Consider the following 55,860-nt stretch of genomic DNA (forward strand, 5'->3'; position numbering starts at 1 on the left):
TTGTTACTACCATCAACGAATAATTGAATTCTAAGCCGGAGAGAGCAATCTCTCCGGTTTATTTTTTTGTCAGAAAGAGGGTTGTTACGTTTAACGCAGAACAATGCAAAACAAATAAAGCGGTGGAAATACTGCAAGCTTTGATTTGCATAGGTTATTACAAAATAATGACAAAATAAACTGCAGGGTTTACAGCGTAACATTGTTATGCTATAGTGATGAAAGAGTGTAAAGAAAGAATGGGGGGATACATCGATGACTGCACTGCTTCTGGAAGATAAGAAGGGTTTTATACGGTACCTGATCGGATGTTTTATTTTGCTGTCTGAGTTTTTACTGACAAATTATGCCATTGCCAAGATTGCTGGAGTGGTCCAGTCCGGGGATCTCTCGGATCTTGTGAGGTATGGGATATTTGGACTTCTTGCATTTGTTTACGCCGCTGTGGTTTTTATCTTCTCAAGGCTTCTCAGGATTGGATTCATGAGAGATACCACCCTGAGGATCAGAAGAAGAGCCTTTGAGAACATCATGACGAAAACCACCCGCTCCTTCAACAGGAAGCTGAAGAATGAGTACATCTCAAATCTTGTCAACGACATCAATACCTTTGAAGGGAAATATTTTCATGCGCTGCTGAACCTCATCTTCGGTGCAGAAATCTATCTGGCAAGCCTTCTGATTCTTTTCTTTCTGGAATGGGATCTGGCGCTGATCATGGTGGTCGTGTCCTTTGTGATTTTCCTCATCAACCGGTCTTTCCAGAAGAAAACCATCCGGATGCAGGAAGATGTGCAAAGAAGTGGAGAGCGTTTTACGGTGAATATCGCCAATACCTTTTCGGGCTTAGAAATTCTGAAGCTGAACCGGATTGAGGAAAGATTTCTTTCTGGCTCGAAAAGAGAGACGGAGCAGCTGGAGACAAGAAAAGCCAGTGTCAATATCTTTACTTTCTGGCAGGGGCGATTTTCAAATTTCCTTGGATTTATCACAACCATCCTCATCCTTTATTACATCATCAGCAGACTGGAGCCTGGATATGACCTGACCAGAGTCATGTTTGTCATCTCCATGGCCAGTTCCACCATATGGCCCATCACAGAAATCATGCCGCTGTTCAATGTGCTGAAATCCAATGGCACCATCATTGAAAATATTCTTCGGAAAGAGGAGGATGGAGAGAGAAGCGAGGAACAGAAACCATACGATTTCAATGAGAAGATTGAAGTGAAGGATTTGACCTTCTCCTATGGAGACCGAAGAATCATCACCAAAGGCAATGTGGTTCTAGAGAAAGGGAAGAAGTATCTTCTGAAAGGAGCCAGCGGTGCGGGGAAGTCCACGTTTATCCAGCTGCTTTCCAAAGTCTATGAAGACTATGAAGGGGAGATCCTCATCGATGGAAGAGACCTGCGGGAAATCTCTGAAGACAGCTTCAATCAGAATGTGAGTTTTATCTACCAGGATGTATTTTTATTTGAAGATACCATCAGAAATAATATCTGTCTTTACAGGGAGTATGAGGAGACCGAGATTAACCGTGCAGTGGAGGGGGCGGGATTGCTGCCACTTCTAAAAAAGAAAGAGAAAGGAATGGATGAGGCCGTGGAAGAAAACGGAAAAAACCTCTCCGGAGGGGAACGCCAGAGAATCTCTATTGCAAGAGCAATCATCAGAAATCCGCAGATTCTCTTTGCAGATGAAGTGACTTCTTCCCTGGATGAACACCTTGGAAGGCTTGTGGAAGAAACGATTCTGTCGCTGGATACCACAGTCATTGCTATTTCTCATCGCTTTTATGACGGAATTACAGATAAATATGATGCGGTCATTGAGATCAAGAATGGTGGTCTTCATCTGAAAAAGATGGAAGACTATCTGAAGGAGGTGCGTGTCCTTGAAGAGAATTTATAACAAAACCCTGATTCTTCTTGCGGCAACCCTGCTTGTCGGTGCCATAGCCAAAGGGGTAAGCGGCTACATGACCATTCTGACAAGAGATTTGGTGGACACGTCATTTCTGCCTGGCATGCCTGGTTTCCGTGAGATTGCATTGCGGATGGTCCTGTTTGCCTTTGTGCTGTTTCTTCTGGAAACACTGCTTTCCTTCGTGAAAGGGTACTACCGTAAAAAGACCAATGTGAACCTCAAAATGTATTATCTGGAGAAAATCTTCCAGAAGAACATCAATGAGTTCAACAAGGACAGCAATGCGAAATATGTGTCCCACATGATGAGTGATCTCAACACGGTGGATCTGGATTATATTGATGGGATTTTCGAACTGGCTCTTTCTGTGATTTCCTTTGTGATTACCATCATCATCATCGGAGGGGTCAGTATGGAGCTACTGATCATCGTGCTCGTTGTAGGTGCTTTGGTTGGATTTCTATCCAATGTGCTCTCCAAACCAATCCAGAAACTTTATGAGGAGCGCAGCGGACTGTACGATAAATATACCCATTATCTTCAGGAAGTGCTTTCTGCATTTCGGATTATTCGGGTGAACAGTCTCTATAAAAGAGTGGAGAAACAGTTCACAGGAAGAAGCGAGAATCTGCAGTCCAAAAGCTATGAGATTGAAAAGAAGTCCACCTATATCTATGCAGTACAGAACTTTATGATTAACTTTGTGGTGCTCTTTGTCATGGCGATTTCCGTATACTATACAGTGATTGGCAAGATTACTTTCGGTGGCGTCATTTTAATTCTTAACAATTTTTCCTCACTCATTGGTCCGTTCCAGAGAGCCAGCGAGCTTCTTCCTAAGATCTTCAGCACGAAAGCACTGTTCAAGGTCCTGGATGAATCTCTTCTAAACCAGGATCTTCAGGAAGAGAAAGAAGAGCTTCACAGCTTCCAGGAGGGAATTTCATTTGAAAGGGTCACATTTTCTTATGGTGAGAATAAAGTGCTGGAAGATCTCTCTCTGTCCTTAAAGAAGAATGGGAAATATCTCATTGTGGGACCAAGTGGTGGGGGAAAGTCCACTTTTCTGAAGCTTCTACGTAAGTACTTCCATCCTCAGTCGGGCAGCATTTATGTGGATGGGAAACCATTGAACTACATTACAAAGGAGAGTTATTTCAAACATCTTTCCAATGTGGAACAGAACGTCTTCATGTTCGATGATACGGTGAGAAATAACCTGACGCTCTTGAAAGATATTCCTGAAGAGAAAATTCAGGAGGCTATTACTAGAGCGGGTCTTCGTTCATTCGTTGAGAACCTTCCGAAGGGGCTGGAGACAATCATAGAAGACAACGGCCGGAATATTTCTGGTGGAGAGAGATCCCGTATTGCCATTGCAAGAGCTCTGCTCAATGAGTCGGAGATTCTGATTCTTGATGAGGCGTTTCAAAGTCTTGACTATGAAACAGCAAGGGCCATTGAAAAAACCATTCTGGACCTGCCTGAACTCACTGTCGTAAATGTAAGCCACATACTCATTCCAGAGAATAAAAATGCCTATGATGAGATGCTGTATGTAGACCGTAAGAGGATCGAGCGCATTCCCATCAGTGGAGTGTCCTAAGTTCATGGTGTTATGAAAGCGTTTTTTCATCGGGATGCATAATAGAAACGTGAATATATTAAGAAACAGCTGGAGATTTCCGGCTGTTTTTACGTTATTTATAATAATTGCCTGCGTAAAAAATACTTTTATAAAATTATTGCTCTGAACCGTGAAAATAAGTATAATAAGAAGGATGTTCAGTGAAAGATTCATGAATCTTTGCCGGAGAGTGAATTTTTCATTGAAACGACCGCTATAATATTGTATAATGTTATAGTTACAGCAAACAGCGAAGATTCAAGAGGTTGCTGGACTTAACAGGTAATTCTTGATGAGCAAGTCAGGTCACGAACCCGGCGAGGGTATCCTGGCTGTATTCTGGTGCGGACTCTATGTATGAAACACCCGGTGCAGTTTACGATATCCGCTGTTGTGCGAAAGAAGTATAGCGTACAAAGAAAAAGGAGGTAACAAAATGGCAAAACAGAAGATCAGAATCAGACTAAAGGCTTTTGATCACAGCGTGCTGGATGCATCCGCTGAAAGAATTGTTGAGACTGCAAAGTCCTCAGGAGCAAAGGTTGTAGGACCAGTTCCACTACCTACTGAGAAGGAAATCATCACAATTCTTAGAGCAGTGCACAAGTACAAGGATTCAAGAGAACAGTTTGAGGTTAGAACTCACAAGAGACTGATCGACATCGTGAATCCATCACCTAAGACTGTGGATGCACTGATGCGACTGGATCTACCAGCTGGCGTTGATATCGAAATTAAGCTGTAAGAATAGTTTATAGTTCACTCTATGAACTGTTATGACCGCATGGGAAACTGTGCGATCCGCTAATAAGTTTGGAGGTAAGAAAATGAAAAAAGCAATTATGGGTACCAAAATTGGTATGACCCAGATTTTTGACGAAAACGGGAAAATCGTTCCTGTAACTGTTGTTGAAGCTGCACCTAACGTTGTAGTTCAAGTAAAGACAACTGAAAAAGAAGGCTATGATGCAATTCAGGTTGGTTATGGCGAAATCAGAGAAAATCTTGTAAACAAGCCAAGACAGGGTCAGTTCAAGAAGGCTGGCGTTGGCGTGAAGAGACTTCTTAAGGAGTTCAAACTTGAAGGAGGAAACCTGGAAGTAGGTACCGAAATCAAGGTGGATATATTTGAAGCTGGAGAAAAGGTTGACGTTTCCGGTCTTTCAAAGGGTAAAGGATTTGCTGGTGTTATCAAGAGATGGAACTTCCACAGAGGACCAGAAACACACGGTTCCAAGTTCCATAGAGCAGTAGGTTCCATGGGTGCTTCATCCTCACCATCCAGAACATTCAAGAACAAGAAGATGCCTGGAAGAATGGGTCATGTGAACACCACCGTACTGAATCTTGAAATCGTCAAAGTAATGCCAGAAAAGAATGTAATTCTAATTAAGGGTGGAATCCCAGGACCAAACAAGAGTGTGGTTGTAATTAGAAATTCAGTCAAGGCATAAATCTTAATTGAAAGGAGGATACAAAATGCCTACAGTAGGATTATTCAATATTGAAGGAAAGAAAGTTGGAGACGTAACTCTGAACGAGAGCGTATTCAACGTTGAAGTTAATAAGGCAGTACTGCACCAGGTAGTTGTTGCACAGCTTGCAAACAAGAGACAGGGTACACAGTCTGCAAAGACCAGAGCTGAAGTCAGAGGTGGTGGAATCAAGCCATGGAGACAGAAGGGTACTGGTAGAGCAAGACAGGGGTCCATCAGATCTCCACAATGGGCTGGCGGAGGTATCGTATTTGCGCCAAAGCCAAGAGAATACAGAGTTTCACTTCCTAAGAGCATGAGAAGAGTGGCTATGAAGTCTGCTCTGACCGCTAAGGTTCTTGAAAATGAAATGATCGTTCTTGAAAGCCTGGAGCTGGATGCACCAAAGACCAAGACCATCGTAACCATGCTGAAAGCTTTCGATGTAAAGAAGGCCCTCATCGTTACCGCTGAGTCCAATGCCAATGTCTACAAGTCAGGAAGAAATGTTGAAGGAATCCAGGTAATCCCTGTGAACAACATCAACGTATACGACCTGCTGAAATATGACAACCTGATTATCACAAAGGATGCAGTATCTAAGCTTGAGGAGGTGTACGCATAATGAAAAAGTTAACAGCATATGACATCATCAGAAAGCCTGTGATCACTGAAAAGTCCATGGATGCCATGGCAGACAGAAAGTACACATTCTTGGTGCATCCAAGTGCAAACAAGGTTGAAATCAAGAAGGCTGTAGAAGAAGTCTTCGGCGTACAGGTTGAAGATGTAAAAACCATGAATACTCTTGGAAAATACAAGAGAATGGGTGTGCACGTAGGTAAGAGAGCTGACACAAAGAAAGCAATCGTGACCTTGAAGGCAGACAGCAAGACCATCGAGTTCTTCGATAACATGAACTAAGACTGGTCAAACTATTGGTTTCTTAAACCAGATAAGAGAATTAAGGAGGAACGTAATTATGGCTATTAAGAGTTATAAGCCAACTACCCCTTCAAGAAGACATATGACCGTGAATGCTTTCGTGGAAATCACCACAGACAAGCCAGAGAAGTCACTTCTTGTTGCGAAGAACAGAACCGCGGGAAGAAATGCCCAAGGTAAGATTACTGTAAGACATCGTGGTGGCGGTGCGAAGAGAAAGTACAGAATCATTGATTTTAAGAGAAATAAGGATAACATCCCTGCTAGAGTGGCAACAATCGAATACGATCCAAACAGATCCGCATTCATTGCCCTGGTAGTATATGCAGATGGAGAAAAGAGATACATTCTTGCTCCAGTAGGCATCAAGGTTGGAGACGTTCTGGTTTCCGGTCCAAATGCGGACATCAAGCCAGGAAATGCTCTTCCAATGCAGAACATCCCAGTAGGTACCTTCATCCACAACATCGAGCTTGCAGCTGGTAAGGGTGGACAGATGGTAAGATCCGCTGGTACTTCCGCTCAGCTTATGGCGAAGGAAGGAAACTACGCTACACTAAGACTCCCATCAGGGGAAATGAGATATGTCAGAATCGAATGTAGAGCAACCATCGGTACTGTTTCCAACCAGACACACGAAATCATCAAGATTGGTAAGGCTGGTAGAAAGAGACACATGGGTATCAGACCTACAGTGAGAGGTTCTGTCATGAACCCAGTAGATCATCCACACGGTGGTGGTGAAGGTAGAACACCAATCGGTAGACCAGCACCAGTTACACCATGGGGTAAGCCTGCACTTGGTTACAAGACAAGAAAGACCAAGAAGTACTCAGACAGACTTATCATCAAGGGAAGAACAAAGTAGGAAGAAGCCTCTTCCTTTTAGGAAGAGTTTCTTCTACAACCTTATAATTTCCGAAGGGAGGAAAATTAAACGTGAGTAGATCAGTAAAGAAAGGGCCTTTCGTGCACGAAGGTCTTATGAAGAAGATAATCGAAATGAACAAGGCTAAGGACAAGAAAGTTGTCAAGACTTGGTCAAGAAGCTCAACAATTTTTCCAGAAATGATTGGGCACACCATCGCAGTTCATGACGGAAGAAAGCATGTTCCAGTCTATATCTCTGAAGATATGGTTGGCCACAAGCTTGGTGAGTTCGCTCTTACAAGAACTTACAGAGGTCATGTAAGCGAAAAGAAGTCAAAGATGAGATAGTTTTATCGTAATCGAAAGGAGGATCATTAATGGAAGCTAGAGCTATTAATAAGTACGTTAGAATGTCACCATTGAAGGTGAGAATCGTTCTGGACCTTATTAGAAACAAGAATGTAGAAGAAGCAATGGCAATTCTTGAGTACACACACAAGGATGCAGCTGTTGTTATCAATAAAGTGTTGAAGTCCGCTGTTGCGAATGCAGAAAACAACCTGGAACTCAACAGAGATTCCCTTTATGTATCTGAAGCTTACTGTGGACCAGGACCGGTTCTTAAGAGATACCAGCCTCATGCACAGGGAAGAGCATTCAGCATCATGAAGAGAACCACACACATCACTGTAGTGGTAAAAGAAAGAGCTTAGAAAAGGAGGTATTTGAATAGTGGGACAGAAAGTAAATCCACACGGCCTTAGAGTCGGTGTTATCAAGGACTGGAACGCAAAATGGTATGCAGACAAGAAGACATTTGCTGCCAATATTGTAGAAGACCAGAAAATTAGAGAATTCATCAAGAAGAAGCTTTTTAATGCTGGAATTTCCGAGATCGAAATCGAAAGAGCAGCTAAGAGAGTTAAAGTAAATATCCATACTGCAAAGCCTGGTGTAGTCATCGGTAGAGGTGGAGCAGGAATTGAAGCCCTGAAGAAAGAAATGATGCCTCTTGTAAACGGCAAGACTCTTTTACTGAACATCGTTGAAGTAAAGAATGTTGACGGAGATGCACAGCTGATGGCTGAAAGCATCGCACAGCAGCTTGAGAAGAGAATCTCCTTCAGAAGAGCTATGAAGCAGACCATCCAGAGAGCCATGAGAACAACTGGCGTTAAGGGTGTAAAGACAATGTGTGGCGGAAGACTTGGCGGAGCTGAAATCGCTAGAAGCGAATCCTACCGTGAAGGAACCATTCCACTGCAGACACTAAGAGCAGATATCCAGTATGGTTTCGCAGAAGCGAACACCACTTATGGAAAGATCGGAGTAAAGGTTTGGGTCTATAAGGGTGAAGTACTTCCTGTTAAGAAGAATAAGGAAGCGACTAACGCTTAATCCAATAGACGAAGAAAGGAGGAATTCGACATGTTAATGCCTAAGAGAGTAAAGCGTCGTAAGGTGCAGAAGGGCAGAATGAGAGGAAAAGCTACTAGAGGTAATTTCCTTGCCTATGGAGATTTTGGAATTCAGGCAACTGAGTGCGGATGGCTTACATCCAATCAGATCGAATCTGCCAGAATTGCAATCAATAGATATATCAGAAGAGGAGGAAAGCTTTGGATCAAGGTTTTCCCAGATAAGCCAATCACTGAAAAGCCAGCTGAAGTTAGAATGGGATCCGGTAAGGGTAACGTTGAGTACTGGGTGGCAGTAGTGAAGCCTGGAAGAGTTCTGTTTGAGCTTTCAGGAGTTGACGAAGAAAAGGCAAGAGAAGCGATGAGACTAGCTCAGCACAAGCTTCCTATATCCACAAAATTCGTCACAAGAAGAGATTTTGAAGAAATGGGTGGTGAAGAATAATGAAGGCGAAAGAGTTAAAGAATTTAAGAGCCGCAAGCTCCCAAGATCTTTCAGCAAAGCTTCATGATCTTAAGGAAGAACTTTTCAATCTGAGATTCCAGTTAGCCACTGGTCAGCTTGAAAATCCCATGAGAATTAAGGAAGTTAGAAAGTCCATTGCTCAGATTAAAACCATCATTAGAGAAGAAGAGATTAAGGCTGTCAGCAATTAATCTGTGAAAGGAGGTCATTAACTTATGGAGAGAAATAACAGAAAGACCAGAGTAGGCGTAGTTGTATCCGACAAGATGGATAAGACCATCGTTGTTGCGGTAAAGACTAAGGTAAGACATCCGCTCTATGGTAAGACAATGAACAGAACAATGAAGTATAAAGCGCACGATGAAAACAACGAAGCGCAGATCAATGACACAGTAATGATCATGGAAACAAGACCTTTATCTAAGGATAAGAGATGGAGACTTGTGGAGATCGTTGAAAAGGCTAAGTAGCATATATAGCTGAAAGGAGGTAAATCATGATTCAACAGCAGACATTGCTAAAGGTTGCAGATAATTCTGGAGCTAAGGTAATCATGTGTATAAAGGTACTCGGCGGAACAAGAAGAAGATATGCCAGAGTAGGAGATATAATCGTTGCTAGCGTTAAGAGTGCAACACCAGGCGGAGTTGTTAAAAAAGGTGAAGTGGTTAAGGCGGTAGTTGTAAGAACTGTCAAGGAAACCAAGAGACCTGATGGAACATACATCCGATTTGATGAGAACGCAGCAGTTATCATTAAGGACGACAAGAACCCAAAAGGTACCCGTATTTTCGGGCCAGTTGCAAGAGAACTTAGAGACAAGGAAACCTTCTCTAAAATACTTTCTCTAGCACCTGAAGTTCTTTAGAAGGAGAGGTGGCTAAGAGATGAAGGTACATGTTAAAAAGAACGATAAAGTTATGGTAATTTCCGGTAAGGACAAAGGAAAGGTTTCCGAAGTCATCGCGGTATTACCAAAGACTGGCAAAGTGCTTGTTCGTGACGTAAACATGGTCAAGAAGCACAAGAAGCCAAGCAGAGCGAATATGAACGGCGGAATTATTGAAACAGAAGCCCCAATATTCAGTGCTAAGGTAATGCTCTACTGCGAAAAGTGCAAGGCTGTTACAAGAGTTTCCAAGAAGATCACAGAAGATGGAAGCAAAGTTAGAGTCTGCAAGAAGTGCGGCACCGTACTTTAGTAAATTTTGAAAGGAGGACCACTGAAGATGCCAAGATTACAAGAAGTTTATAATGAACAGGTCATCCCAAAGATGATGGAAAAGTTCGGATATAAGAATATTATGGAAGTACCAAAGCTCGAAAAGATTGTTATCAACATGGGTGTTGGTAAGGCAAAGGAAAATGCAAAGATTCTGGAATCTGCTGTTGCAGATCTTACAATCATTGCAGGACAGAAGCCAATTATCACTAAGGCAAAGAAGTCCGTTGCGAACTTCAAGCTGAGAGAAGATATGCCAATCGGATGCAAGGTTACTTTAAGAAAGGCCCAGATGTTCCAGTTTGCTGACAAGCTGATCAATATCGCTCTTCCACGTGTAAGAGACTTTAGAGGCGTATCTGACAAGTCCTTTGATGGAAGAGGTAACTACTCTTTAGGTATCAAGGAACAGCTGATATTCCCAGAAATTGAGTATGATAAGATTGACGCAATCAGAGGAATGGACATTGTATTCGTCACTACAGCGAAGACAGATGAAGAAGCCAGGGAACTGTTAAGATTCCTCGGAATGCCATTTGCTCAATAATAAGGAGGGAATAACGTGGCTCGTAAGGCAATTATAGAAAAATGGAAGAAAACACCAAAGTATCCAACACAGGCTTACACAAGATGCAACCTTTGCGGTAGACCTCATGCTGTATTAAGCAAGTATGGTATCTGCAGAATTTGTTTCAGAGAACTTGCATACAAGGGAGAAATTCCTGGTGTCAAGAAGGCAAGCTGGTAATACTTTAAATAGTGAAAGGAGGCAAATAAATGGTTATGACTGATCCTATTGCAGACCTTCTAACTAGAGTTAGAAATGCGAATTCTGCTAGACATGAAGTTGTAGAAGTACCCTCTTCTAATGTTAAGAAGGCGGTTGCAAATATATTACTGAACGAAGGATACGTAAAGGGAATCGAAGAGTACAACGACGGTGTTGTGCCTATGATGAGAATTGCCCTGAAGTATGGTAGCAACAAAGAAAGAGTTATCACTGGTTTAAAGAGAATTTCCAAGCCAGGCCTAAGAGTATACTGTAAAGCGGACGAAGTTCCAAAGGTTCTAAACGGACTGGGTGTTGCTGTTATCTCAACATCACAAGGGGTATTACCTGATAGAGAAGCAAGAAAGCTTGGACTAGGTGGAGAAGTAATCTGCTACATCTGGTAGTCAATAAGATTACGATCTTAATTAACAGGAGGTTAGATGAATGTCAAGAATTGGTAGAATGCCAATAGCAATTCCTGCCGGAGTAACCTTTAATGTTTCACCTGAAAATGTTGTAACAGTAAAAGGACCTAAGGGCACACTGGAAAAAGCTATGCATAAGAACATTGCTATTAACGTTGAAGACGGTCAGGTTGTTGTAACTAGACCCAACGATGAAAAAGAAAACAGAGCACTTCACGGACTTGTAAGAGCTCTTGTGAACAATATGGTAGTTGGAGTATCCGAAGGATACAAGAAGACACTGGAACTTGTTGGTGTTGGTTACAGAGCTCAGCTCCAGGGTAAGAAACTGGTGATGAACCTCGGTTTCTCCCATCCAGTAGAATTCGATGCCATCGATGGAATTGAATTCGAAATCGTAAGCCCAACTAAGCTCATCATCAAGGGAATTGATAAGGAACTTGTAGGTGACGTAGCTGCTGATATCAGAGCTTGGAGAAAGCCAGAGCCATATAAGGGCAAGGGTATTAAGTTCGAAGGCGAAGTAATCAGACGTAAGGTTGGTAAGACTGGTAAGTAGAAATAAGAAAGGAGTGAACCTGAATGTTCAAGAAAGAAGATAAAAGGGCGACTAGAGTTAGACGTCACGCTAGGGTTCGTAAGAAGGTCAGCGGTACAGCAGAAAGACCAAGACTTTCTGTGTACAGAAGCGAAAAGAATATTTATGCTCAGATCATCGATGATGTGAACGGAGTAACTCTTGTTTCTGCTTCATCAGTAGAAAAAGATTTCGATGGAGCAGGTAGCAATAAGGACGCAGCTGCTAAAGTTGGAGTTTTAGTTGCGAAGAAAGCACTGGATAAGGGAATCAAGGCTGTTGTATTTGACAGAGGTGGATTTATTTACCACGGAAGAATTGAAGCCCTTGCCCAAGCAGCTAGAGAAGCTGGACTAGAATTCTAAGAAGGAGGAAGAAAGAAGTGAGAATTGATCCTAGCACACTAGACCTAAAGGAAAAAGTTGTACACATAGGTAGAGTAACTAAAGTTGTTAAGGGTGGTAGAAACTTCAGATTCGCAGCTCTAGTAGTTGTAGGAGATGAAAATGGCCACGTTGGAGTCGGTATGGGTAAGTCCATCGAAATTCCTGAAGCAATCAGAAAAGGCGTTGAAGACGCAAAGAAGAATCTTGTTTCAGTAAAGATTGACGGAACCACCGTTCCACACCAGATCAATGGAATTTTCGGTACTGGTAAGGTAGTTATTATGCCTGCCGCTGAAGGTACAGGAATCATTGCAGGTGGTCCTGCCAGAGTAGTTCTTGAGCTTGCGGGCTTCAAGGATGTAAGAGCGAAGTCTCTTGGCTCAAACAACCCAAGCAACATGGTAAAAGCTACCATTAACGGACTTGCAAGCCTTAGATCCGCTGAAGAAATTGCAGCACTAAGAGGCAAGACTGTTGAAGAAATTATAGGATAGGAGGGGTTATACTTGTCTAAGATTAAGGTAACACTGAAAAAGAGCCTAATTGGAAGAAAGAAGGACCATATCGGTACCGCCAAGGCACTTGGACTTTCAAAGATTGGCAAGTCAATCGAACATAATGATACTCCTCAAGTTAGAGGTATGATCAAAAAGATCGAATATCTTCTACAGGTAGAAGAAGCGTAAAAGTAAGAGGAGGTGTAAATAGATATGAAACTTCATGAGTTAAAGCCCGTTGAAGGCTCAAGAAAAGCTCAAAAAAGAGTAGGTAGAGGTACTGGTTCAGGTCTTGGTAAGACTTCCGGTAAAGGACAGAAGGGTCAGAAATCCCGTTCAGGCGGTGGCGTTAAGCCAGGTTTTGAAGGTGGACAGATGCCACTGTACAGAAGACTTCCTAAGAGAGGTTTTACCAATATCTTCGCGAAGCAGATCGTAGAGGTGAATGTTGAAAGACTGAACATCTTCGAAAATGGCACAGAAGTAACTGAAGCACTATTAAAGGAAAGAGGCGTTGTATCCAAGACATTGGATGGCGTGAAGATCCTTGGAAATGGTGAACTGACCAAGTCCTTAACCGTTAAAGTAAGTAGATTCTCAAAATCAGCACAGGAGAAGATAGAAGCTGCTGGAGGAAAAGTTGAGGTGATTTAATGTTACAGACGCTGAAGAATGCATGGAAACTGCCAGACCTAAGAAAAAGAATACTGTTCACAGTATTTATAGTTTTCATTTTCAGACTCGGAAACTTTATCGTAGTACCGAACATTAATGCGGATGCGTTAAAGGATCTTGCTAATTCCCAGACACTTGTTGGTTTTTACGATCTGATTTCTGGTGGCGCGTTCTCAAACTTTAGCATATTTGCTATGGGTGTGACGCCTTACATCAATGCATCTATTATTATGCAGCTCATGAACGTAATCATCCCCAAGCTGGAACAGCTTTCTAAAGAAGGACAGGAAGGAAGAGCTAAGATACAGAACTATACCAAGTATCTGGCCATCGCCATCGGAGCAGTTCAGGCATACGGTACTTATGTACTGATTTACAATGCCGGTGCTGTGGAGAAGGACAGCTTCCTAAATACTGTACTGATCATCATGACACTGCTTGCAGCGTCCATGTTCCTGATTTGGCTTGGAGACCGGATCACCGAGAAGGGTGTGGGGAACGGCGTGTCTGTTCTCATTTTCATCAACATCGTATCCAGAATCCCTATGATGGCCACTCAGGTGGGTGTGCTTTACTCCGGTGGTGCTGTGGATATCGTCAGCCTGGTACTCTTTGCTCTTGCAATGGTGGCTCTCTTTGTGGGCACGGTGGCTTTCTCCCTAGGAGAAAGACGAATTCCTGTCCAGTATGCAGGTAGAGTTTCCGGAACAAAGCAGATCAAAGGCCAGTCTTCTCATATTCCAGTCAGCGTAAGTTCAGCATGCGTTATCGCAATCATCTTCGCCATGTCTGTGATGCAGTTCCCTGCAACACTGGCAGAGTTCTTTAGAAATTCTAAAGTGCTGGAATGGCTAACTACAAGCAATTGGAGCATTTTCAAAGTGAATTCCGTCGGATATATGGTAGCATATGTCGTACTGGTCATTTTCTTTGCGGTGTTCTACACACAAATTACCATGAAACCAGAAGATATGGCTGATAATATGGCTAAATCCGGTGGTTATGTGGCAGGTATCAGACCAGGGGTTGCTACTGCAAAGTACCTGGAAAGAATTCTTACAAAAGTAGCGCTCATCGGTGGTGTATTTGCAGCACTCATCGCAGTGTTCCCCATCTTCCTGGAAGGCTATACCCCATTCAAGGGTCTGGCATTCGGAGGAACCGTCATCTTTATTATGTCGGGTGTGGCACTGGATACCATGAGACAGCTCGAATCACAGCTTGTGATGAGACACTACAAAGGATTCCTGAGCAAATAGAAAATTAGTTGGAGTTGATACCGTTGAGAATCATATTACTGGGACCTCCTGGAGCCGGAAAAGGCACCCAGGCACAGTCAATCAGCAACAAGTATAATATCCCACAGATTTCCACAGGCGATATTTTCAGAAAGAATATCGCAGGGGGAACTGAGCTGGGGATCTTAGCCAAAAGTTATATGGATAAGGGACTTTTAGTACCGGACAATGTGACCATTGATCTTGTGAAGAACAGACTGAAAGAGGATGACACCCGTAATGGATTCTTGCTGGACGGTTTTCCAAGAACCATACATCAGGCGGAAGTGCTGGAAGCACTTCTCGAAGAGCAGAGCGTGGCCATTGATGTGGCCCTGCAGATCGAAGTCCCCAGAGAGTTTATCATTCAGAGAATGACAGGCAGAAGGGTTTGCCCCAACTGCGGTGCTTCCTACCATCTGGAATTCAACCCGCCGATGCTTCGAAGTATTTGCGATGACTGCGGATCACACCTCATTCAACGTGAAGATGACAAGCGTGAGACGGTTGTGGAAAGACTGGAAATCTATGATTTTCAAACCGCCCCTTTGATTGCGTATTATACAGAGAAGGGTAAGCTGAAAACAGTAGACGGGACAAAGGCCATCAATGAGGTCTTTGAGGACATCATCAGAATTTTAGGAGAAGCAAATGATCATCATTAAGAATCAGTGGGAAATAGAGCGGATGAAAGAAGCAGGCAAAATTGTGGGCGAGACCTTGAAGCTGGTAGAGGAATCTATTAGACCAGGAATTTCCACATTGGCACTGGACAAAATCTGTGAAGAATTTATAATGAAGAGTGGAGCAATTCCATCCTTCAAGAATTACAACGGATTTCCAGGATCCATCTGTGCATCCGTCAATGAAGTGGTGGTACATGGCATTCCCAGTAAGGATATCATTCTTCGGGAAGGCGATATCATCACCATAGACTGTGGAGCATATATCAATGGATTTCATGGCGATGCGGCTAGAACCTTCCGGGTTGGGCGCGTCAGTGAGGAAGCGGACAGACTCATCCGTGTAACGGAAGAGAGCTTCTTCAAAGGACTTGAAATGGTACGGGTAGACAACCGCATCGGGGACATATCCAGTGCAGTTCAGGAACACCTGGAATCCAATGGACTCAGCGTAGTTCGGGATTTTACCGGTCATGGCATCGGGAAAGATCTGCATGAAAGTCCTAGTATCCCCAATTATGGGACAGCTCATAGGGGACCTAAACTTCGTGCTGGCATGGCATTGGCCATAGAGCCCATGGCAAACCTCGGACTCTATCACGTAAAAGTACTGGAAGACAACTGGACCGCTGTCACAAGAGACGGCAGCCTATCTGCCCAGTATGAGAATACTGTGATTGTTACCGAAGAGGGACCGCTGATCACGACACTTGTTTAAGAAATGGAGCGTCTGTGTTTCTGCTAGAAAAGAGTGTTTTCATTCGAGAACGGGAGTGGAGTAATTGGACAAAGATTGGATCGGACAAATTGTTGTATCTAAAAAAGGAAGAGACAAAGGAAAATTCTATGTGGTGGTTTCCATCCTGGACCGTTTCCACGTGCTTCTCATGGATGGCAAGAAGTTTGATTATAAAAGACAAAAAAGAAAAAACAAAAAACATCTTTGTATTATTACAAAAGCGGAAGACGAGATTCTTCAAGGAATCCTTCGTCAGGATGAAGCTTGCTTGCAAAATATAATCAGGCGTTTAGCGCTTGAGGCAAAGGAGGTATAAGTACCTTATGTCAAAAGAAGATGTTATAGAGATGCAGGGTGTGGTGAAAGAATCCCTACCCAATGCACAGTTTGTGGTGGAACTCGAAAGTGGTCATATCATAAATGCACATCTCTCAGGAAAGTTAAGAATGAACTTTATCAGAATTCTACCAGGAGATCGCGTGACCATTGAAATGAGTCCATATGACCTTTCAAAGGGCCGTATAACCTGGAGAGCAAAGTAATTAAGGAGGGTTAGCGAGATGAAAGTTAGACCATCAGTTAAGCCTATTTGCGAAAAGTGCAAAGTAATCAAGAGAAACGGTAGGGTTATGGTAATTTGCGAAAACCCTAAGCACAAGCAAAAGCAAGGCTAATAAAAGTAAATTTTCAAATATACCAGGAGGTGTAGAGTTTAATGGCAAGAATTTCAGGTGTAGACTTACCAAAGCAGAAAAGAGTTGAAGTTGGTCTTACATACATTTATGGCATCGGTCTGTCCACTGCAAGAAACATCCTCAAGGAAACAGGTGTCAATGGTGACATCCGTGTGAAGGATCTTTCAGAAGAGGACGTCAATGCAATCAGAGACTATATCACAAAGAACATCAAGGTAGAAGGAGATCTTCGTAGAGAAGTAGCTCTTAATATCAAGAGACTTGTGGAAATCGGATGCTACAGAGGCATCAGACACAGAAAGGGTCTTCCTGTAAGAGGACAAAAGACCAAGACCAATGCAAGAACAAGAAAGGGTCCTAAGAAGACCATCGCAAATAAGAAGAAGTAAGGAGGGAAGTCATAATGGCAGCAGCTAAGAATACTAAAAGAGTCGTAAGAAGAAGAAGAGAAAGAAAGAACATTGAACATGGACAGGCTCATATTCAGTCTACTTTCAACAACTCCATCATTACCATCACAGATGCGGCAGGAAATGCACTTTCCTGGTCTAGTTCAGGTTCACTTGGATTCAAGGGTTCCAGAAAGAGCACACCATACGCTTCACAGATGGCAGCAGAAACTGCAGCTAAGGCAGCTATGGAGCATGGACTGAAGAGTGTTGAAGTTTACGTAAAGGGACCTGGTTCAGGTAGAGAAGCGGCCATCCGTTCACTACAGGCTGCAGGACTTGAAATTACTCTGATCAAGGATGTTACTCCAATTCCACACAACGGATGCAGACCACCTAAGAGAAGAAGAGTTTAGTTTCAATTTGTCCTAAGTTACCTGGGCGTTAGATCTGGGACCTTAAGAATCAGTTGCCCTCAGGATTATGTTGCCAATATTCTTTAGGAGGGTTAAATTCATGTTTGAAATAGAAAAGCCAAAGATTCAGTGTGTAGAAACAAGCGAAGATGGAACCTATGGTAAGTTCGTAGTAGAACCATTAGAAAGAGGCTATGGGATTACTTTAGGTAATGCATTGAGAAGAATGCTTTTATCCTCACTGCCAGGAGTTGCGCCAACATCTGTAAAGATTGATGGTGTGCTCCATGAATTCTCTGTAGTACCTGGTGTTCGGGAAGATGTCACAGAACTCATCCTGAACCTCAAGGGACTGTTCATCAAGATGAACGGAGAAGGGCCAAGAAAGATCTATATCGATGCCAAGGGACCTGGAGTAGTAACTGCAGGAGACATCAAGACCGACGGAGACGTGGAAATCGTCAACAAGGATCTTTATATCGCCACCTTGGAAGAGGATGCAAAGCTATATGTTGAAATCAATGTGGACAGAGGAAGAGGATATGTTTCTCAGATGAGAAACAAGGCGGAAGGTCTACCACTTTCTACCATCCCAATGGATTCAATATATACCCCTGTGAAGCGTGTCAATTTCACAGTGGATAATACAAGAGTTGGTCAGATCACAGATTATGACAAGCTGACTCTTGAAATATGGACCAATGGCACCATTTTGACAGAAGAGGCCATCAGCCTTGCTGCAAAAGTGCTGATTGAGCACTTTAAGCTGTTCATGACACTGACCAATCACGCCAATGACGTGGAAGTGATGATCGAGAAGGAAGATGACAAGAAGGAAAAGGTTCTGGAGATGACCATCGAAGAGCTGGACCTGTCCGTCAGATCCTATAACTGCTTAAAGAGAGCAGGCATCAATACTGTTCATGAGCTTACAGAAAAGACCATGGATGATATGATGAAGGTTCGTAATCTAGGAAAGAAATCTCTTGAAGAAGTTGAGAGAAAGTTAAAGGACTTGGATTTATCTTTAAAGTCCACTGACGAGTAAAGGAGGTAAGTTAAATGGCTACACTAAGAAAGCTTGGTCGTCCAACCGACCAGAGAACTGCAATGCTGAGAAGTCTTGTTACAAACTTCTTAAAGACTGGCAGAATAGAAACCACATTCTACAGAGCGAAGGAAACTAAGAACATCGCTGAGAAAATGATTACCCTTGCAAAGAGAGGAGATCTCCACGCAAGAAGACAGGTTCTCGCTTATGTTCATGAAGAAGAGGTTGTTAAGAACCTGTTCGACAACATCGCACCAAAGTATGCTGAAAGAAATGGTGGATACACAAGAATCCTTAAGACCGGCCCAAGAAGAGGCGACGGTGCTGAAAAGGCAATTCTGGAGCTTGTATAATCAGAATTAATAAAAGCGGAAGTCTGACTTCCCTTTAAAATGGGTACATGCAGGAGGAAGAAAATGGAAACAAAAAGAAATTCAGACAACAAACCAATCATAGAGGCTGTGGATCTCATGCATTATTATGATGACGGTCCTTCTGGAGAAAAGGAGTATTCTCTTCAAGGAGTCAACCTTTCTGTGAAGGAAGGAGAGTTCCTGGTAGTGCTGGGTCATAACGGATCTGGAAAATCCACCTTTGCAAAGCATATGAATGCGCTGCTTCTGCCTCAGGGGGGAAAGATCTACATCGACGGCATCGATGGAAGCATTCAGGAGAATACCTGGGAAGTGAGAAAAAGGGCTGGAATGGTTTTTCAGAATCCGGACAACCAGATGGTGGCTACCGTGGTGGAAGAGGACGTGGCTTTTGGACCTGAAAATCTTGGAGTAGCTCCAGAGGAAATCAGAAAACGTGTGGACAAAGCGCTGAAAGATGTTCAGATGTTTGACTTCAGAAAGCATGCACCACACCTGCTTTCTGGAGGACAGAAGCAGCGAGTGGCGATTGCAGGCATCATCGCCATGCGTCCGAAAATCATCATCCTGGATGAGCCTACAGCCATGCTGGATCCATCAGGCCGCCAGGAGGTCATGAAGACCATCAAAGCCCTCAATAAAGACTTTGGCATTACCATCGTTCATATTACCCATTTCATGGAAGAAGCTGTCCAGGGTGACCGTATTGTGGTCATGGAAGAAGGAAAGGTCATCATGGATGATACCCCAAGAAATGTCTTCAGTAATGTGGACCTTCTCAAAAGTATCGGGCTGGATGTTCCTCAGGTGACGGAGCTTGCCCATGAACTCATTAAAGACGGGATGAACCTTACGGAGGGCATCCTCAACATCGAAGAGATGGTGGAGGCGTTATGTCGATTAAAATAGAAAATCTAACACATGTATATATGCCCAAGACTCCTTTTGAGACCATTGCTCTGGATGACATCAATCTGGAGCTGGAAGAGGGAAAGTTTTATGCCCTCATCGGTCATACGGGTTCTGGAAAGTCTACACTGATCCAGCACTTAAATGGTCTATTGAAGCCTACCAGCGGAAAGATCTTTGTAGATGGGACAGACATCACAGACAAAAGCACTGTGATGAGTGAAATCCGAAAAAAGGTCGGGCTGGTGTTCCAGTATCCCGAGTACCAGCTTTTTGAAGAGACCATCGAAAAGGACATTGCTTTTGGTCCTCGAAATTTAGGTCTTGATGAAGAGGAAGTGCTGAGAAGAGTCAAGAGAGCCATGGAGATGGTGGGGCTAGAGTATGAGAAATACAAAGACCTGTCTCCTTTTGAAATCTCAGGCGGACAGAAAAGAAGGGTAGCCATCGCGGGTGTCGTGGCCATGGAGCCCAAGGTCCTGATTCTGGATGAGCCCATTGCAGGCCTTGACCCAAGAGGCAGAGACGCCATCTTAAAGCAGCTGAAAAAGCTTCATGAGGAATATAAGCACACCGTCATCTTAGTCACACACTCCATGGAGGATGTGGCGGAGATTGCTGACGAAGTCATCGTCATGAGTGGAGCCAAGGTTCTGATTAAAGCAACTCCAAGAGAGGTGTTCACAAACATCAGCATGCTGGAGGAAGTGGGACTGGGGGCACCTCAAATCACCTACCTCATGCGGGCGCTGAAAGAAAGAGGTCTTTCTGTACGTGAAGACATCTTCACAGTCAAGGAAGCCAAAGAGGAAATACAGCGGGTGCTGAAGGAAGGAGGACAGTGTCATGATTAAGAACATCACCATCGGGCAGTATATTCCCGGAGAGTCCTTCATTCATAAACTGGACCCTAGAACCAAAATTCTGATTTCCATCCTTTTTATTGTGAATCTCTTCCTCGTGAAGAACTTCACTGCGTATCTGTTTATTTTCCTGTTTATCATGATGATGGTGCGGATTGCAAGACTTTCTCCCAAGTATCTGTATAAAGGAATCAAACCTGTATTTGTACTGATTCTGTTCACGGCCTTTCTTAATATGTTCGTGACCCGAGGGACAGAAGAAACTCTTCTTCTGGAGTTCTGGGTGTTCAAGATCTATCGGGAGGGTGTCTACCAGGCAGTCTTTATGACCTTCAGACTGGTGTTCCTCATCATGGGAACCTCCATCCTGACCCTGACCACTTCACCTATAGAGCTCACCGATGGCATCGAGAGTCTTCTGAAGCCATTTAAGAAGATCGGAGTTCCAGCCCACGAGCTGGCCATGATGATGAGTATCGCGCTGCGTTTTATTCCAACCCTCATGGACGAGACAGACAAGATCATGAAGGCTCAGATGGCTAGAGGTGCGGACTTTGAATCCACCAACATCATCAAGAAAGCAAAGAGCCTGATTCCACTGTTGGTGCCACTTTTCATCTCTTCCTTCAGAAGAGCGGAAGAACTGGCCATGGCCATGGAAGCTAGAAGCTACCGTGGTGGAGAGGGCAGAACCAGAATGAAACAGCTGAAGTATGAAACCAGGGATTTGACAGCTTTTGCTGTATTTTTCCTGTTGGTGTTCATCACCTTCGGTCTGCGTTACACCAATATTCTGTAGTACAATCAAAGAGACCTCTTTTGGAAAATCGAAAGAGCGTCTCTTTTTTCAAATCATAAAAAGGTAGGAAGCAGCATGAAGAAAATACTGATGTATCTAGAATACGATGGAACGAACTTCCATGGATGGCAGCGGCAGAAAAACGTCCGGACGGTTCAGGAAACCTTGGAGAAGGCACTGGCAGCGCTTCTGAAGGAAGAACCTTTATTATCCGGCTCGTCCAGAACCGATGCAGGGGTTCATGCACGAAAGTATCCAGTGACATTCTCGACGCAGTCTTCCATTCCAGGAGAAAAGATGGCCTTTGCGCTCAATCCGCTTCTGCCCGAGGACCTGAAGGTCAGAGCATCCATGGAGGTGTCCTGTAGTTTTGATGCAAGAAAAAATGCCAGAGGGAAAACCTACACCTATCGGGTGCTCCGGAGAAAGACTCCTTCGGCGCTTTTTCGGAACTATGCTGCCTTCGTGCCACAGGAGCTGGATCTCTTGAAAATGAGAGAAGCTTCGGAAGTGCTCCTTGGCACCCATGATTTTACTGGCTTTAAATCTGTTGGCAGCACCGATCCGAATCCTGTGAAGGAAATGAGAAAGATTGAAATCTGGGAAGAAGGAGAGTTTCTTGTGATGTCCTTCACGGCTTCGGGATTTCTCTACAATATGGCAAGAATCCTCGCAGGCACTCTGCTGGATGCGGGTCTTTCCCGGGTGACGCCTGGAGACATTGAAGAGATTCTGAAAAGCGGCAGCAGAGGAAAATCCATGGTGATGCCTCCTTGGGGACTTTATCTGGAAGAAGTGTATTATGAAAGTAAAGAGATGGAGATGAAGTGAGGATGAACCAGTTTCATCCTTTTTTTAGTAGGAAGAAAATTATAGGACGGTTCATCAGAATATTTGAACGAAATATGAATTTTCATTGGCGGACATAGGGAATTGACGGAATTTGCTTGATAAAATTTGACGATAAATGTAGAATACATCTACAATGCTGTTTTCATTACAGTTTGAAGATGGATGGAAGTAAGGAAGAGGAATACCTCGGATTTTGGGATGGGGGAGAGAAATGCTGGATTATCTGGTTCAGTTTCAGATCAATGTTTTTGCACTGGGCATCTTGCTCAGTTTATATCTTTTTATGAGAACGTCAAAGCTCAGGACATTCACCAACAGGTTATTGAGATGGATCATCTATGCCACGGCGGCATCTATTGTGCTGGAGCCGCTGACTTGGATCTTTGACGGTATGATGTTCCAGGGGGCTTATTTTCTCGAGTACAGCACAAATTTTCTGCTGTTTCTTGTGGGACCCGTCATAGCTGGCCTGCTCCTTTCCTATGTGGACTACCGAATCTTCAATGATGCCACAAGGATTCAGAATAGAGTGTATTACCAGCAGGCTTCCATCATGACCTTTCTGGTTCTTGTGTATAATATCTTCAACCCCATTTATTTTCGGATCAATCGGGAGTCCAACAGCTTCAACAGTGGGCCACTAAAAGAGATTCATTATGGGGTCCTTGCGCTCAGTTATCTATTGATGCTGTATTTTTTAGCCCGGCACTGGAGAAAAATCACTAGAAAAGAAGTGCTGATTTATGCCATCTGTTTTCTGACGCCCATCTTAGGTATGGTGGTTCAGATGTTTGATTCTAAACTGCATTTTTCCTGGACATCCATTGTCATTGGACTGTTCATGGTGTATATCTTTCTCGAGACCATGCCTTCTGATGAGGACTATCTGACAAAACTCTTCAACAGAAGAAGCTATGAGACTGAACTGTCCTATCTTGTGCGAAGCAGGAAGCCTTTTGGTATTCTCATCTTCGATCTTAATGATTTTAAGGAGATCAACGATCGGCATGGCCATCACAAAGGGGATGAAGTGCTGCTTCATTTTGCCAATGCACTGAGCCATGTATTTTCAAAAGAAGGTCTTGCTTCCAGGCTTGGTGGAGATGAATTTGCCGTCATATTAAGAGGAAACCGGGACCATGTGGACACCCATATCAATAAAGTAAAGACGTACCTTCAGAAGACTGAGGACGAAGTGCTGAAGTCCTTGACCTTCAGTTATGGATTTGAAAAGTACTATATGGATATGAGTATGGATGATCTTTATAAACAGGCGGATCAGAAAATGTATCTACAAAAGAAACTGTCCAAGAAAGAGAAAAATCTGCCGGAAGGAATGGCGGAAGGTTTATAAACTTAGAAATGGAAAGAGGTTGCCGAGGGTAAAAAGGCACCTCTTTTTTGTACACTAGTGTCTCAAAGTGCTATTTCCATTGACCATGGTGACTGTAAAGTTGTAAAATAAATTAACGGAATATGTCATAAATATTCGGTTCTTTAACAATATATGGGAACAAAAGAGGAGGGGTGAGATGAGCTATTTGGTTCGGTTTCAGAGCAATATACTAGGCATTCTGGTCCTGATTATACTGCATCTTTTTGTGAAGCTATCTACCATAAAGACTTTCAGTAAAAAGCTCATCAAACTGATGATTTATGCTGTGACAGCATCTCTTGTCGTGGAGCCTTTTTCCTGGATCTTGGATGAGCGTCAGTTTGCAGGGGCATTTCTTTTGAATCATCTGTTCAATTTTCTGCTTTTTCTTCTGGCACCGGTGCTGGCAGGTCTATTCATGTCGTACCTGGATTACAGAATTTATCGAAATCCTTCCAGAATCTATGAGAAGCGCTTTTATCAGCAGATGACACTGATCTCTTTTATGATCCTTTTGGTCAATCTGTGGATACCTATATACTACAGCATTGATCCGGTGACCAATCATTATGATGGTTCAGGACCCATCAAGTGGTTTCATTATGTGATGGTTCTTGGATTCTATGGGTATATGCTGTATTTTCTGTATCAGGTGAAAGATAAGCTTTCAAAGAATGAAATACTGATGTTCATCCTGCTGTTCATTCTTCCGGTGATCGGTATGGTCATTTCCATTTTCGAACCGACCTTCCATCTAGGATGGAGTTCACTGGTCATTGGACTTCTTGGCATCTATGTGTTTTTGGAGACCACACCTTCAGAAGAGGATGTCCTTACGAAGGTGTACAACCGGAAAAGTTTCGAGTCTTATGTGGAATATCTGGAAGATTCGAAGATTCCATATGGACTTTTGATACTGGATCTGAACGGTTTTAAACAGATCAATGATGTGTATGGACATCAGAAGGGAGACGATGTTCTCACGAAGTTTTCAGCTCTTCTCCGGGAAGTGTTTCTTAAGGATGGATTTGTGGCAAGACTGGGAGGAGATGAATTTGCGGTGATTCTCATGGAAGATGAACCTGAGGTGCCTCTTCATATGAAGGAGCTTAAGAATAAGCTGAAGGAACTGGAGGATCCTGTCATGGGAAATGTTTCATTCAGTTATGGGTATGAGTCGAAAACAGCAGCTAAACCCATGAGAGAAATGTACAGGAAAGCAGATCAGAAGATGTATCAGTATAAAGATCTTTATCGAAAAGAGATGAACGATTCCAGGGAGGTAGAGAAGGAAAGTGAAAATTCGTGGATATAGAAATGAAGACTTGAAGAAGATTGAAGAAATCTGGCTGAAAGGTAATAAAGAAGCACATGCTTTTGTATCCGAAGAGTTCTTTTTTGGTCATCTTCCGATGCTTCGGGAGCTGATGCCTAAAGTAACCGTACTGGTTTCTGAAGAAGAGGATACGGTCACAGGTTTTCTGGGGATGGAAGATGGCTTCATTCTGGGACTGTTTGTGGATCCTATAAAGCAAGGACAGGGAATCGGCAGAAAACTTCTTCAAGAAGCAAAGCGTAAAACAGATGTGCTCACTTTGAAAGCATTTGTTAAGAATGAGAGAGCTGTTGCTTTTTATAAAAGAGAAGGATTCACTGCGGCAGGCACTGAGGTGGATGAAACTACAGGTGAAGAGGAAGTGACTTTTGTCTGGAAAAAATAAAACATTGAAGATGTGAAACAGCGGCTGTGGCCTCTTTGGAGAGAGCCCATGCAGCGGCTGTTATTCTATTCGGAAATACAGCAAAATCTTCTTTATTTTTTGCCAAGAAAAGGGGGAAAACCTCTTTCTTTCCAATGAAGTATCATGTATAATGTTTAGGTACCAGAAAAACAGGATTATTGACATCTAGTGGAAGATGTTCTATAATATTCATGTTTGTAAAAATACTTGTGCTGATCCACTAGCCCCGGATCACGCAATGGAGTAAAACCTAAGAAAGAATAGTAATAGGAACCCCAATTGTGGAGTTTCGGGAGGAAAGAAATGAAGTCATATTTAGCAAAGCCAGGATCATATCAGCCAAAATGGTATGTCATCGATGCTGCTGGAAAGCCTCTCGGTAGAGTAGCGAGCCAGGTGGCACTGATTCTAAGAGGAAAAAACAAGCCAGAATTTACACCAAATGTAGACATGGGAGACTTTGTCATCATCATCAATGCAGAGAAGGTTGTTCTTACAGGTAAGAAGCTGGATCAGAAGATGATGAGAAGCCATTCCAAGTACCCAGGCGGTCTGAAGGAAACTCCTTACAGAGAAGTACTTGCAAAGAAGCCTGAACTAGCCTTCTCCGAAGCAGTCAGAAGAATGCTTCCTAAGGGAGTACTGGGAAGAAACCAGTCTAAGAAACTTAAAGTGTACAGAGGAGAAAATCATCCTCACGCAGCTCAGAACCCAGAAGTTCTTGAGCTAAAGTACTAGTCGGGAGGAGGAAATAAAAATGGCAAAAGTTCAATACATGGGAACTGGTAGAAGAAAGAAATCTATCGCAAGAGTTAGGCTTGTACCTGGATCAGGTGCAGTTACAATCAACAAGAGAGACATCAAGGACTATTTCGGTCTTGAGACTCTGATTCTTGTTGTTAATCAGCCACTTGTTCTTACAAACACAAAGAGCGCATATGACGTTCTTGTAAATGTACACGGTGGTGGACTTTCCGGACAGGCTGGAGCAATCAGACATGGTATCTCCAGAGCACTTCTGAAGGCTGATGAGACCCTTAGAGGCGAGCTGAAGAAGGCTGGATTCCTGACAAGAGATCCAAGAATGAAGGAAAGAAAGAAGTATGGTCTGAAGAAGGCTCGTAGAAGCCCTCAGTTCTCCAAGAGATAATACAGACGAATATTTGTTTATTCAAAACCTTCCAGTTTATACTGGAAGGTTTTTTACTTTTGTGGCATGATGTGTGTGCCTGGAAATAGGATGAACTATGCTGAATAATTTAGTTTATTGAGCGGACAAAGCGAGGAATCTTTGAAGTATATTTGACTCTGAAAAATGTAAATGTTTCAATGTTTCCATTTTCAAAAGACTTGAACATAAAATTACCAGTCTGTTTTTCAGGTTAATTCTATGTTAAAACTTGTAACATGGAGTTAACAGTGCTCTTATTTAGCGGTATTATAGACTAGGAAATATATGAAATCTCGAGTGGGAGGTACATTCTTTTGAATATTGGTATGATCATAGGACTCATGGGTGGTCTTGGACTTTTCCTGTATGGTATGAAGATGATGGGAGATGGTCTGGAGAATGCGGCAGGTTCTAAACTGAAGTTTATTCTCAATAAAGTAACCGCGAATCCTATCAGTTCAGTCATTATTGGTACTATTGTAACGATTCTTATGCAGTCCAGTTCCGCCACTACAGTCATGGTCATCGGTTTTGTGAACTCAGGTCTGCTGAACCTGGCACAGGCAACTGGAATCATCATGGGCGCAAACATCGGAACAACAACGACAGCGTTTCTGGTTTCCATGAACATCGATGCCATTGTTCCAATCTTGATTTTCACCGGATCTTTCCTTTTTTTGTTTACCAAGGCAAAAAGAAGAAGAGATCTTGCTAGTATTCTATTAGGGTTCGGTCTTCTGATGCTCGGTATGGAGCTTATGAGTGACGCTATGTACCCTCTACGAGACTCACAGGTGTTTAAAGACCTCATTCTGACTGTAGGAACCCAGTGGTATCTGGGAATCTTCCTTGGGCTTGGGATCACTATGCTGGTGCAGTCCAGTTCTGCAACAACAGGACTTCTGGTTGCTCTTACAGCAACGGGAGGAATCAATGTACAGGCAGCTTTTCCCCTGATTCTTGGTGCCAACATCGGTACCTGTATCACGGCCCTGCTATCTTCTATAACTGCGAATAAAATGGCAAAAAAAGCAGCTGTAATCCATCTGCTCTTCAATATCATGGGAGCCATTCTATTCTTGCCGCTTGGTAAGTACCTGATTAATGTAGTTACTTTCTTGGCACCAGAAAGCATTAAGCTTCAGATTTCTTTTATCCATCTAATCTTCAATGTGTCCAACACTCTGGCGCTTCTTCCATTTGCGGGACTTCTGATCCTCATTGCTAACAAAGTGGTGGGAGAGGAAGAAGATAAGGCTCAGGAGATTCTGGACAGAAGACTTCTTCAGACACCAAGTATTGCAGAAGGTCAGGTAATCCTGGAAACAGTAAAACTTGCTGAAATGGCCAAGGAAAATCTCAAGCTTTCTGTAGATGCATTTTTAAATGATGATTTGAAAGACCATGATCGGGTATATGAGAATGAAGCAAGAATCAATGAAGTAACTGAAATCATCACAAACTTTCTCGTGGAACTTTCTGGAAGCGACATTGATGTCAATGAATTTGCTCGAGTAGGAGATACGTATCATGTGCTCAATGATATCGAGCGTATCGGAGACCATGCTGAAAACATCATGGAGCTGGCTGAGGAAAGAAACAGGAAAAATGTGGAGATTACCCCAGAGGGTATAGAAGAACTGAAAAATATTTATAACTATACGAATCTTGCCATGGATATTGCCATTGAAAGTTATAAGAACAATGACAAACAGAAGGCTGTAAGTATAGAGCAGACAGAAAAAAGAATTGATGAACTGCAGAAAGAGTATCGGGATGCTCACATCAGAAGACTTAATGCAGGAAGATGCAGCGCTCTTGCTGGCATTCTTTTCCTGGATCTCATCTCCAATCTGGAAAGAGTGGGAGACCACGCAAAGAACATTGCAGATACCATTGCAGAAATCAAAGAAAGAGATTAATGATACGAACTTTTCAGGAAGCATTTCGGGCGCCATGTCCGGGATGCTTTCTTTTGTTATAGCCACAAGAAGAGGTGGGTTAAGTCTTTGTTAAATGAGAAGAAACGCTCTTTTCAAATGATTTGCATTGGAGTAGAATGACTTAGGATTCATAAAAAGTATATAATTTTGGAGGAAACATTGTGGATACAGCAATGATCATCGCGCTCTTAGGTGGGCTTGGTTTATTCTTATATGGTATGAAAATGATGGGAGACGGACTGGAGAATGCAGCTGGAAGCAGACTGAAATTCATTCTTGAAAAGGTCACATCCAGCCCATTAAAAGCGGTTCTTGTAGGTGCCTTTGTTACCATGCTCATTCAGTCCAGTTCTGCCACCACAGTCATGGTGGTCGGATTTGTGAACTCTGGACTTCTCAACCTGGTTCAAGCGGCGGGAATCATCATGGGTGCCAATATTGGTACCACGGTGACGGCGTTTCTGGTATCTCTTCATGTGGATGCCATTATACCGGTGTTTCTCTTTTCTGGTTCCATTCTGATGCTTTTCAGCAAGGCGAAGAAGAGAAAAGATGTGGCATCCATTGCCCTTGGTTTTGGTATTATGATGCTGGGTATGAGCCTTATGAGTGATGCCATGTATCCTCTAAGAGACTCTAAAATGTTCAGGGAGCTCATCGTTAGTCTTGGCAACCAGTGGTATCTTGGTCTGCTGGTAGGTCTTGGTATCACCCTGATCATACAGTCCAGTTCGGCAACAACGGGTATTCTGGTGGCGCTGACAAATACGGGAAGCATCACCATTCAGATTGCGTTTCCAATCATACTGGGTGCAAATATCGGAACTTGTATTACAGCTATTCTGTCTGCCATCACGGCAAATAAGACAGCAAAGAAAGCAGCTGTGATCCATCTCCTGTTCAACATGATTGGTGCATTGATTTTCCTCCCTCTGGGTGGACTTCTCATCTCTATCGTCATGAGAATCGCTCCTGAAAGCGTAAAGTATCAGATTTCCTTCATTCATCTGTTCTTTAATCTTTCCAATACTCTTATTCTTCTCCCCTTCAGACATCTGCTCATCACCATGGCCAACAAGATAGTAGGAGATGAGGTAAGGGTGGATACAGAAATTCTGGACAGAAGACTTCTTCAGACGCCAACCATCGCAGAAGGTCAGGTGGTGCTTGAAACTGTAAAACTGGCTGAACTTGCGAAGAAAAATGTGCATCTTGCCACAGAAGCGTTTCTGACGGGAGATCTGACCCACGAGGATGAGATTGCAAAAAATGAAGAAAGAATCAATGAAGTGACAGAGATCATCACAAACTTTCTAGTGGAGCTTTCTGCAACAGAAATCAACATTGAGGAGTTCAGAAGAATTGGTAACACCTATCATGTGATCAATGATATTGAAAGAGTGGGAGACCATGCGGAAAATATCCTTGAACTGGCCGTAGAGAAAAAGAAAAAAGAAGCAGACCTTACACCAGAGGGTGCTGAAGAGCTTCGTACGATTTTTGCGGAAACAGAGAATGCCATGAATATCGCCATTGGATGTTATAAAGAGAATGATAAGAATTATGCCATGAAAATTGAAGAGGTGGAAAGAAAGATTGATGCCCTTCAGAAAGAGTTCCGCCAGAGCCACATCAGGAGACTGCAGCAGGGAAGATTCAAAGCTCTGTCCAGCATTCTGTTCCTGGATGTCATTTCGAATCTGGAACGTGTGGGAGATCATGCGAAGAATATGGCTGATGTTGTGTCCGGAATTCAAGAAAGAGATTAAGAGACTTTTCGCGGAACGCTAAAGTACACCCCTAATGTTCATTGTTCCGATGAAAAATAAGTATAGAAAAGAGCTGAGATCGTGAGTGAGATCCCAGCTCTTTATTTTTTCTCGGTAATCGATGATTCATCCTATGAGCATATTATACATGTCCAACACTGGAAACGCTTTTTAATATACTGCAGGAGGCGCTTTTTACGGCCTGATGAATGGCCTTTTCCACCACATGGGCAGCAGCTGTGCCAAGCACTGTGACATCACAGGAAACCTCTCCATTTCCAAGTACAAAGAGTGTATCTCCATCCACCATGGTGTGGATAGGACGGATGGCTCTTGCCATACCATCTTGTGCCATGGAAGCTGCTTTATTTGCCTGGCTCTTGGTGAGATTTGCATTTGTTAGGATGCATCCGATGGTGGTGTTCCCTTTGAAACTTGCAGCATACCCCTTATAAAGAAGTTCCTCTGTATGAAGAAGCACATCACCCTGGCAGGGGCCTGCTAAAATCTTTTCTCCTTCATAGATGCTGCCAAAGGCATTGACGGCAATGATGCATCCAATTTTTAAGTCTCCCAGGGAAACAGCAAAGGATCCAATGCCGGACTTCATAGAAGCCTCTGGTCCCAGTATTTTACCCACAGTAGCACCTGTTCCAGCGCCGAAACTGCCATCCCTGTAGTTTCTCTCCATGGCGCTCTCTGCTGCCTTTAAACCCATGGCAGAGTCCGGTCTTTTTTTTGCGTTTTTATAACCCAGGTCATAAAGAACTGCCCCGGGTACGATGGGCACCTTTGCAAAACCTGTATCGAATCCGATGCCTTTCTCTTCTAGAAAAGTCATGACCCCTGAAGCGGCATCCAGTCCAAAGGCACTGCCGCCTGCAAGAAGAAGTCCGTGTACTTTGTCCACCATCTCTTCTGAAGCGATGAGATCCGTCTCTCTGGTACCAGGAGCCCCTCCTCTCACATCCACCCCAGGAGTTGCGCCTTCAGGGGAGAGAATCACAGTGCATCCGGTTCCTCCCTCCTGATCCTCTGCATTGCCGATATAAAAACCATCCAGTTCATGGATTGAAATCTCTTTCATGCTCATCGCTCCTCGTTTGCTTTTGATATCATTCTATCACAGGAATCTGGAAAGAAGAATGGGAGATAAAATCCGTCGTCTTCAGAAAATATTAAGAATGTAAAGGGTATCAAAAATATTTTTTCGGATTTTTTGTGAATATTTATACAAAAAGTGCATAAAGAGAAGTATATTTATGAACCACCTCTCTGAATAAGTTGGCGGTTGTAATTGCAGAATGGAATCGTTTTATGCAAGATTTGATTCAATTCGCCCCTAAAATGAAAGTTTAAGAAAATGTGAATTCAGATTGGAAAAGGAGACAAACACTCATCGGGAATAGGGGGTGCATGATTATGGAACCGTTGAATTTACAAGGGTTTTCATGGTTCAATGCCCACTTGAAACTATTAAAATCTGTGCTATGATGAGAGTGTAAAGAAGGTCGAAGGCCGTAAAATCATGAAAGAAAAACTTGCAGGATCATGACACTGATTTTAGAAAGTGCCTACACAAAATGATAATAATCATTCACTTATAAGGAGTGTACAAAAAGATATGGGTAAAAAGACAATCGTTCTAGGGGTAATTGGAGCCGACTGCCACGCGGTGGGAAACAAGATCCTCGACTATTCTCTTACAGAAGCAGGATTTCATGTGGTCAATATTGGAGTTCTTTCTCCACAGGAAGACTTCATCAATGCTGCCATTGAAACGGGAGCAGAAGTGATCATGGTTTCTTCTCTCTACGGTCACGGGGAAATTGACTGCAGAGGCATGAGAGAGAAGTGTGACGAAGCAGGACTTTCTGGAATTAAGCTGTATGTCGGTGGAAACATCGTAGTAGGAAAGCAGGACTTCCAGGAAGTGAAGAAGAGATTCATGCAGATGGGCTTTGACCGGGTATATCCACCTGGAACCACTGTTGCGACAGCCATTCATGACCTGAAGGAAGACTTGGGTTTACTTGAAGCTGTGGTAGGGGCTTAATGCGCCATGAAAGCATATCTATTTATTGATTTTGGCAGCACCTACACCAAGCTTACAGCAGTAAGCAAAGAGGAAGACCTCATCCTGGCCACTGCAAAATCATATACGACTGTGGAGACCGACGTGATGGAAGGGTTTGGAAAAGCTTTTGAGCTGCTCATGAATGATCTTCCCAATGATATAGAATTTGAACAGAAACTCGCCTGCTCTTCGGCTGCAGGCGGGTTAAAAATTGTCTCCATTGGCCTGGTGCCTGAGCTGACCATGGAAGCAGCAAAAAGAGCTGCGTTGGGTGCAGGGGCCAGAGTCACAGATGTATTCAGTTTTAAACTGAACCAGAGTGAAGTGAAGAGAATCAAGAATGCCAAGGCAGACATGATTCTTCTTGCAGGTGGAACCGATGGAGGAAATACAGACGTCATCATCCATAATGCCAGGATGCTGAAAGATGCGGAAATTAAGATTCCGGTGGTGGTTGCGGGGAACAAGAGCGCAAACGATGAGATCATTGAGATATTTGAAGGGCAGATGAATTATCACATCACAGAAAATGTGATGCCCAGTCTCAATCAGATCAACGTGGAGCCTGCCCGTGAGACCATACGGAATATTTTCATGGAAAATATTGTGAAAGCCAAAGGGATGTCCAAGGCCAAAGATCTCATCAATGGCATTCTGATGCCAACACCTGCAGCGGTGCTTAAAGCTGCCGAAGTGCTCAGTCAGGGGACAAAGCATGAAGATGGTATCGGCGACCTTGTTGTAGTGGACATTGGAGGAGCCACCACAGATGTGCACAGCGTTTGTGAAGGAGCGCCAAGCAAGCCTTCTGTGGTCTTAAGAGGACTGGAGGAGCCCGTGGCAAAGAGAACTGTTGAAGGGGACCTGGGGATGAGATACTCCGCTCTTTCTCTCTATGAGGCGGCAGGTAAAAGATATCTGAGACGTTATAAGCTCAGTCACCTGGAAGAGATGGATGTGGAGAAAGAGTTCACCTTCAGAAATGAGCATACAGATTTTGTGCCTTCCACGGAAGAGGAGCTTCAGTTTGATGAAGTCATGGCGAAAATCTGTGTGGACATCTCCATGAAGCGTCACGCGGGGACTGTGACGCCAGTCTATTCACCTCTAGGGATGATGTATTCCCAGGAAGGCAAGGATCTCATGGAGCTTCCCTATTTGGTAGGTACCGGTGGTGTCATTGTGAACTCCAGAAATCCGGAAGAGATCCTGAAAGCGGGACTGTTCCATGAAGAGGATCTGGAATCGTTAAAGCCAAGACATCCGAAGTATCTCATTGATGAAAAATATGTACTCTCCGCCCTTGGATTACTGGCCATGGTGGACGAGGAAAAAGCCTTACGAATGCTGAAAAAATATGTTGTGAAATGTTAGGAGAAAAAAATGGACCTGCAAAACAAAAAACTCTCAGAAGAGCAATTTTTTAAGATCCGGGAAGAGATTCTCACTCACTGGCCCACAGGAAAAGATGTGGACCTGACAGAAGCTGTAGAGTATCTGAAGAAAGTACCTGATGAGAAGAACTTTGCCAAAAAGCTCAGAAAAGCCAAGGAAGAAGGGGTGACCCTGGCGCAGCCAAGAGCAGGTGTGGCGCTTATCAGTGAACACATCAAGCTGCTGAACTACCTGGAAGAGGAAGGTGGTGCAGATCTTCTGCCCTCCACCATTGATTCCTACACAAGACAGAACCGCTATAATGAATGCCAGGTGGGCATCGACGAATCCATCAAGGCGGGAAGATCTCTCCTCAATGGATTCCCAGCGGTGAATCATGGGGTCAAGGGCTGTAGAGAAGTCTATGAGTCCATCAAGAATCCCATCCAGGCAAGACACGGCACACCGGATGCAAGACTTTTAAGTGAAATCATCACCGCTTCCGGATGGACTTCCAATGAGGGCGGAGGCATCAGCTATAACATTCCCTACGCCAAGAGCGTATCCATGGAAAGAACCATCAGAGACTGGCAGTACTGCGACAGACTCACCGGATGGTATCAGGAGCAGGGGATTGAACTGAACCGTGAACCTTTCGGACCACTGACAGGTACCTTGGTGCCCCCTTCCATCTCCAATACTGTGGCGATTCTCGAAGCGCTTCTTGCAGCAGAGCAGGGCGTGAAGAACATCACCGTAGGCTATGGACAGTGTGGAAACATCATCCAGGACGTGGCAGCCATCCGTGCTCTGGAAGAGCAGACAGAAGAATATCTGAAAAGATTCGGTTACAACGATGTGTTTGTCACCACTGTGTTCCATCAGTGGATGGGCGGGTTCCCAGCCGATGAAGCCAAGGCTTTTGGTGTCATCTCTCTAGGCGCAGCTACTGCAGCCATGGCAGGAGCCACCAAGGTGATTGTAAAGACGCCTCATGAAGCTTTGGGGATTCCAACCATGGAAGCCAATGCACAGGGCATCAGAGACACTAAGATGACCCTCAACATGCTCCGGGGACAGAGAATGCCCATGAGCAAGGAACTGGAAATGGAAATCAAGATCATCAAGGCGGAAACCAAGTGCATGCTGGACAGCGTCTATGAAGTGGGCAAGGGAGACTTTGCTAGAGGCACGGTGGAAGCCTTTAAGCTGGGCATTGTGGACATTCCATTTGCGCCAAGCAAATATAACGCTGGAAAGATGATGCCAGCCAGAGACAACCAGGGAGCGGTAAGATACCTGATGCCAGGAAATCTTCCCTTCACCCAGGACCTCATAGATTTCAACAAAGAAAAACTCATGGAGAGAGGACGCTTTGAAAACAGAGACGTGACTTTCCAGATGACAGTAGACGATATTTTTGCCGTTGGTAAGGGAAATCTCATCGGCAGACCGGAGGAAAAGAAGTAAAATGAAGATTATTGATGTGGTGTGTTCAGAAGGCAGAACCGGGTTTTATTTTGATGACCAGAAGGCCATTGTGAATGGTGCGGGTCATGATGGATTTATGTATGTGGGAGAACCAGAGACCGAAGGTTTCACTTCCATCAGGGTTCCAGGAGAAAGCATCTCTGTGATGCTGATTCTTGAAAATGGAGAAATCGCTCATGGAGACTGTGCTGCGGTCCAGTACTCCGGTGCAGGTGGAAGAGATCCTCTTTTCATCGCAAAGGATTTTATTCCAGTCATTGAAGACATAGCAAAGAAGCATCTCATTGGTAAAGATGCCTCTTCGTTCAAGCCTCTGGCCGATGAGATCGACAGCCTTTCTTATGAAGGGAAAAGACTGCATACCGCCATCCGTTATGGGATGACCCAGGCGCTGCTGGATGCGGCAGCCAAGTGCAACAGAGTCACCATGGCTGAGATCGTGCAGAAGGAATATGAAACTGGGGTGGAACTAAGCCGTGTGCCGATCTTCGCCCAGAGTGGAGATGACAGGTATAACAACGTGGACAAGATGATCATCAAGGGCACCGACGTCATGCCTCATGCACTGATCAACAATGTGAAGGAAAAGCTCGGTGAAAACGGAGAGATCCTTTTAAACTACATCACCTGGATGAGAAATAGAGTGCTTCAGTATAAGATGACAGAAGACTATACCCCAATCTTCCATGTGGATGTTTATGGCACCATCGGAAGAATCTTTAACCAGGATCTGGAGAAGATGGCCGATTATCTGAAGACACTGGAAGAAGCTGCAAAGCCATTCCTTCTTAGAATCGAAGGTCCTATGGATGTGGGCGAAAGAACGAAACAAATGGAAGCGCTTCGAGACCTCACGAAGATCCTTGATGATCGAAACATCCATGTGGAGCTGGTGGCAGATGAGTGGTGCAACACCTATGATGATGTGGTGTACTTTGCAGACAATAAGGCGGGTCACATGATTCAGGTGAAGACACCAGATCTTGGCGGCGTGAACAATTCCATTGAAGCCATCCTTTACTGCAAGGAAAAAGGTATTGGTGCCTATCTTGGCGGAACCTGCAATGAGACCAACAGAAGTGCAGAGGTCTGCACCAACATCGGTATGGCCTGCGGAGCCAAGCAGGTGCTGGCAAAGCCTGGTATGGGTGTGGATGAAGGCTTTATGATCGTCAACAACGAAATGAACAGAGTGCTGGCGCTGGCCAAAAGAAGACAGAATCAGTAGATAGGTGAGTATGCCGCACAAGCTATGGAATGTAGGAAGTGCGGCATTTCTATTTGAGTCGTACAAAGAGCAGAAAAAGGTGGATAAGAGATGAAAATAATTGATGCGAGAAAGGTCACGGAAGAAGTCAAGAAACTGGTCATGGATGCCAATTACTTCCTGCCCGAGGATGTCATGGCCTCTCTTCGGGAACAGAAGAAAAAAGAGAAGTGGATCCTGGCCACCAATACCTTGGGGATGATCATCGAAAATGCGGAAATCGCTGAAAGAGATATGGTGCCCATGTGTCAGGACACCGGCATGGTGGTAGTCTTTGTGGAGATGGGACAGGAAGTCCACATTGAAAATGGACTATTGGAGGATGCCATAAACCAGGGAATCCGGGAGGGTTATGAAGAAGGGCTTCTTCGTAAATCCGTGGTGGGAGATCCTTTAAACCGAAAGAATACGGGAGACAATACACCAGGGGTCATCCACTATGAGCTGGTGGCAGGAGATGCCTTAAAAATTATGGTGGCGCCAAAAGGATTTGGTTCTGAGAACATGTCCCGCCTGAAGATGCTGAAGCCCTCTGAAGGAGTCGAAGGAGTCAAGCAGTTTATCCTAGAGACCGTGGAGCTGGCTGGACCCAATGCGTGCCCACCCATGGTGGTTGGCGTTGGTATTGGGGGCACCTTTGACAAGGTGACCTATCTGGCGAAGAAGGCGCTCATGAGAAGGCTGGAAGACTACAACGAGAATCCCTACTATGCGGAGATGGAAAAAGAGCTTCTTCAAACCATCAATGCCATGGGCATCGGACCCCAGGGCTTTGGGGGAGAGACCACAGCCCTGAAGGTGGCCATCGAGTACTTCCCGACCCACATCGCAGGACTGCCTGTGGCCGTGAACATCAACTGTCATGCCACCCGTCATAAGGAGGTGACCTTATAATGGAGATAAAACTGACAACGCCACTAACAAGAGAAAAGGTCATGCATCTGAAGCCTGGAGACAATGTGCTTTTATCAGGAACCATCTATGCCGCAAGAGATGCTGCCCATAAAAAGCTCATGGAGCGTCTGGACAACGGAGAAGCGCTGCCCTTTGACATTGAGGGAGCGGTGATCTATTATGTAGGACCCACCCCCACAAGAGAAGGAGAAGTCATCGGGTCTGCGGGACCTACCACCAGTCTTCGAATGGATGCTTATACCCCAAGACTTCTGGATCTTGGACTCATGGGCATGATTGGCAAGGGAAAGAGAAATGATGAAGTGAAGAGAAAAATGGTGGAGCATGGAGCCATCTACTTTGCCGCCATCGGTGGCGCAGGGGCTCTCATCAAAAAGACCATCCTGGCGCAGGAAACCATCGCTTATGAAGAGCTTGGGCCAGAGGCCATCCGAAGATTGGATGTGAAGGATTTCCCAGTGACTGTCATCATTGACAGCAAGGGAAATGATCTTTATGAACTGGGCAGAGAGCAGTATCTTGCCTGGAAGAAAGAGGAAGAAGAAAAGTAGAACAATATATGAGAGGCAGTGGAAGCATGATGTGACCACTGCTTTGTTTTTAATTTTAGAAAAAAAGGATTCATGGCAAGGCTTTTGAGGATGTGATACGCTACCCATAGCAGGTTTCCCACCCGATATCTCAAAATAGAGCAAAAAGGCGCTATTGGGTGGGGAAAGAAAAAAACTTCTGAGATTCTGTAACGAAACGTCATCTATATACTCATATCAGTAACAGGAGGTGGAAGGTGAAGGATGTAGGAAAGCTTTACGAAGAATATTTTCAGACGGTGTACAAGTACCTGTATGTACTTTCAGGCAGTGCAGACTTATCCGAAGATCTGACCCAGGAAACCTTCTATCAGGCGGTGAAAAGCTACAAGGAGTTCCGTGGGGACTGTAAGGTCTCTGTCTGGCTCTGCCAGATTGCAAAGCATCTTTGGTATAAGGAAGCGAAAAGAAGAAATCTGTATCAACCGGAACCTCTGGAAGAGATTATGGATACTCTGGCATCGGGGGAAGAGACAGAGACGGAGATGCTGGAAAGGGAAGAGAAGAAAATTCTCTATGAAAGAATCGAAAAACTTGAGGAGAAGACTCGGGAGGTTATGCAGTTAAGGCTTTCTGGGGATTTGAGTTTCAGAGAGATTGGAGAGATTCTTGGACGCACAGAAAACTGGGCGCGGGTAACTTTTTACAGAGGAAAGCAGAAGATCATGGAGGTGGAAACAAATGAAAAGTGAGATGGAGTGCAGCATTGTTGAAGATCTGCTCCCGAGTTTTGTGGAGGAGCTCACAAGGGAAGAAACCAATGAGTTTATAAAAGAGCATCTGCAAGGCTGTGCATCCTGCAGAAAAAAAGCGGAGAGTCTCTCTCATGAGATGGAGCATGTGGAGAAAGCGCCAGAAAGAGAACTGAAGTTTTTAAAAAAAGTGAAGAAAACAAAGCTTCTTGGCGCAGTGCTGAGTGCACTTTTTGCGCTGGTTATTGCTTTTGGTATCTACAGTTATGAGTTCAGATACACCTTGGTTCAAGGAGATTTATCAAAAGCTGTGACGGAGTATGTCTACCCTTTTGAAAAGGAGTTTGAAGGGTATGCCCTGGAGACCCTGCGTCTTGAGGAGGGCGCTCTTCTTGTTTCTTTTAAGGATCTGAAGAGAGAGACGAGAAACGGTGTTGCAGAATTTGAAAAGGGAGTCAATGGTAAGTATCGGATCATCCGGGCGGATCTAAGAACTTCATCCTACAGTTCTGTGATCCAGACATTTTACTGGGAAGACCAGGAAGAAAAAAAAGTGGTGGTCAGCGGATACAGTCTTTCCAAAGACATTGCACGGTACGGGCTGGAGTTCAGTGCTTATAAGTCACCAGGATGGGTATCGGATGAGAGAGTAGAGAGGACCCTTACATTTCCTGTGAAAAACCTGCAGTTTCTGGAAGTCTTTTCTTTAGAGGCTCTGGTGGAGGAGCTGAAAAAAAGTGAGAATGAGGAGCTATACAATTATCATCTTACAGATGTGTCATTTTATGATGAGACAGGAGAAGACATCAGAGAGTCTCTTCTTGTAGGAGAGTCTGGAAATCAGAGAGGCAGCGGCATTGGATCCGCTGAGCTGTGGCTTGTGTATGTGCTGATGTTTTTAGTGCTGGGGTTTGGCGCCATCATGGTCCGGTACTTTTTGACGGACTAGAATCCACCACAGTCATATACTCATAAGGCGTCAGAAAAAGCATTGTCCTATGGAATAAAATTGTGCATACTAGATAGTGACAATAAGTATTATTCAAATAAGACATCATGGAGGAGTAACTATGTTTATATTGCGGGATAAGTCTGTGGAAAAAGCCATAAGAGCTGTGGATCCTTCTGCAAAGGTAGATAACGTACTGTATCTCATCATTCTCAATGGCGTAGAGGATGATGAGCGGATTCTTTGGACCAAAAGAAAGAAAATACTAGGATGGATGGCACTTGCTTCTTTCATCCTCTATGTGCTGTTTTTGGAGATCAGGCTTTTCAATATACTGTTCCTTTTATCCGTGGCTTTCTGGAGCGGCACCTCAGGCTTTCTGAATGACACCGGGTTTGTGGTTCTGGATGAAAGAGGGTACACGCTGTATGTGCTTAATAAGTGGCAGACAAAGGTTACGGCTGTATATCCGCTTTCTTTTGAGGAGATAGAGTCATGCGAGCCTGCCGATCGGATTCTTAGAAAACGAACCGCACATCTTCATCTCTATGTGAAAGAAAAGTACTTTCATGTCATAGTCAGCAGAAGAACTTTAGGCTTGAAAAAGCAGAAGAGAAGCTTTCATGAGATGATGTCAGATTTTACAGAGAAAACTTACCGCAAAGATCTGGATTTTTACAATTTTGATACAGAGGAATAGGGCAGTGTATGATTGCACTGGTGTATAAGGCAATGAGTAATGGAGCTCATCGCCTTTTCTCTTTAGAGGGAAATCCTTATGGACAGATCATTCTATCCGTTTCACCGGAATCCAGATTTCACTGTAGGAAACATCTTGTAGATCAGTAGTCATTTTAGTGAAGGAGAAGAAGGGTAGAGGTAGCAGCTCATAGCTTGAAGCTGGCAGCCACTCACCGTAGATTCTCGCCATGGTGTCTTGAAGAGTTTTTGGAAAAGGGCCTTCATTTGGGAACACTGCCCAGGCAGCTTCCGGGACAGGGACCAGCTCCAAGCCTTCTCCTGCAGTTTCTTCTGTGGTGAGGACTCCAATGAGGTGGGTAAGATAACCATCTTCTTTCTGAAAATGAAAATCTGCCTCATAGGATGCGTTGATGATTTCCATAGGTTCGACGTTTTTCAGTCGATGGAGCTCTTCCCGCTGCTCTTTGGTGATGCTTTTTGCAAGGTTCACAATCTCCTCGTTGACTCCTTCAAACTGCATGGGAACGCGCCTGCTGACACCGGCAAAGTAAAACGCTGGTTTTTCAATGATTTGATACTCCATTTTAGTACCTCCTTGTACTTTGATCACAAAGCTGATTCTTTGAAAGGAAAAACCTCTACCACTTTTTTGTACTTCAGAGGGGAGTGAACCGCTCCACTTTTTAAATGCCCTTGTGAATCCGTCCAGTGACTGGTATCCATACCGATATGAAACCTCAGTGACGTGGGCTCCCTGCAAAAGATCCTCACTGGCTTCAGAAAGCCTCCTTCCCTTAACGTACTCACTGAGCGTGTATCCGCTGAGATGATAAAAGATCTGACGGAAATGATAGTCAGACACACCAGCAAAGGATGAGATTTTATCCAGGGACAGGTCTTCGTCGGTGAGATGGTCCTCAATGTAATCCATGACCTGATTCAGTTCTTTCAGCATAGGGGCACTTCCTTTCTTATCACCAGTGTATCGGAGGGAAAAGCAAAAGACTCGACTTTTTTCTTCTTATTGTATCGTATCGCGTCACATCAGAAAATAGACGAACCTATGGATCATTTACAGCGGCGAGGAGAAGAAGTATTTAAATGTGAAGAGAAAAGCAGCTTTTTATCCTTCCATCACACGTGATATTCTCTGATATGTTTTCGGTTAAGATTTTCTTTGGATAACCAGAAATTGTGATAGAATGAAAACAAAGTTTAGTTCGCGATGAGGGGGGAAGAAGATGGAAACAGCAGACAAACAGACGCTCAGGAAGGATTCTGACAGGATATATAAAGTAACAGTCTCTCTCCTTTCTGGACTTATGGGACTGATACTGATCTATGCCTCCATCAGGCTCAATTTCAGTGGATTCAGGCTGAATTTTGTCTGGAGCATCGGGTTTCCACTTCTTGTGAGCCTGGCCTGGGGACCTTTTTATGGACTCATCAGTGCATTTTTTGGTGGAACTGTTCTGTACCCTTTTATACTGGGCTTTTCCAATGGATGGGCATCCTTGGTGCCAGCCCTGTCGTTTCTCCTCTGGATTTATCTCCATGGAAAAGGAACAGAGTGGAGAAGAAAAGAAAGGGTTTGGCTCAATAATCTATACGTGATTCAGGCCTTGCACGCCGCATTGCGATGGATGTTGTACAGCACTCTTTTTCCGCTTCTCTTCCGCTGGAATCCTCCTTTCTGGAACCCACAGGCGGTGACGGAAATCAGCAGAGGTATCGTGGTGCTTTTTGTCATGAGAGGAATCCTCATGGAGTCTGTGCTCGTTGCGGTCTGTGATGCAGTGCTTCTTCTCCCTCCAGTAAGAAGGATTCTACGACTGAAGTCCCCCTCTTCCAGCAGGTACAGCGGACGGATCATGGCAGGGATGGTTTCTTTTGGGCTTCTTTTCATTGGCTTTATTCTTTCCATCCAGAACGGCATCATTGAGGAGAAAAGGATCGGAGAGTGGCTGATGCCTCCAGACGATAAAACGAAAGTGACGCTGTTCCTGTCCGCCATTTTATTCATCATCATGGGCGGCATTGCGGTGCGGTATTTTCAGAGAGCTCTAGAAAACCAGGAGTCTCTTCTTAAAAGCGAAAAGAAGTACATGACCATTTTTGAAGGAATCCATGATCTTTACCTTGAAACCACCTTGGGCGGCAAGGTTCTTATTGCTTCTCCTTCGGTGAAGGAGATCCTCGGCTATGAGGTGGAGGAGCTTCTTACAAAGAACATGGAAGACCTTTACCTGGATCCATTTGTCCGGGAAGAGCTGGTGGAGCTTTTGAAAGAAGAGAAAGAAGTGAACAACTTTGAAGTGGTCATTCTTGGAAAAGAAGGAGAGCGCCATTATCTGTGGCTCCATGCCAAAATAGAAGAGCAGGATGGACAGCCGAAGATTATTTCAGTGGGGAGAGATGTGACCAATTATCAGAAGGCCATGGATGAAGTGCGCACACTCAATCAGGAGCTCAGCCAAAGGGTAGAGGAAAGAACAAAGGATCTTCAGAAGGCGGTATCGGAGCTGGAAAGCTTCTCTTATACCATTTCCCATGACTTGAAATCTCCCTTAAAGGCCATTGATGCCTATGTGAAGATGCTCAAGGAGGACCTGGCAGACGCCATTAAAGAGGATCCCAAGGACATGCTGCATCAGATTGAGAAAACATCAACGGAGATGATTGCCCTCATTGATCAGCTGCTGCAGTATTCAGTGGTATCCAAAACCCAGCTGAAGATGGAGTGGATTCATGTGCGGGAAGAAGTGCTGTCCCTGTTTCTGGAGCAGAAAGCTTCCTGTGAGGAGAGAAACATCGTTCTTCAGATGGAGGAGTCCCTTCCTGATCTATGGGCGGACCGGATGCTCTTCAGGCAGGCTCTAAGAAACATTCTGTCCAATGCAGTGAAGTTTACGAAAAACGTAGAGCAAGCAGTGGTTGAGGTGCAGGCTGAGAATACGGACAAAGGATATATCCTCACCATCAGAGACAATGGTGCGGGATTTGACATGGAAGATAAAGATAAACTCTTTGAAGTGCTTCAAAGGCTCCACAATAGAGAAGAGTATGAAGGGACAGGCATTGGTCTTGCCACCGTCAAAAAAATCATGGAAAAGCATCAGGGAGAGATCACCATGGAAGGAAAAAAAGGAGCAGGCGCTGTGGTACATCTGATATTTCCTCAAAAAGGAGAGAGAAAACAATGAAAAGACCATGGAAGGTCATGATTGTGGATGATATGGAAGTATTCAGAAGGCAGATCCGTAGACTGCCTCTGTGGAGCGAAGACTCTTCTTTCCTTCTTCATGCGGAAGCGGCGGATGGGATAGAAGCCCTTCGGATGCTGGAAAAAGAACCGGTGGATCTTCTCATCTCAGACATCCGAATGCCTCGGATGGATGGACTGTCTCTGCTGAAAGAAGTGAAGGCCAGAAATCTTTCGAAGTATGTGGTGTTTCTCAGCGACTATGCGGAGTTCTCTTTGGCGAAGGAAGCCATTGCTTACGGCATTTTTGATTATCTCGTAAAACCGGTGAAAGAAGAGGAGCTTCGGAGCATGTTTCTGAAAGTTTCGGCTCATCTATCCCAGGTGGAAAAGGAAAAAGAAGAAAAGAGACTTCTGGAAGAAAAGCTTTTAGATAGTGTGGACCTGTACTATCCTCAAAAGGAAGTGCTGGATCTCACAGAAAAGATCGTTTCTGGACAGGAAGATGCGTTAAAGAGAAGTGCATCCTTAGTGAAAACCGCCTACGAAGCCCTGAATCTAGATCTTTTGAAAACCGCCCTGGTGCTGGAGAAGGTCTATGAGGAGATTCTTCTGGAGGTGGAGAGAAGAAGTCCCTGGCTGGCACCCCTCTATCCTCACTACCAAATGAGCAGATCCCGATTGTCCAAAGAGGCATCGATTCAAGAACTGGAACTTCAGTTTATGGATCGAATTGACAGACTGGTAAGCATCATGGCGTACCTTTTGCCGGATAAAGGAGAGCATCCCCTGGTGAGGGAGCTGGAAGAGTTTATCCTGCTCCATCCTGAAGGAAAGCTGACTCTGGACCGCTTGGCGGAAAAGTTCTACCTCACCAAAAATCATCTGGGTGAAGTGTTTAAGGAGGAGACGGGACTGACCTTAGGAGAATATCTTTTCCGTGTCAAAGTCCAGCGGGCCATGGTGCTTCTTCAGGAGGAGGAGCTGAGAAGCTATGAGATTGCTGAGCGGCTGGGGTATCAAAGCGCCGAGTACTTTGCAAAGCAGTTTAGAAAAGCCACGGGAGAAACGCCCATGGAGTACCGTGCCCGGATGAAGGAAGAGAAGATTGATTAGAAATTAACGAATCCGTGTTTTGTTGGGGTGCTGCCCTTGTTTTGTGCATTCTGATTTCCTGGAAAGATTAGTATGATAAATACGTAACAAAAACCAGGAATGAAGATCAAAATAAAACAAATAAGGGGTACAGAATATGAACAAAAACATAAGCAATCTTCTTAAAGGAATCACTGCTCTTGGCCTTGTGCTGACTCTTTCCGGATGTGCAGCAAAGGAAGCGCCACAGGTTGAAACACCAGCAGAAACACCAGCGGAAACACCTCAGGAAGAGGAAAAAGTGGAAGCCTCCGAATGGAGCATCCAGCCAAAGCTTGGCATCACCAAGGGAGACTACTTCCGCGTGGAGGAACGTTTCAGACAGGGGCACTTGGGGATTCTTGAAGTGGTCATGAATGGAGATGAGATGGTTCTTGTGGAGTTCAATGAAATGACAAGACCCAACTACTACAACAGATTTTATCAGAATGTGCCAAAGCGTACATCAGAATACAACTATGATATGAAGGCTGTAAAGGGCGCTGCCTGGATTGAAAGCGTTCTTCTCGTAGAAAAGCAGATGATGGAATCCCAGAGCCTCACTGGAGAGTTTGAAGTTGTTTCAGGAGCTTCCAACAGCATCAACCAGTCCATGCTTCCTCTGGCAGAAAAGCTGTCTGCACTGATGGCTGAGCCTGCCACTGAAAAGTACTATGAGATCTCTGAAGAACTGGGCGGCGGACTTACAGGCCGTCTTCAGGTGACCCTGAAAGACAAGAAGATCACCTCTGTCAGATACGATGAGATATTTGCTGATGCAGCAAAAGACATCGAAGCACCGGCACAGAAAATGTACTATGGTCTTTCCAAGTATGGTTCTGTACAGTATGATGAGCCATCCAGAATCGGATTCAATGTTCAGATGGATGCACTGAATGCAAAGGTAGTGGAAACTCAGGATCTTCTGGATCTAAGTGAGCTTCCAGCCATCGATGAATCCGGAAACTACGCTTCCAGCGGATTCACCGTGAGAAACGGCGCTTGGGACAACTACCTGAAACTTGCAAACACCCTTCTTACAGAAATGAAGGCAGATGGAAATTTCTAACAGCTCTCTATAGCTTGACTACACAAAAATGCATGGATGAAAATCTGTGCATTTTTTGTGTTCTCAGGAAAGTTCAGAGTATAAGATAGGGGACACTTTTTCGATAGGAACGGCACTCTTGTTGCTTACAAATCACTGAAAATAAGGTAGTATGGGTAGTGAGGACTAGTGTAAAAGGAGGAGAAGAAGGAAAAAGGCAGAGCCCATCTTTAGATGAGCTTACCTAAGAAGTACTTCTTACATAGAACATGGACGAAAAGAAAAATGTAGAGCAGACAGAGGTCAAACATAAAAGAAGAAAAAGATACAGCGGGACCCATCCGAAGAAGTTTGAGGAAAAGTATAAAGAGCTTCAGCCGGAAAAGTATCAGGATACCGTGAAGAAGGTCATGGAGAAGGGAAGCACCCCAGCGGGGATGCACCGGTCCATCTGTGTGGAGGAGATTCTGGAGTTTCTCAACATCCAGCCAGGCCAGAAGGGCCTCGATGCAACCTTAGGCTATGGAGGCCACACAAAAGAAATGGCAGCGAAGCTTCAAGGGAAAGGGCATCTCTATTCTTTGGATGTGGATCCCATAGAACTTCCGAAAACAAGAGAAAGACTGGCCGCCCAAGGATTTGGACCGGAGATTCTTACCATCCTCCAGAGAAACTTTGCGGAGATTGATGAGGTGGCAAAAGAGTCAGGACCTCTTGATTTTGTCCTGGCGGATCTCGGAGTGTCTTCCATGCAGATCGACAATCCGGAGAGAGGATTCTCCTTCAAGGTAGATGGTCCCCTGGACCTGAGACTGGATCCTAAGAAAGGCGTCTCTGGAGCGGAGCGGCTGAAGTCCCTCACAGAAGAAGAACTGGAGGGGATGTTCATCGAGAATGCTGATGAGCCTTATGCAGATGTCATAGCAAAGGCTATCACAAAGTACAATAAGAAGGGCATCGAAATTTCCACCACCACCATGCTTCGGGAGATCATCTCTGAAGCGCTGCAGTTCATTCCCGAAAAAACGAGAAAAGACGACATCAAGAAGTCCTGTCAGAGATGTTTCCAGGCATTGAGAATTGATGTGAACAGCGAGTTTGAAGTGCTTTTTGAGTTTCTGGAGAAGCTTCCCCATGTGCTGGCACCGGGTGGACGTGTCGCCATTCTTACCTTCCATTCCGGGGAAGACCGTCTTGTGAAGAAAGCGTTCAAGCATTATCAAAGGGAAGGCATTTACAGTGATGTGGCCAAGAGTCCCATCAGACCTTCGGATGAGGAAATCAGAAGCAACGGCAGGGCTAGATCTGCAAAGCTCAGGTGGGCAATAAAAGCTTAAGTTAGAATTTATTTGTTGGACAGTCAGTGAAATCATGAGAATTAGATTCTTTTCACTGAGAAGTTAAAAGAGAGGGAAAATATGAATAAAGTGCTGATTGAATGGAAGCATTTAGATGTTGGAGGAGAAACTTGTGACCGGTGCTTTGATACAGGAACTACTCTTCAGAAAGAAGTGAGGAGACTGAACGATGGGCTTCAGACAAAAGGGGTTCAGGTGGAGTGGTTTGAAACCAAACTGGACAAAGAAGATATTTCTCAGTCTAATGCACTCTATTTGAATGGAAAGCTGATAGAAGAGATCATACCCATAGAAATCACGGAAAGCTACTGCGGTTCCTGTTCGGACCTTTTGGATGAAAAGACCTACTGCAGAAGTGTCATTTTTGAAGGGCAGCAGTATGAGGATATCCCGGCTATGGCCATCCGAAAAGCAGTGTTTATGGTATTAGAGATGAAGGATGAGGGGCCGTCGGTACTGATGATGCCAGGCTTCTAGTTCTGTAATCCACCTGCTTCTTATCTTACGGACATTAAAATCAATTTTCAAATGGAAAGGCTCTGGCGGTTTTGCTGGAGCTTTTTTCATTGGTTGAAAAAAGATTGTGTTAATGATCGAAGGTGAACGATCTAACAACTGTACGGTTTTCGGGACAATGAAAGTGCTACAGTGTACGTATAGAACTATATGAATCAATAATGGGGGAATGGAAAATGAAAAAAAACTGGATTGCGGTAGTGCTTTTGTCTATACTTGCACTCTCTGGGTGCGGTTCCAGTGTAGAATCTGTGAAGAAAACCGATGGAGATGTGCCGGTGAAGAAGGAAGAACCTGTGGATGCCCCGGAAGATGCTGTGGATGAACAGGATGAAGATGTTGTGTATACCATTGGAGACCGTATCACTTTTGATGACCAGTATGCATTGACCATTGTCAGTGTGAAGGAAACGGAGGAGCGCAACGAGTTCTCGGAGAAAGAGGTGGAGCAGGTACTTCTTATTGAGTATCTTTATGAGAATCTTCGCAGCGAGGATGAAATCTACATTTCGGATATGGAGTTCAAGATGGTGGATGAAGGTGGAAACATGATGGACACGTATCCGGTGGATTCTGGATTCAGTCCCGAATATACGCCGATGGCAGCCAAAACCCTTGCTTCCTTTGCCGTGGGGACCACCGAAAAAAGCAGCAAGATTCAGGTCCATTATTATGACAACTTCTTTTCATCCCAGTCCGATTGTGTGTTTTCCCTGCAAGTAGGCAGTGAGGCTGAAGTGAATCTGAACGGGGCATTGCCGGAGTACGAGAATACCTTTGCTGTGGGAGAGACCATTGAAATCACCACAGAAGATGGTGTATATACCGTGACCATAGACTCAGTTGAAAAAACCTCTGAGAGAAATGAGTATGAGGTGAAGAACCCAGAGGCTGTCTATAAAATTGCCTACAGCTATGCCAATGTGAGTATGGAGGAACCGGTGTACATTTCAGAGTACTCCTTCACCCTCATTGATGAACAGGGAAATACAGGATATGTGTATCCCAACTTTTCAGATGAATATCCCAGTGAGACAATCAAGGGCGCAAAGAGCAAAGCAGTAATGTTCTTTGGCACACACAAGGACAGTGGCAGTCTTGTATTGGCGTTCAAGGACAATATGTTTAATACGAATTCTGATTTCTATATTAGAGCAGACAATTTGAATTAAGTAAGGATTGGAGGAGATGAAATGAAAAGAAAGATCATTGCCGGGTTTATGCTGCTGCTTCTTGCATTCAGTTTTGGATGCTCAAAGAAAGAAGAAGGGAAGGAACCTCAAGAGGGATCATCAGTAGAAACAGAAATGGAGGACGAAGAGTCAGCTGGACCTAATGTGGACAAGAACCTACTCAGTGTTGAGGTGACCTTGCCTCCAGATATGGCTGGGGATCTCAGCGGTTTTGACAGAGAAGCGTATCTGAAAGAGAACCCAGATTTTTCTGATGCAAAGGTCATGGAAGATGGCTCTCTTTGGATCAAGATGTCCCGGAGTAAGCATAAAGAGATGATGGAAGAGATGTCTGATAGCATCAAAGAATCTTTCAATGAGCTTATCGAAGGGGAAGATACGCCCTATATCAAAGACATCAGAACAAACAATGGATACAAAGAAGTGGAAGTATATGTGGACCGGGCAGGATATGAGAATGCATTTGATTTTTCTGGGTTTACGATTCTTCTTTCTGTAGGATTCTATCAGACATTCCAGGGGGAAGAAGTGGAGCTTCACCTAAAATATGTGGATGCTGATACAGAAGAGATTATTGAGGAAAGTTTCCTTCCAGAAGAATAGCCAAACTATAATGAGATCCGCTGGCGAAGACTGGCGGATTTTTTCGCGTGGTAAAATAGAAAAGCTTCGCATTGACATACATCGAGGTTCAAGGTATCATAATCATAGAAGGTCTAGGTATAAAGAAAGGAGGATTTCTCATGAATTTTGATAAAAATCTATTGGGTGGAACCACGGCGCTGCTCCTTCTGTCTCTTCTTTCCAGTCAGGATATGTATGGCTATGAGATCATCAAGGAGCTGGAGCTTCGCTCGGACAGCTCTTTCCAGTTCAAAGAGGGAACGCTCTATCCTGTGCTGCATAAGATGGAGAATATGGGATGGCTGAAGTCTTATCTGTCTAAAGGGGATGCGGGAAGAGAAAGGAAGTATTATCAGATTACGGTGAAAGGAAAAAAACAGCTGGCTCTTGAAAAAGAGCAGTGGAATGTCTTTACCGAGTCTGTGGAAAAGGTTGTTTTTGGGGGGCAGTATGAGCTGGCAAGATAAAGAGAGCTATCTGAAAGAGGTGCTTTCTCAGGTGAAGTTCTCCTTTGATCATGAGTTCATCGATAAAGAGCTCAGAAGTCATCTGGAGGAGCGCGTGGAAGACTATATATCAGAAGGCTACACTCCTAAAGAAGCTGAGAAAATGGCTTTGGAGAATTTTGGGGATCCCGAGGAAATCGGAAAAGCGCTCAATAAGGAGCATAATCCTATCATCGGTTGGATTCTGTATATTTCGAACGTATTGCTTTTTGTAGGAAGCCTCTATTTGATCTTTACGATTATGGTTCCTTTTGGCATGTCTTTTTTTGGTCGGAATCCATCCAAGACCATTCCCAAAGAAAATATTCTTTATTCCATTGAAGTGAATGAGAAGAGAAAGATTGACGATCGTATCATCACAGTGGAAGAAATCATCTATGAAAAAAACGGAGATCTCCATATCATCTACAGCGATGTGGATACCAGGCTTTGGGGATGGGGCTGGTCCTTTGGAAATTTGAGCATTATCACGGATGACACGGGAAAAGATTATTTTGATGGTTCAGGATTTTCTACCGGGGGGATTTTTTCAAAAAGCTTATGGACAATTCATGATTTCCCAGAAGAAGCAAAGATGCTCAATATAGAATATGACTATTACAACCGGTATTATAAGTTCGAGATTCCTCTACAGGCAGGTGGTGCTCATGAATAGAAAACAGAAGATTATTAGAAATACTTTTTTACTTATTGCTTTTTCTTTTCTCCTGTTCACAAGAAGTTATCTCTATCTGGACCCAATGACCGCATTTAGGGCCTCTGAACGGAGCAACCATTATGGTCCTTCTGAGGTAGTCTATATGGAAAGTTTTCCAGGTGGAAAGTACATTGTTGGGAGATATGAACAGTGGATCTCAAAGTCTGAAATTAATCAGGTCTTCGGGATCTTTTGGCGGATCGGAAATGCCTATACAGGAATCGAGATAAAGGAAAATCAGCCACTTACTTATGTATGGTCCCAATCAGATTATGGTTTTCATGCTTACGGGATTATCACTGACTCAAAGATTGCTAAGATTGAAGTATATACATCAGACGGTTCAATACTGACTCAAAGTGATTTTCATGAGGGATTCTTTATACTTTCTTGGGAGGAAGACGCTGAATTTCGGAAAATCATGGCCTATGATGCATCAGGTGCTGTGATTTTTGAAGAAGAACGATTAAGATAATAAATCGAGTTAAGTACTGAGAGGTGATAACGTATGGAAATTTGGGACGCGTATGATCAAGATGGAAGAAGGGCTGATAGAGAACTCATCCGTGGGGAGCCCATTCCTCAAGGGCTATATCATCTGGTTTCTGAGATGCTTGTGAGGCATGTGGATGGAGACTATCTTCTCATGCAGCGGGACTTTCAGAAGGAAGGATACCCCGGGTGGATGGAAGCGACGGCAGGAGGGAGTGCCCTAAAGGGAGAAACACCGCTGGAAGCAGCCAAGCGGGAACTTCAAGAAGAAACTGGCCTAACAGGGATTTCATTTCAGGAGATTGGATGGCATCGCACAAAGAATACGATATTTATTAGTTATCTGGTCATTACAGATTGTGACAAGACCTCTGTAAAGCTTCAGGAAGGGGAGACTATTGGATACCAATGGTTAAAAGAAGAGGAGTTTCTCAGGTTTTTGAACTCTTCGGAAGTGATTCCGCCACAGAAGGAAAGATTGATAGAGTACCTTAATGTTTAAGCTGTGAAGGGTAAAATGATACAAAAAGGTACGAAAGACCGAGCTCTCTTTGGTAAGGAGAAAGTACGGTCTTTCTTTGTTTTTATCTATATGAGTGCAGAGAACGTGTACTTGGACTAGAGTTCTATATACATCAGAAAACAAGATCATTTCTCAAAAACTGCTTTCAGCTTCACCTCAAGGGATTCATGAGTGGAGTTAACTATTAGAAATGATTAAGTGGATGCGGTGAATGACAAGGCAATGTTTGACCATAAATCATTTTCAATCAGCAAATACTATGAGGACAAACCAGAATCAATGGAAAATTAAGGATTCCCAGTATGATTTACAGAAAAACAGTAGACTACCTTTAACATATAGAGTAAATAAATTAGGGTAAGGGGTAAGGGAAGGGCAATGTCACTTAAGATGAAGATGATAATAGCCATTGCACAAAGAGCTCCTGCTAACAAACGGTGGTAAACCTTCTCTCTTAGAATATTTATCAGAGATGCACTTGCAATGGTATATGACCAAATTATGAAAGCTATAAAAAAGTGACTTTGTAGAACTGCTGCTAAAATAAGTGGTTGAATGTGAACAGCAATGAAAATCCATCTGCTTTTAGGACGGTAGTTGTAATATTCATTGGTACCTGTACTGAGATTGGCGACTACGCCTCCAGAGATATCAAAAAATAAAAGCCATAAGACTAAAGTTTGATACCATTTTAGCTGCAGCCAATAAGAAGAAGTGGATAAGAAGGTTAGTAGTGTTGCTGTTGCTGCAAATACTACAATTATGATGAACTCGGTTCGTTGTTGTTGGATGCCAAACAGCTCATGAAGGAACTTTGGAATGCGTATAGATGTTTTCATGTTAAAGTACTCCTTTGGAAATATAATAGCTTTTTTCCACCATACATTAATATGTGCTTAGCTGCATAGGGCTAATAGAGAGAAAAGGGTACCAATGCATTCTTGTTGTTACTGTGTCATGTTACAAGCAACCATGCAAAGTGTATTGCTTCCTTTTGTAGCAATTAGCCCTGCTGCACTGAAGAGCAGAAGTCTTTGTGATAAGGTTTCATGAGTATTCGTAGTTTATTTCTGACAGTGTTTTCAAATTCAACGAATGGTATAGTCTCATTAAAAATGTATAACAGATATTCTGTAGCAACAGTTGAATAAAACACTTCTGCAAGCAACTGTGGGGTCATTTCACTTTGCTCAAAGGCTAATGAGACTTTCATATATTCTTCCGCTTTTTTTATATAGGACATGTCCAGAGCTAGCAGCTTATGGAGTAGAGTGTTGTTCTTCTTGGACAACTTCATCGCCGAAATCATGATGTCCATAACGAACTGTTTTGGGATGCGATTCAGATTTCTCAAGGGAATCATGAAAATATCTATGATTTTGTCTAAAGGATGAATAGACGATGGAGTCTCTGTGAAGTAGGACCGTGATGATAAGTCTTCAAAGACTGCCATTAAGATATCATCTTTTGTTGCAAAATAGTTGAAAACTGTCCCTTCAGCTATGTTACACCGCTGAGCTATTGTTTTTGTGTTTGTTTTAGCATAACCAAAATCATTAAAAAGCTTCATTGACTCTTTTATGATGGCAGCTCTGGTTTCCGATTTGTTTTCTGGAGTAATCCTTGCCATAATTATACCTCTCCCTCAATATGAGTGCACTCATATTATATCATGTCATGAAATGTGGGTAAACTCCTATTATTCACGGGGGCACAGTTCTGTTATGCTGTTATATGCCATGATCCACTAGTGCTAGCTTTTTTTTTTGAGAAGTGATGGGGAAAGAAAGTTTAAAGAAAGAAGCCGGTTTTACTCTTATGACTAAAAATCTATTCAAGAATGGGCTCTGTTTTTAATAGATACTGTATTATGGAGGTTTATGTCACATCTGATGTACGCGAGGAACGTAAGGATGACAAGTGGCTCAGCGTAATACTGCAGAAGGATTAGAAGAAGTTTGAAGAAAGAGTAAGAATAACTTGTATAATAGCAGGATAGGAGCACCTTCGGGTGCTCTTTTATAGTGCGTAAAGATGCTCTAACACCCATAACAGAGCATCGTAAACGACTTCAATAATTTATTGACAGAAAATTCAATCATTGTTACAATAGCGACATAACATAGAAGACTTGGCACGGAGATAGATGGTATATAGAAAATATACTCATCAATTCAGATATAGTCCTTTTAGACAGGTGGCAGGTCTTTTGCTATGTTGTTTTCCGTTGTTTTGTACCAGGTGAATAAAAAAGGCAGTCTAAAGAGTGCGGGTGGGTATTCTTTACTATACTGCCGCCTCATGTGCAGGAGCTAAAGTACACGCTAACCGGAAGGCCATGATTCCGGTTAAGTATCATGTAAAGGAGCGCAGCATGAAACTCAAAACAATTGTCAACGGAAAAGTATACCAGTTTAAAGATGTGAAAGACGTGCTGGCCAAGGCCAATGAGCCCAAGGCCGGTGACAGGCTGCAGAAGATTGCAGCCAGTGATGAAACAGAAAGAGTAGCGGCAAAGGTTGTGCTGTCGGAGATGCTGGTGGAGGATCTAGTGGAGAATCCAACAGTGCCCTATGAAAAAGATGAAGTCACCAGAGTGAATCTGGATGGCATGAACAAAAAGACCTATGAGAGAATCAGAAGGATGTCCATAGGAAGTCTACGTGAACTCATCCTGGACCATAAGACCACCAACGATGATCTGAAGAGAATCTCCAGAGGCATCAGCGGAGAAGTGGCAGCAGGGGTAGCAAAGCTCATGAGTTCCATGGACCTGGTCTATGGTGCCAGTAAAATCCATAAAATAACCAGATGCAACACAGAGATCGGTCATCCGGGGACCTTGTCCTACCGTATTCAGGCCAACAGCACCACAGACAATCCGGAAACCATCATCTTAGGAGTAATGGAAGGGATATCCTTTGGTTCTGGAGATGCCTGCATCGGGATCAATCCTGTGGAGGATAACTTTGAAAGCACCAACCGCATTGCACAGAAAGTCTTTGAGTTTGTGAAAAAATACGATGTGCCAACGCAGATTACAGTGCTGTCCCACATCACGACCCAGATGGATGCCATGAGAAGAGGTACACCTCTTTCCATGATCTTCCAGTCCATTGCCGGAACAGAGAAAACCAACGACAGCTTCGGTGTCACAAAAAAACTCATACAGGAAGCCTATCAGGTGGCCTTTGAGTTTGGCATCAGTTCTGGGCCGAACCTTCTATACTTTGAAACTGGGCAGGGCTCCGAAGTGTCTGTGGATGCTGATGAAGGCGTCGATGAAATGACCTTGGAAGCCAGAACCTACGGATTTGCCAGATATTTTGATCCATTCATGGTGAACAATGTCAGTGGATTCATTGGACCGGAGACCATCTATGATGGCAAGGAAATGATCCGGGCAAACCTCGAAGACCATTTCATGGGAAAACTCATGGGACTGCCCATGGGCATGGCCCCTTGCTTCACAAATCATACACCAATCAATATGGACGATCAGCAGATCGGTACCATGCTTCTTACCATGGCAGGTGCAAATTTCTTCATGGGCATACCCCATGGGGATGATGTCATGCTTGCTTATCAGGACACCAGTTTTCATGATGATGCCTGTCTTCGGGAGCTCATGGGGAAAAAACCCGCACCGGAGTTCCACAGATGGCTCATGAAAAAGGGACTCATGGATGAACATGGAAAGCTCACTGCCATGGCAGGCGATGCTTCCATCTTCTTGTAGGAGGCGATGAACATGAATGATGTAGAGCTGAAAAGAATCATTGAAGAAGTTTTGGAAGCCATGAAGAATAGTGAAGAAAACCTTAGAAAGAGCACACCGCTGGAAGAAGTGCCAAAAGCTGTAGAATCAGGAACAGCACCTCAAGGTACCGTGGTGGAAGACGATGTGATTCCGGATATCCTTCTGGATGACTATACTTCCTATCTGGATTTTGAGAATCCTGTGAATGGGCCAGAATTTTTAAGAATCAAGAAAAAAACAGATGCCAGAATGGGCCTTGGAAGATGTGGTCCTAGATATAGAACAAAAGCCTACTTAAGAATGCTCATGGACCATGCAGGGGCTTATGATGCTGCTTTATCAGAAGCACCGGAGGACATCGCCAAAGACCTTCAGATGGTCATGGTAAAAACCCAGTGCCAAGATAAGGATGAATATCT

70 protein-coding genes (1 of these 70 only partly in view) are annotated in these 55,860 nt (G+C 43.9%); 66 read left to right on the forward strand and 4 right to left on the reverse strand.

All coding sequences use genetic code 11. The features are described 5' to 3' along the window. Positions 1-255 precede the first annotated feature (255 nt). From DEF30_RS10720 to DEF30_RS10935, 44 genes are all read left to right on the forward strand, one after another. Entirely contained in the window at positions 256-1,914 is a 1,659-nt protein-coding gene (locus tag DEF30_RS10720; protein ID WP_294099164.1) for an ABC transporter ATP-binding protein, read from the forward strand. Then, a complete protein-coding gene (locus DEF30_RS10725) occupies positions 1,898-3,535 on the forward strand; it encodes an ABC transporter ATP-binding protein (protein WP_294099166.1) in 1,638 nt (545 codons plus the stop codon). Before DEF30_RS10720 ends, DEF30_RS10725 begins: the two co-directional genes overlap by 17 nt. Positions 3,536-3,992: 457 nt before the next feature. Beyond that, positions 3,993-4,301: a 30S ribosomal protein S10 gene (rpsJ, locus tag DEF30_RS10730; RefSeq protein WP_074912394.1), complete on the forward strand. Its 309-nt coding sequence runs from the start codon at positions 3,993-3,995 to the stop codon at positions 4,299-4,301. 82 nt (positions 4,302-4,383) lie between these two features. After that, positions 4,384-5,010 (forward strand): 50S ribosomal protein L3, encoded by a 627-nt coding sequence (gene rplC, locus DEF30_RS10735; protein ID WP_294099167.1) that lies wholly within the window; start codon positions 4,384-4,386, stop codon positions 5,008-5,010. Positions 5,011-5,035: 25 nt separating this feature from the next. Further along, positions 5,036-5,656, forward strand: coding sequence for a 50S ribosomal protein L4 (rplD, locus tag DEF30_RS10740; RefSeq protein WP_294099169.1), 621 nt, complete (start codon positions 5,036-5,038; stop codon positions 5,654-5,656). Then, complete coding sequence (rplW, locus tag DEF30_RS10745) at positions 5,656-5,955, forward strand: 50S ribosomal protein L23 (RefSeq protein ID WP_074912397.1); 300 nt, start codon at positions 5,656-5,658, stop codon at positions 5,953-5,955. Before rplD ends, rplW begins: the two co-directional genes overlap by 1 nt. 58 nt (positions 5,956-6,013) lie before the next feature. Beyond that, positions 6,014-6,844, forward strand: a complete 831-nt coding sequence (gene rplB, locus DEF30_RS10750; RefSeq protein ID WP_074912398.1) for a 50S ribosomal protein L2 — start codon at positions 6,014-6,016, stop codon at positions 6,842-6,844. A 71-nt stretch (positions 6,845-6,915) separates the two neighbouring features. Beyond that, positions 6,916-7,194, forward strand: a complete 279-nt coding sequence (gene rpsS / locus DEF30_RS10755) for a 30S ribosomal protein S19 (protein WP_031577535.1) — start codon at positions 6,916-6,918, stop codon at positions 7,192-7,194. Positions 7,195-7,223: 29 nt separating this feature from the next. Then, a complete protein-coding gene (gene rplV / locus DEF30_RS10760; RefSeq protein ID WP_031577536.1) occupies positions 7,224-7,559 on the forward strand; it encodes a 50S ribosomal protein L22 in 336 nt (111 codons plus the stop codon). Positions 7,560-7,578: 19 nt separating this feature from the next. Continuing rightward, entirely contained in the window at positions 7,579-8,244 is a 666-nt protein-coding gene (gene rpsC / locus DEF30_RS10765; RefSeq protein WP_294099175.1) for a 30S ribosomal protein S3, read from the forward strand. Between the two features lie 30 nt (positions 8,245-8,274). Further along, positions 8,275-8,709: a 50S ribosomal protein L16 gene (gene rplP, locus DEF30_RS10770; RefSeq protein WP_074912400.1), complete on the forward strand. Its 435-nt coding sequence runs from the start codon at positions 8,275-8,277 to the stop codon at positions 8,707-8,709. Beyond that, a complete protein-coding gene (rpmC, locus tag DEF30_RS10775; protein ID WP_031577539.1) occupies positions 8,709-8,921 on the forward strand; it encodes a 50S ribosomal protein L29 in 213 nt (70 codons plus the stop codon). Before rplP ends, rpmC begins: the two co-directional genes overlap by 1 nt. Positions 8,922-8,945: 24 nt before the next feature. Continuing rightward, positions 8,946-9,200, forward strand: a complete 255-nt coding sequence (gene rpsQ, locus DEF30_RS10780; protein WP_074912401.1) for a 30S ribosomal protein S17 — start codon at positions 8,946-8,948, stop codon at positions 9,198-9,200. A gap of 26 nt (positions 9,201-9,226) precedes the next feature. Then, complete coding sequence (gene rplN, locus DEF30_RS10785; protein WP_031577541.1) at positions 9,227-9,598, forward strand: 50S ribosomal protein L14; 372 nt, start codon at positions 9,227-9,229, stop codon at positions 9,596-9,598. Between the two features lie 19 nt (positions 9,599-9,617). After that, on the forward strand, positions 9,618-9,932 hold the full coding sequence (gene rplX / locus DEF30_RS10790; RefSeq protein ID WP_074912403.1) for a 50S ribosomal protein L24: 315 nt from the start codon (positions 9,618-9,620) through the stop codon (positions 9,930-9,932). 27 nt (positions 9,933-9,959) lie between these two features. Further along, positions 9,960-10,499, forward strand: a complete 540-nt coding sequence (gene rplE, locus DEF30_RS10795) for a 50S ribosomal protein L5 (protein WP_074912404.1) — start codon at positions 9,960-9,962, stop codon at positions 10,497-10,499. Between the two features lie 15 nt (positions 10,500-10,514). Next, positions 10,515-10,700, forward strand: coding sequence for a type Z 30S ribosomal protein S14 (locus tag DEF30_RS10800; RefSeq protein WP_031577544.1), 186 nt, complete (start codon positions 10,515-10,517; stop codon positions 10,698-10,700). A gap of 29 nt (positions 10,701-10,729) precedes the next feature. After that, positions 10,730-11,128, forward strand: coding sequence for a 30S ribosomal protein S8 (gene rpsH, locus DEF30_RS10805; RefSeq protein ID WP_031577546.1), 399 nt, complete (start codon positions 10,730-10,732; stop codon positions 11,126-11,128). 40 nt (positions 11,129-11,168) lie between these two features. Next, entirely contained in the window at positions 11,169-11,708 is a 540-nt protein-coding gene (gene rplF / locus DEF30_RS10810; RefSeq protein WP_294099191.1) for a 50S ribosomal protein L6, read from the forward strand. A gap of 23 nt (positions 11,709-11,731) precedes the next feature. Then, positions 11,732-12,091 (forward strand): 50S ribosomal protein L18, encoded by a 360-nt coding sequence (gene rplR, locus DEF30_RS10815; RefSeq protein WP_074912406.1) that lies wholly within the window; start codon positions 11,732-11,734, stop codon positions 12,089-12,091. A gap of 17 nt (positions 12,092-12,108) precedes the next feature. Next, entirely contained in the window at positions 12,109-12,606 is a 498-nt protein-coding gene (gene rpsE, locus DEF30_RS10820) for a 30S ribosomal protein S5 (RefSeq protein ID WP_294099194.1), read from the forward strand. Between the two features lie 12 nt (positions 12,607-12,618). Next, positions 12,619-12,798 (forward strand): 50S ribosomal protein L30, encoded by a 180-nt coding sequence (rpmD, locus tag DEF30_RS10825; RefSeq protein WP_031577550.1) that lies wholly within the window; start codon positions 12,619-12,621, stop codon positions 12,796-12,798. A 24-nt stretch (positions 12,799-12,822) separates the two neighbouring features. Continuing rightward, entirely contained in the window at positions 12,823-13,263 is a 441-nt protein-coding gene (gene rplO, locus DEF30_RS10830; protein ID WP_031577551.1) for a 50S ribosomal protein L15, read from the forward strand. Then, the gene (gene secY, locus DEF30_RS10835; protein WP_294099198.1) at positions 13,263-14,543 is read left to right on the forward strand and encodes a preprotein translocase subunit SecY; all 1,281 of its coding nucleotides are present in this window, start codon (positions 13,263-13,265) and stop codon (positions 14,541-14,543) included. The genes rplO and secY overlap by 1 nt, the downstream gene beginning before the upstream one ends. A gap of 23 nt (positions 14,544-14,566) precedes the next feature. After that, a complete protein-coding gene (locus DEF30_RS10840) occupies positions 14,567-15,226 on the forward strand; it encodes an adenylate kinase (RefSeq protein WP_294099200.1) in 660 nt (219 codons plus the stop codon). Further along, a complete protein-coding gene (gene map / locus DEF30_RS10845) occupies positions 15,213-15,962 on the forward strand; it encodes a type I methionyl aminopeptidase (RefSeq protein WP_294099203.1) in 750 nt (249 codons plus the stop codon). The genes DEF30_RS10840 and map overlap by 14 nt, the downstream gene beginning before the upstream one ends. A gap of 64 nt (positions 15,963-16,026) precedes the next feature. Continuing rightward, positions 16,027-16,299: a KOW domain-containing RNA-binding protein gene (locus DEF30_RS10850; protein ID WP_036909529.1), complete on the forward strand. Its 273-nt coding sequence runs from the start codon at positions 16,027-16,029 to the stop codon at positions 16,297-16,299. A 7-nt stretch (positions 16,300-16,306) separates the two neighbouring features. Continuing rightward, positions 16,307-16,525, forward strand: a complete 219-nt coding sequence (gene infA / locus DEF30_RS10855; RefSeq protein ID WP_031577556.1) for a translation initiation factor IF-1 — start codon at positions 16,307-16,309, stop codon at positions 16,523-16,525. Positions 16,526-16,543: 18 nt separating this feature from the next. Then, a complete protein-coding gene (rpmJ, locus tag DEF30_RS10860) occupies positions 16,544-16,657 on the forward strand; it encodes a 50S ribosomal protein L36 (RefSeq protein WP_031577557.1) in 114 nt (37 codons plus the stop codon). A gap of 41 nt (positions 16,658-16,698) precedes the next feature. Continuing rightward, entirely contained in the window at positions 16,699-17,067 is a 369-nt protein-coding gene (gene rpsM, locus DEF30_RS10865; protein ID WP_294099211.1) for a 30S ribosomal protein S13, read from the forward strand. Between the two features lie 14 nt (positions 17,068-17,081). Further along, positions 17,082-17,483 (forward strand): 30S ribosomal protein S11, encoded by a 402-nt coding sequence (rpsK, locus tag DEF30_RS10870; RefSeq protein WP_031577559.1) that lies wholly within the window; start codon positions 17,082-17,084, stop codon positions 17,481-17,483. 100 nt (positions 17,484-17,583) lie between these two features. Continuing rightward, entirely contained in the window at positions 17,584-18,531 is a 948-nt protein-coding gene (locus tag DEF30_RS10875; protein WP_031577560.1) for a DNA-directed RNA polymerase subunit alpha, read from the forward strand. Between the two features lie 14 nt (positions 18,532-18,545). Next, a complete protein-coding gene (gene rplQ, locus DEF30_RS10880) occupies positions 18,546-18,887 on the forward strand; it encodes a 50S ribosomal protein L17 (RefSeq protein WP_031577562.1) in 342 nt (113 codons plus the stop codon). 63 nt (positions 18,888-18,950) lie between these two features. After that, positions 18,951-19,817, forward strand: coding sequence for an energy-coupling factor transporter ATPase (locus DEF30_RS10885; protein ID WP_294099218.1), 867 nt, complete (start codon positions 18,951-18,953; stop codon positions 19,815-19,817). After that, on the forward strand, positions 19,802-20,671 hold the full coding sequence (locus DEF30_RS10890; protein WP_294099221.1) for an energy-coupling factor transporter ATPase: 870 nt from the start codon (positions 19,802-19,804) through the stop codon (positions 20,669-20,671). Before DEF30_RS10885 ends, DEF30_RS10890 begins: the two co-directional genes overlap by 16 nt. Next, positions 20,664-21,479 carry an energy-coupling factor transporter transmembrane component T gene (locus DEF30_RS10895; RefSeq protein ID WP_294099225.1) on the forward strand — a complete coding sequence of 272 codons (816 nt, stop codon included), beginning with the start codon at positions 20,664-20,666 and terminating at the stop codon, positions 21,477-21,479. The genes DEF30_RS10890 and DEF30_RS10895 overlap by 8 nt, the downstream gene beginning before the upstream one ends. Positions 21,480-21,554: 75 nt before the next feature. After that, positions 21,555-22,310, forward strand: a complete 756-nt coding sequence (gene truA / locus DEF30_RS10900; RefSeq protein WP_294099227.1) for a tRNA pseudouridine(38-40) synthase TruA — start codon at positions 21,555-21,557, stop codon at positions 22,308-22,310. Between the two features lie 232 nt (positions 22,311-22,542). Beyond that, entirely contained in the window at positions 22,543-23,685 is a 1,143-nt protein-coding gene (locus DEF30_RS10905; protein WP_294099230.1) for a GGDEF domain-containing protein, read from the forward strand. Between the two features lie 178 nt (positions 23,686-23,863). After that, positions 23,864-25,021, forward strand: coding sequence for a GGDEF domain-containing protein (locus DEF30_RS10910; protein WP_294099232.1), 1,158 nt, complete (start codon positions 23,864-23,866; stop codon positions 25,019-25,021). Next, the gene (locus tag DEF30_RS10915) at positions 25,002-25,427 is read left to right on the forward strand and encodes a GNAT family N-acetyltransferase (protein ID WP_294099234.1); all 426 of its coding nucleotides are present in this window, start codon (positions 25,002-25,004) and stop codon (positions 25,425-25,427) included. The genes DEF30_RS10910 and DEF30_RS10915 overlap by 20 nt, the downstream gene beginning before the upstream one ends. A gap of 324 nt (positions 25,428-25,751) precedes the next feature. Beyond that, complete coding sequence (rplM, locus tag DEF30_RS10920; protein ID WP_294099236.1) at positions 25,752-26,186, forward strand: 50S ribosomal protein L13; 435 nt, start codon at positions 25,752-25,754, stop codon at positions 26,184-26,186. A gap of 19 nt (positions 26,187-26,205) precedes the next feature. After that, positions 26,206-26,598: a 30S ribosomal protein S9 gene (rpsI, locus tag DEF30_RS10925; RefSeq protein ID WP_031577305.1), complete on the forward strand. Its 393-nt coding sequence runs from the start codon at positions 26,206-26,208 to the stop codon at positions 26,596-26,598. A 347-nt stretch (positions 26,599-26,945) separates the two neighbouring features. After that, on the forward strand, positions 26,946-28,541 hold the full coding sequence (locus DEF30_RS10930) for a Na/Pi cotransporter family protein (RefSeq protein ID WP_294099432.1): 1,596 nt from the start codon (positions 26,946-26,948) through the stop codon (positions 28,539-28,541). A 194-nt stretch (positions 28,542-28,735) separates the two neighbouring features. Next, complete coding sequence (locus DEF30_RS10935; RefSeq protein WP_294099435.1) at positions 28,736-30,331, forward strand: Na/Pi cotransporter family protein; 1,596 nt, start codon at positions 28,736-28,738, stop codon at positions 30,329-30,331. Positions 30,332-30,473: 142 nt separating this feature from the next. Here DEF30_RS10935 and DEF30_RS10940 read toward each other — a convergent pair whose 3' ends face one another. Beyond that, positions 30,474-31,418, reverse strand: a complete 945-nt coding sequence (locus tag DEF30_RS10940) for a P1 family peptidase (protein WP_294099240.1) — start codon at positions 31,416-31,418, stop codon at positions 30,474-30,476. A gap of 537 nt (positions 31,419-31,955) precedes the next feature. Here DEF30_RS10940 and glmS point away from each other — a divergent pair. The 9 genes from glmS to DEF30_RS10985 all read left to right on the forward strand — a co-directional run bounded on the left by glmS (position 31,956) and on the right by DEF30_RS10985 (position 40,386). Next, positions 31,956-32,387: a methylaspartate mutase subunit S gene (gene glmS / locus DEF30_RS10945; protein ID WP_031577301.1), complete on the forward strand. Its 432-nt coding sequence runs from the start codon at positions 31,956-31,958 to the stop codon at positions 32,385-32,387. A 6-nt stretch (positions 32,388-32,393) separates the two neighbouring features. Next, positions 32,394-33,782 (forward strand): methylaspartate mutase accessory protein GlmL, encoded by a 1,389-nt coding sequence (gene glmL / locus DEF30_RS10950; RefSeq protein WP_294099244.1) that lies wholly within the window; start codon positions 32,394-32,396, stop codon positions 33,780-33,782. Between the two features lie 9 nt (positions 33,783-33,791). Continuing rightward, positions 33,792-35,252 carry a methylaspartate mutase subunit E gene (locus DEF30_RS10955; RefSeq protein ID WP_294099247.1) on the forward strand — a complete coding sequence of 487 codons (1,461 nt, stop codon included), beginning with the start codon at positions 33,792-33,794 and terminating at the stop codon, positions 35,250-35,252. Position 35,253: 1 nt separating this feature from the next. Continuing rightward, positions 35,254-36,501 (forward strand): methylaspartate ammonia-lyase, encoded by a 1,248-nt coding sequence (locus DEF30_RS10960; protein WP_294099250.1) that lies wholly within the window; start codon positions 35,254-35,256, stop codon positions 36,499-36,501. A 90-nt stretch (positions 36,502-36,591) separates the two neighbouring features. After that, the gene (locus DEF30_RS10965) at positions 36,592-37,434 is read left to right on the forward strand and encodes a fumarate hydratase (RefSeq protein ID WP_294099253.1); all 843 of its coding nucleotides are present in this window, start codon (positions 36,592-36,594) and stop codon (positions 37,432-37,434) included. Next, positions 37,434-38,006 (forward strand): Fe-S-containing hydro-lyase, encoded by a 573-nt coding sequence (locus DEF30_RS10970; RefSeq protein ID WP_294099254.1) that lies wholly within the window; start codon positions 37,434-37,436, stop codon positions 38,004-38,006. Before DEF30_RS10965 ends, DEF30_RS10970 begins: the two co-directional genes overlap by 1 nt. A gap of 236 nt (positions 38,007-38,242) precedes the next feature. Then, entirely contained in the window at positions 38,243-38,737 is a 495-nt protein-coding gene (locus DEF30_RS10975) for a sigma-70 family RNA polymerase sigma factor (protein ID WP_294099256.1), read from the forward strand. Further along, the gene (locus DEF30_RS10980) at positions 38,727-39,686 is read left to right on the forward strand and encodes a zf-HC2 domain-containing protein (protein ID WP_294099257.1); all 960 of its coding nucleotides are present in this window, start codon (positions 38,727-38,729) and stop codon (positions 39,684-39,686) included. The genes DEF30_RS10975 and DEF30_RS10980 overlap by 11 nt, the downstream gene beginning before the upstream one ends. A gap of 121 nt (positions 39,687-39,807) precedes the next feature. Next, the gene (locus DEF30_RS10985; RefSeq protein WP_294099259.1) at positions 39,808-40,386 is read left to right on the forward strand and encodes a hypothetical protein; all 579 of its coding nucleotides are present in this window, start codon (positions 39,808-39,810) and stop codon (positions 40,384-40,386) included. 87 nt (positions 40,387-40,473) lie between these two features. Here the strand turns inward: DEF30_RS10985 and DEF30_RS10990 are convergent, their stop codons facing one another. Beyond that, positions 40,474-41,343, reverse strand: coding sequence for an AraC family transcriptional regulator (locus DEF30_RS10990; RefSeq protein WP_294099260.1), 870 nt, complete (start codon positions 41,341-41,343; stop codon positions 40,474-40,476). 286 nt (positions 41,344-41,629) lie between these two features. Between DEF30_RS10990 and DEF30_RS10995 the strand changes: the two genes are divergently transcribed. The 11 genes from DEF30_RS10995 (at position 41,630) to DEF30_RS11045 (ending at position 51,660) form a co-directional block, all read left to right on the forward strand. Continuing rightward, entirely contained in the window at positions 41,630-43,591 is a 1,962-nt protein-coding gene (locus tag DEF30_RS10995; RefSeq protein ID WP_294099261.1) for an ATP-binding protein, read from the forward strand. Then, the gene (locus DEF30_RS11000; RefSeq protein ID WP_294099263.1) at positions 43,588-44,706 is read left to right on the forward strand and encodes a response regulator; all 1,119 of its coding nucleotides are present in this window, start codon (positions 43,588-43,590) and stop codon (positions 44,704-44,706) included. Before DEF30_RS10995 ends, DEF30_RS11000 begins: the two co-directional genes overlap by 4 nt. A gap of 136 nt (positions 44,707-44,842) precedes the next feature. Beyond that, complete coding sequence (locus DEF30_RS11005) at positions 44,843-45,793, forward strand: FMN-binding protein (RefSeq protein ID WP_294099265.1); 951 nt, start codon at positions 44,843-44,845, stop codon at positions 45,791-45,793. 248 nt (positions 45,794-46,041) lie between these two features. After that, on the forward strand, positions 46,042-47,109 hold the full coding sequence (gene rsmH, locus DEF30_RS11010; RefSeq protein WP_294099267.1) for a 16S rRNA (cytosine(1402)-N(4))-methyltransferase RsmH: 1,068 nt from the start codon (positions 46,042-46,044) through the stop codon (positions 47,107-47,109). Between the two features lie 81 nt (positions 47,110-47,190). After that, positions 47,191-47,607 carry a DUF2703 domain-containing protein gene (locus DEF30_RS11015; protein WP_294099268.1) on the forward strand — a complete coding sequence of 139 codons (417 nt, stop codon included), beginning with the start codon at positions 47,191-47,193 and terminating at the stop codon, positions 47,605-47,607. 215 nt (positions 47,608-47,822) lie between these two features. Then, on the forward strand, positions 47,823-48,818 hold the full coding sequence (locus tag DEF30_RS11020) for a hypothetical protein (RefSeq protein WP_294099269.1): 996 nt from the start codon (positions 47,823-47,825) through the stop codon (positions 48,816-48,818). A gap of 21 nt (positions 48,819-48,839) precedes the next feature. Continuing rightward, on the forward strand, positions 48,840-49,442 hold the full coding sequence (locus tag DEF30_RS11025) for a hypothetical protein (RefSeq protein WP_294099272.1): 603 nt from the start codon (positions 48,840-48,842) through the stop codon (positions 49,440-49,442). 140 nt (positions 49,443-49,582) lie between these two features. Then, a complete protein-coding gene (locus DEF30_RS11030) occupies positions 49,583-49,930 on the forward strand; it encodes a helix-turn-helix transcriptional regulator (RefSeq protein ID WP_294099274.1) in 348 nt (115 codons plus the stop codon). Continuing rightward, entirely contained in the window at positions 49,914-50,624 is a 711-nt protein-coding gene (locus tag DEF30_RS11035; protein ID WP_294099277.1) for a permease prefix domain 1-containing protein, read from the forward strand. Before DEF30_RS11030 ends, DEF30_RS11035 begins: the two co-directional genes overlap by 17 nt. After that, entirely contained in the window at positions 50,617-51,141 is a 525-nt protein-coding gene (locus DEF30_RS11040) for a hypothetical protein (RefSeq protein ID WP_294099280.1), read from the forward strand. Before DEF30_RS11035 ends, DEF30_RS11040 begins: the two co-directional genes overlap by 8 nt. A 33-nt stretch (positions 51,142-51,174) precedes the next feature. After that, entirely contained in the window at positions 51,175-51,660 is a 486-nt protein-coding gene (locus DEF30_RS11045; protein WP_294099282.1) for an NUDIX domain-containing protein, read from the forward strand. A gap of 308 nt (positions 51,661-51,968) precedes the next feature. Here the strand turns inward: DEF30_RS11045 and DEF30_RS11050 are convergent, their stop codons facing one another. After that, the gene (locus tag DEF30_RS11050; protein WP_074912439.1) at positions 51,969-52,520 is read right to left on the reverse strand and encodes a hypothetical protein; all 552 of its coding nucleotides are present in this window, start codon (positions 52,518-52,520) and stop codon (positions 51,969-51,971) included. Positions 52,521-52,684: 164 nt separating this feature from the next. Continuing rightward, entirely contained in the window at positions 52,685-53,311 is a 627-nt protein-coding gene (locus tag DEF30_RS11055) for a TetR/AcrR family transcriptional regulator (RefSeq protein ID WP_294099288.1), read from the reverse strand. Positions 53,312-54,055: 744 nt separating this feature from the next. On the opposite strand from DEF30_RS11055, the gene DEF30_RS11060 reads away from it, so the two are divergent. Beyond that, positions 54,056-55,420, forward strand: coding sequence for an ethanolamine ammonia-lyase subunit EutB (locus tag DEF30_RS11060; RefSeq protein WP_294099290.1), 1,365 nt, complete (start codon positions 54,056-54,058; stop codon positions 55,418-55,420). Positions 55,421-55,432: 12 nt separating this feature from the next. Further along, on the forward strand, positions 55,433-55,860 hold the 5' end (the start) of the coding sequence (eutC, locus tag DEF30_RS11065; RefSeq protein WP_294099293.1) for an ethanolamine ammonia-lyase subunit EutC. Its footprint extends 487 nt past the window's final position; the window shows 428 of its 915 coding nt (coding positions 1-428); the start codon lies at positions 55,433-55,435; its stop codon lies beyond the right edge, outside the window.

The organism is Proteiniclasticum sp., assembly GCF_003514505.1.
GTDB lineage: Bacteria > Bacillota > Clostridia > Clostridiales > Clostridiaceae > Proteiniclasticum.

Bases quoted from the DNA above. Each gene is read 5' to 3' on its own strand.
- DEF30_RS10720 (WP_294099164.1), top strand. From the start codon at position 256: ATGACTGCACTGCTTCTGGAAGATAAGAAGGGTTTTATACGGTACCTG.
- rpsJ (WP_074912394.1), top strand. From the start codon at position 3,993: ATGGCAAAACAGAAGATCAGAATCAGACTAAAGGCTTTTGATCACAGC.
- rplC (WP_294099167.1), top strand. From the start codon at position 4,384: ATGAAAAAAGCAATTATGGGTACCAAAATTGGTATGACCCAGATTTTT.
- rplD (WP_294099169.1), top strand. From the start codon at position 5,036: ATGCCTACAGTAGGATTATTCAATATTGAAGGAAAGAAAGTTGGAGAC.
- rplW (WP_074912397.1), top strand. From the start codon at position 5,656: ATGAAAAAGTTAACAGCATATGACATCATCAGAAAGCCTGTGATCACT.
- rplB (WP_074912398.1), top strand. From the start codon at position 6,014: ATGGCTATTAAGAGTTATAAGCCAACTACCCCTTCAAGAAGACATATG.
- rplV (WP_031577536.1), top strand. From the start codon at position 7,224: ATGGAAGCTAGAGCTATTAATAAGTACGTTAGAATGTCACCATTGAAG.
- rplP (WP_074912400.1), top strand. From the start codon at position 8,275: ATGTTAATGCCTAAGAGAGTAAAGCGTCGTAAGGTGCAGAAGGGCAGA.
- rpmC (WP_031577539.1), top strand. From the start codon at position 8,709: ATGAAGGCGAAAGAGTTAAAGAATTTAAGAGCCGCAAGCTCCCAAGAT.
- rpsQ (WP_074912401.1), top strand. From the start codon at position 8,946: ATGGAGAGAAATAACAGAAAGACCAGAGTAGGCGTAGTTGTATCCGAC.
- rplN (WP_031577541.1), top strand. From the start codon at position 9,227: ATGATTCAACAGCAGACATTGCTAAAGGTTGCAGATAATTCTGGAGCT.
- rplX (WP_074912403.1), top strand. From the start codon at position 9,618: ATGAAGGTACATGTTAAAAAGAACGATAAAGTTATGGTAATTTCCGGT.
- rplE (WP_074912404.1), top strand. From the start codon at position 9,960: ATGCCAAGATTACAAGAAGTTTATAATGAACAGGTCATCCCAAAGATG.
- rpsH (WP_031577546.1), top strand. From the start codon at position 10,730: ATGGTTATGACTGATCCTATTGCAGACCTTCTAACTAGAGTTAGAAAT.
- rplF (WP_294099191.1), top strand. From the start codon at position 11,169: ATGTCAAGAATTGGTAGAATGCCAATAGCAATTCCTGCCGGAGTAACC.
- rplR (WP_074912406.1), top strand. From the start codon at position 11,732: ATGTTCAAGAAAGAAGATAAAAGGGCGACTAGAGTTAGACGTCACGCT.
- rplO (WP_031577551.1), top strand. From the start codon at position 12,823: ATGAAACTTCATGAGTTAAAGCCCGTTGAAGGCTCAAGAAAAGCTCAA.
- secY (WP_294099198.1), top strand. From the start codon at position 13,263: ATGTTACAGACGCTGAAGAATGCATGGAAACTGCCAGACCTAAGAAAA.
- map (WP_294099203.1), top strand. From the start codon at position 15,213: ATGATCATCATTAAGAATCAGTGGGAAATAGAGCGGATGAAAGAAGCA.
- infA (WP_031577556.1), top strand. From the start codon at position 16,307: ATGTCAAAAGAAGATGTTATAGAGATGCAGGGTGTGGTGAAAGAATCC.
- rpmJ (WP_031577557.1), top strand. From the start codon at position 16,544: ATGAAAGTTAGACCATCAGTTAAGCCTATTTGCGAAAAGTGCAAAGTA.
- rpsM (WP_294099211.1), top strand. From the start codon at position 16,699: ATGGCAAGAATTTCAGGTGTAGACTTACCAAAGCAGAAAAGAGTTGAA.
- rpsK (WP_031577559.1), top strand. From the start codon at position 17,082: ATGGCAGCAGCTAAGAATACTAAAAGAGTCGTAAGAAGAAGAAGAGAA.
- DEF30_RS10875 (WP_031577560.1), top strand. From the start codon at position 17,584: ATGTTTGAAATAGAAAAGCCAAAGATTCAGTGTGTAGAAACAAGCGAA.
- rplQ (WP_031577562.1), top strand. From the start codon at position 18,546: ATGGCTACACTAAGAAAGCTTGGTCGTCCAACCGACCAGAGAACTGCA.
- DEF30_RS10885 (WP_294099218.1), top strand. From the start codon at position 18,951: ATGGAAACAAAAAGAAATTCAGACAACAAACCAATCATAGAGGCTGTG.
- DEF30_RS10890 (WP_294099221.1), top strand. From the start codon at position 19,802: ATGTCGATTAAAATAGAAAATCTAACACATGTATATATGCCCAAGACT.
- DEF30_RS10895 (WP_294099225.1), top strand. From the start codon at position 20,664: ATGATTAAGAACATCACCATCGGGCAGTATATTCCCGGAGAGTCCTTC.
- truA (WP_294099227.1), top strand. From the start codon at position 21,555: ATGAAGAAAATACTGATGTATCTAGAATACGATGGAACGAACTTCCAT.
- DEF30_RS10905 (WP_294099230.1), top strand. From the start codon at position 22,543: ATGCTGGATTATCTGGTTCAGTTTCAGATCAATGTTTTTGCACTGGGC.
- DEF30_RS10910 (WP_294099232.1), top strand. From the start codon at position 23,864: ATGAGCTATTTGGTTCGGTTTCAGAGCAATATACTAGGCATTCTGGTC.
- rplM (WP_294099236.1), top strand. From the start codon at position 25,752: ATGAAGTCATATTTAGCAAAGCCAGGATCATATCAGCCAAAATGGTAT.
- rpsI (WP_031577305.1), top strand. From the start codon at position 26,206: ATGGCAAAAGTTCAATACATGGGAACTGGTAGAAGAAAGAAATCTATC.
- DEF30_RS10930 (WP_294099432.1), top strand. From the start codon at position 26,946: ATGATCATAGGACTCATGGGTGGTCTTGGACTTTTCCTGTATGGTATG.
- DEF30_RS10935 (WP_294099435.1), top strand. From the start codon at position 28,736: ATGATCATCGCGCTCTTAGGTGGGCTTGGTTTATTCTTATATGGTATG.
- DEF30_RS10940 (WP_294099240.1), bottom strand. From the start codon at position 31,418: ATGAAAGAGATTTCAATCCATGAACTGGATGGTTTTTATATCGGCAAT.
- glmS (WP_031577301.1), top strand. From the start codon at position 31,956: ATGGGTAAAAAGACAATCGTTCTAGGGGTAATTGGAGCCGACTGCCAC.
- glmL (WP_294099244.1), top strand. From the start codon at position 32,394: ATGAAAGCATATCTATTTATTGATTTTGGCAGCACCTACACCAAGCTT.
- DEF30_RS10955 (WP_294099247.1), top strand. From the start codon at position 33,792: ATGGACCTGCAAAACAAAAAACTCTCAGAAGAGCAATTTTTTAAGATC.
- DEF30_RS10960 (WP_294099250.1), top strand. From the start codon at position 35,254: ATGAAGATTATTGATGTGGTGTGTTCAGAAGGCAGAACCGGGTTTTAT.
- DEF30_RS10965 (WP_294099253.1), top strand. From the start codon at position 36,592: ATGAAAATAATTGATGCGAGAAAGGTCACGGAAGAAGTCAAGAAACTG.
- DEF30_RS10970 (WP_294099254.1), top strand. From the start codon at position 37,434: ATGGAGATAAAACTGACAACGCCACTAACAAGAGAAAAGGTCATGCAT.
- DEF30_RS10980 (WP_294099257.1), top strand. From the start codon at position 38,727: ATGAAAAGTGAGATGGAGTGCAGCATTGTTGAAGATCTGCTCCCGAGT.
- DEF30_RS10985 (WP_294099259.1), top strand. From the start codon at position 39,808: ATGTTTATATTGCGGGATAAGTCTGTGGAAAAAGCCATAAGAGCTGTG.
- DEF30_RS10990 (WP_294099260.1), bottom strand. From the start codon at position 41,343: ATGCTGAAAGAACTGAATCAGGTCATGGATTACATTGAGGACCATCTC.
- DEF30_RS10995 (WP_294099261.1), top strand. From the start codon at position 41,630: ATGGAAACAGCAGACAAACAGACGCTCAGGAAGGATTCTGACAGGATA.
- DEF30_RS11000 (WP_294099263.1), top strand. From the start codon at position 43,588: ATGAAAAGACCATGGAAGGTCATGATTGTGGATGATATGGAAGTATTC.
- DEF30_RS11005 (WP_294099265.1), top strand. From the start codon at position 44,843: ATGAACAAAAACATAAGCAATCTTCTTAAAGGAATCACTGCTCTTGGC.
- rsmH (WP_294099267.1), top strand. From the start codon at position 46,042: ATGGACGAAAAGAAAAATGTAGAGCAGACAGAGGTCAAACATAAAAGA.
- DEF30_RS11015 (WP_294099268.1), top strand. From the start codon at position 47,191: ATGAATAAAGTGCTGATTGAATGGAAGCATTTAGATGTTGGAGGAGAA.
- DEF30_RS11020 (WP_294099269.1), top strand. From the start codon at position 47,823: ATGAAAAAAAACTGGATTGCGGTAGTGCTTTTGTCTATACTTGCACTC.
- DEF30_RS11025 (WP_294099272.1), top strand. From the start codon at position 48,840: ATGAAAAGAAAGATCATTGCCGGGTTTATGCTGCTGCTTCTTGCATTC.
- DEF30_RS11030 (WP_294099274.1), top strand. From the start codon at position 49,583: ATGAATTTTGATAAAAATCTATTGGGTGGAACCACGGCGCTGCTCCTT.
- DEF30_RS11035 (WP_294099277.1), top strand. From the start codon at position 49,914: ATGAGCTGGCAAGATAAAGAGAGCTATCTGAAAGAGGTGCTTTCTCAG.
- DEF30_RS11040 (WP_294099280.1), top strand. From the start codon at position 50,617: ATGAATAGAAAACAGAAGATTATTAGAAATACTTTTTTACTTATTGCT.
- DEF30_RS11045 (WP_294099282.1), top strand. From the start codon at position 51,175: ATGGAAATTTGGGACGCGTATGATCAAGATGGAAGAAGGGCTGATAGA.
- DEF30_RS11050 (WP_074912439.1), bottom strand. From the start codon at position 52,520: ATGAAAACATCTATACGCATTCCAAAGTTCCTTCATGAGCTGTTTGGC.
- DEF30_RS11055 (WP_294099288.1), bottom strand. From the start codon at position 53,311: ATGGCAAGGATTACTCCAGAAAACAAATCGGAAACCAGAGCTGCCATC.
- DEF30_RS11060 (WP_294099290.1), top strand. From the start codon at position 54,056: ATGAAACTCAAAACAATTGTCAACGGAAAAGTATACCAGTTTAAAGAT.